Genomic DNA, 55,536 nt, shown 5'->3' with positions numbered 1-55,536 from the left:
GACCTGGGGCTCGTCACGTGCCCTGGCGGCACTGACGCGCATCCTCGACAAATATCGCGAGCACACCGGGCATCTCGTCATCGAGATGCCTCAGACCGTCTTCCGGAGCCTCGATCCGACGAGCCTCGGCCTGCTCGGCGCGATGTCGGCGAATGGCGTGCGGTTCGCGCTCGATCATGTCGTCGACCTGCGGCTCGATCCGCGTGCCCTGTTCGACCGCGGGATGCGCTATATCAAGGCTCCGGCGACGCTGCTCCGGGACCATGCCGAGGGCAAGGTCGTCAGCGATATCGCAGCTGGCGATCTTGCGGCGATGCTGGGCAGGGCGTCGATCACGCTTGTCGCCGAGCATGTCGAGGACAACCCGCTGGCTGCCGATATGATCGAGCTCGGCGTCACGATGGGGCAGGGCCAGGCGTTCTCCCCGCCGCGCCCGGTCAAGCCCGAAGTCTTCGCGGAACCGGAGGCGGCTCCTGCGCCTTCTCCTGCCGTCTCGGCTCCGCAGGTTCCGCAGCCTGGAGCCGCCAACGACGTCGTGCGCCCGGCCGCGGTTGCCGGGCTGCCTTCCGTTCCGGCCGCAGCGCCCGCAGAAAGCCGGCCCGAACGGCTGCCGTTCCGCTCGGTGCTGCGCCGGGCCAGCGCTTGATGCGCGCCGCGGTGCAACATCCGGTTCCGCTCCCGGCGAATCCCGTCTAGACCAGCTTCGGTGAGGCGTGGATGCCTCCTCTAGCCGCCGGAGATCGAGACAGTGTCGCCATTGGGGATCGCTTCCACCATCCCGCTTTCGGGCTTCTCCGAGGTCGCTGACCGCTTCGATCTCTGCCTCTGCGATGTCTGGGGCGTGGTTCATAACGGCGTCGCCGCCTATCGCGACGCGCTCGTGGCTTTGATGCGTATGCGCGAGCGCGGGATCAGCGTCGTTCTCGTGACCAACGCGCCGCGTCCGAGCGATGTCATCATCGATCAGCTCGACGGTTTCGGCGTGCCGCGCGAAGCCTGGGATGCGATCGTCACCTCCGGCGATGTTTGCCGCTCGCTGATCCGCGCGCGCGTCGGCGAGCCGATGTATCGGCTCGGTCCCGATCGGGACCTGCCGCTGATCGCCGGTCTCGATGTCCAGGAAACCGCCCCGGCCGAAGCCGCCTATGTGCTCTGCACCGGGCTGTTCGACGACGAGAACGACACGGCGGCGACCTATGCCGAGCTTCTGGCCGGATTCGCCGCACGCGGATTGCCGCTGATCTGTGCCAATCCCGATCTCGTCGTCGAGCGCGGCGGGCGCATCATTCCCTGCGCCGGTTCGGTCGCGTTGGCCTATGAGGAGATCGGTGGGCAGGTGGTCTATGCCGGCAAGCCCCACGGGCCGATCTATGAGGCGGCTCTGGCCGCAGCCGAGGAGAAGCGCGGAGCGGCGATCGCCCGGGACAGGATCTGCGCGGTGGGCGATGCCATCCGCACCGATATCGCCGGCGCCTCAGGCTTCGGCGCCGCCGGCATCATGGTGCTCGCAGGTATCCATGCCCAGGATCTGATGGAGGCGTCTTGGGAGGAGCGTCACGGCTGGTTCGGCCGGCAGGCGCATCGCCCCGCCTATGCCATGCCGCATCTGGTCTGGTGAGGGCGAACTGGCTCTCCACTGCCGCGCCGGATGTCTCCGGAAAGTGGATGCTACGTGTCGGGCCGATGCGTCAGGCGGCGACACATACCGATTCGATCTTGGTCTTCAGCATCTGCGCGTTGAACGGCTTCACGATGTAGTTGCTGACGCCGGCCTTTTTGGCCGCGATGACGTTCTCGGTCCTCGACTCGGCCGTGACGATGATGAAGGGCGTCTCGGAGAGCGTGGTCTCCTCCCGCACCTTCTGCAGCAGCTCGAAGCCGCTCATCGGCTCCATGTTCCAGTCGGAGATCACGAGGCCATATTTCTTGTCGCGCATCTTCGCGATCGCGGCCGAGCCGTCGGAGGCGTCGTCGACGTTCTCGAAACCGAGCTGCTTCAGCAGGTTGCGGATGATGCGGATCATCGTTTGGTAATCGTCGACCACGAGGATCGGCATGGACGGATCGAGGGCCATTGCGATGCTCCAGGCAGGGCAGTTGTAGCGTCGGAACATACCGACACCGCGCCGCCCGTTCGAGGCGGTCTCCACTCGCATTCGGTGATACCGACGGCGTGTTGCGAAGCGGTTAATCCGATCGCCGAGTGACCGTGGGGTAGGGTGGTGCTCCGCACCAAAGTCCAATTGCTGTTATTTTGCAGTTGCGAGATGATGAAGCCAATCGAGCACAGGGGCTGGGGTGCGCCTGCAAGCCACGAGAGATCAATGACCGTTCAGCCGAGGCCCGGCACACTCTACACCGTTCACGCTTTCGAGGATCTGGCGATCGGCCAGTCCGAGAGCTTGATGCGGACCGTGATGGAGCGCGATGTCGCACTCTTCGCCGAGCTTTCGGGGGATGCCAACCCCATCCATCTCTGCGACCATTTCGCCGCCGGCACCAGGTTCGGCCAGCGCATTGCTCACGGCATGCTGACGGCAAGCCTGGTTTCCGCCCTGCTCGGCACGCGCCTGCCCGGTCCCGGTGCTGTCTATCTCTCGCAGACGCTGACCTTTCTGGCCCCGGTCAAGATCGGCGATGTCGTTACGGCTCGGGTCGAGGTCGTCGAACTCGTCGCCGAGCGCCGCCGGGCACGCTTGTTCTGCGAGTGCCTCGTCGACGGCAAGGCGGTGATGGAGGGCGAGGCCTGGGTGGCGATGCCGCCGAAGCCCAAATCCTGAGAGGTTCGGAGGGGGGCGGCCTTGACGCCCTGCCGGCCTTCGCCGCAAAGACGACCATCGCCCGGCTTTCACGGGCAGACGGACGTTTCTCATCGATGTCTTCCCCAGCCGATGCGCCGTTGCGCTCCGAGCCGGCGGCCGTGGTCCTCGACCTCGACAAGCCCATTCCCGACGGCCTGCGCGGCGCGGTCCTCGCGCTCGGCAATTTCGACGGTGTCCACCGCGGCCACGCCGAACTCGCCCGCGTGGCCGGTGCCATGGCGCGCGATCTCGGTACGGTGCCGGCCGCCTTCACCTTCGAGCCGCATCCGCGCAGCGTCTTCCGCCCCGAGGAACCCGTCTTCCGGCTGACGCCGCCGCAGATCAAGCTCGAATTGCTGGCCGATGCGGGCCTGGCTCGGGTCTTCGTCCTGCCCTTCGACCGCGAGATTGCAGCGATCACGGCCGAGCATTTCGTCAACGACCTGCTCGTCGGCCGGCTCGGCGCTGCCGGCCTTGTCTGCGGCTATGATTTCCATTTCGGCAAGGGCCGCACCGGCTCGCCGGAGATGTTGCAGGCTCACTGCCTGACGGCCGGCGTCCCGGTCCGCGTCGTGCCTCCCTTCGCCTGGCAGGGCGAGGCCGTGTCGTCGACGCTGATCCGCGCGGCGCTGGAAGAGGGCGATGTTGCCCGCGCCGCGGCGTTCCTCGGGCGGCCCTGGTTCGTGCGCGGCCTCGTCGCCCATGGCGACAAGCGTGGCCGAGACCTCGGCTATCCCACCGCCAATATGCAGCTCGCCCGCGACTGCAAGCTGCGGCACGGCATCTATGCGGTGCGGATGAGGATCGACGGCGTCTGGCACGACGGCGTCGCGAGCTTCGGCCGCCGCCCGACTTTCGATGACGGCGCACCACGGCTGGAGACCTTCGTCTTCGATTTTTCAGGGGATCTCTACGGCAAGCGCGTCGACGTGGCCTTCGTCGACTGGCTGCGTGGCGAGGAGAAATTCGACTCGCTCGAGGCTCTGATCGCGCAGATGGACGCCGACAGCGCCCGCGCGCGCGACATTCTGGCCAGGACCCCCGCTTTCGACGCGCCGCCCTTCCTTCCATGAGCCACGCCTGCTAGAAGCCCTCCATGCCCGCTGAACGCGCCATGCTGATCGATCTTTCCCGGCGAATTACGGGCCCGGCTGCCGCCTCGCGCTAGACAGGCGCGGGCGCTTGCGCAGTCCGGGTTGAAGACCGCTTTTCCCGTTTCATGAGTGGACGCGCTTGGGCTCGCCGAATGGCCCGCCGTCCCGACTGTCCGAGCCGGAAGATGACCGACAAGATCAACAACGCCAAAGCCGCCCAGCCCGCAGGTGACGGCATCGACTATTCGCAGACGCTGTTCCTGCCCCAGACCGAGTTCCCGATGCGTGCGGGCCTGCCGCAGCGCGAGCCGGAGCTGCTCGCCCGCTGGGCTGAGATCGACCTCTACCGCAAGCTGCGCGAGGCAGGCCAGGGCCGGGACCGTTTCGTCCTGCATGACGGCCCGCCCTATGCCAACGGCAACATCCATATCGGCCACGCGCTGAACAAGGTGCTCAAGGACCTCGTCACGCGCTCGCAGCAGATGCTCGGCTACGATTCCAATTATGTGCCGGGCTGGGACTGCCACGGCCTGCCGATCGAATGGAAGATCGAGGAGCAGTACCGCGCCAAGGGGCTGAACAAGGACGACGTTGATGTCGTCGAGTTCCGCAAGGAATGCCGCGCCTTCGCCGAGCACTGGGTCGATATCCAGCGCAAGGAGTTCAAGCGCCTCGGCGTCGAGGGCGACTGGGACGATCCCTATCTGACGATGGCCTATCCGGCCGAGGCGCAGATCGCTCGCGAGATCATGAAGTTCGCCGAGACCGGCCAGCTCTATCGCGGCTCCAAGCCGGTGATGTGGTCGGTGGTCGAGAAGACAGCGCTCGCCGAGGCCGAGGTCGAGTACGAGGAGCATACGAGCGACACGATCTATGTGCCGTTCCCGGTGCTGAATGCGCCTGCTGCGCTCGCAGGCGCGTCGATCGTCATCTGGACGACCACGCCCTGGACGATCCCGGGCAACCGCGCGATCTCCTTCCATAACAAGATCGCCTATGGCCTCTACCGCGTCACGGCGGCGCCCGAGAACAACTGGGCCAAGGTGGGCGCGACCTATATCCTCGCCAAGAACCTCGCCGAGAGCGTCTTCAAGGCCGCCAAGGTCGAAGCCTTCGAGCTGGTCGCGGATGTTCCGGCTGAGCAGCTTGCCGGGCTCATCGCCGCCCATCCCCTGCGCGGCAAGGGCTATGACTTCGACGTGCCCCTCCTCGACGGCGACCACGTCACCGACGATGCCGGCACCGGCTTCGTCCACACCGCGCCGAGCCATGGCCGCGAGGACTTCGACATCTGGATGGCGAACGGCCGCATGCTGGCCGAGCGCGGCATCGAGACGCGCATCCCCTACACCGTCGATGCCGATGGTCGCTTCACCAAGGAGGCGCCGGGCTTCGAGGGCGCACAGGTCATCACCGACAAGGGCGACAAGGGCAACGCCAACGACGTCGTCATCAAGGCGCTGGTCGAGGCCGGCAACATCATCGCGCGCGGGCGGCTGAAGCATCAGTATCCTCATAGCTGGCGCTCGAAGAAGCCGGTCATCTTCCGCAACACGCCGCAATGGTTCATCGCCATGGACAAGCCGATCGGCGAGGGTGGCGCGCCGGATGCGGCCGATCCCAAGCCCGTCGCCGGCGGCAACACCGACACGCTGCGCAACCGCGCGCTGAAGGCCATCAAGCAGACGGAGTGGGTGCCGGCGGTGGGCGAGAACCGCATCACCGGCATGATCGCCAACCGCCCGGACTGGGTGGTTTCGCGCCAGCGCGCCTGGGGTGTGCCGATCACCGTCTTCGTCGAGAAGGAGACGAAGGAGGTCCTCGTCGATCCCGCCGTCAACGCCGCGATCGCGGAGGCCTTCGAGGCCGAAGGCGCCGACGCCTGGTTCACCGACACCGACGGCGCCCGCTTCCTGAAGCCGTTCGGCTATGACCCGGCGAAATACGAGCGCGTCACCGACGTGCTCGATGTCTGGTTCGATTCCGGCTCCACCCACGCCTTCACCCTGGAAAAGCGCGCCGACCTCAAGACGCATCGCGTCGTCGATGGCGGCCGCGACAAGGTGATGTATCTCGAAGGCTCGGACCAGCATCGCGGCTGGTTCCATTCGAGCCTGCTCGAAAGCTGCGGCACGCGCGGCCGCGCGCCGTTCGACGTCGTCCTCACCCATGGCTTCTGCCTGGACGAGAAGGGCGAGAAGATGTCGAAATCGAAGGGCAACGTCACCGCGCCGCAGGACATCATCAAGGATTCCGGTGCCGACATCCTGCGCCTGTGGGTCGCGGCGGCGGATTATTCCGACGATCTGCGCATCGGCAAGGAGATCCTGAAGACCTTCGTCGAGACCTATCGCAAGCTGCGCAACACCATGCGCTGGATGCTCGGCACGCTCGCCCATTTCAGCGAGGAAAGCCGCGTCCTGGAGCCGCAGACCATGCCGGAGCTCGAGCGGCTGATGCTCCATCGCCTCGCCGAGCTCGGGCCGCAGGTCGAGGAAGCCTATCGCACCTACGACTACAAGAAGGTGGTGTTCCTGCTGTCGCAGTTCATGAACACCGAGCTCTCGGCCTTCTATTTCGACGTGCGCAAGGATGCGCTCTACTGCGATCCGACCTCGAGCCATGTCCGCCGCAGCGCGCTGACGGTGGTCGATCACCTCTTCCGCTGCCTGACGACCTGGCTCGCGCCGATCCTGGTCTTCACCGCCGAAGAGGCCTGGCTCGAACGCTATCCCGCGGAGAAGGCGGGCGAAGGCTCGGTGCATCTGGAGCGCTTCGCCGAGGCGCCCGAGAGCTGGCTCAATCCCGAGCTGGCGGAGCGCTGGGGCAAGATCCGCCGCGTGCGCCGCGTCGTCACCGGCGCGCTGGAGCTGGAGCGTGCCGCCAAGCGCATAGGCTCCTCGCTGGAGGCTGCACCGCAGGTCTTCGTTTCCGATGCGGATCTTTATGCCGCTCTCTCCGGCGTCGACCTCGCCGAGATCAGCATCACCTCCGATATCCGCATCACGAACGGGGAGGGGCTGGCCGAGGCCTTCCGCCTCGCCGAGGTTCCGGGCGTCGCGGTGGTGTCGAATCGCGCTGCCGGCATCAAATGCGCTCGTTCCTGGAAGTATTTCGATCCCAAGACGGCCGATGCCGCCTATCCGGAGGTGACGCCGCGCGATGCCAAGGCGCTGAAGGAGCTGGGGGTGTCCGCCTGATGACGCCTGCCCGCCGCCTTGGCCTCGCCACGGTCCTGATCGTCTTCGTCTCGGATCAGCTCCTGAAATGCTGGCTGCTCTATGGCGTCGGGCTGGCCGAGAACGGTCCGTTCGATCTCGCGCCCTTCCTGACGATCGTGCTCGCCTGGAACCGGGGCATTTCCTATGGCCTGTTCCAGCAGGGCACGGATCTCGGCCGCTGGTTTCTGGTCGTCATCTCCTTCGTCGCGGCCGTCTGGCTCTGGCGCTGGATGTGGCGCAGCAAGGGTGCGCTGACGGTGTTGAGTCTCGCGCTGATCATCGGCGGTGCGCTCGGGAACGGCGTCGACCGCGCCGTCTACGGCGCGGTGGTGGACTTCGTTCACTTCCATTGGGGTAGCTTCAGCTGGTACATCTTCAACATCGCCGATGTCGCGATCGTTGTCGGTGTGGTCGGGCTCCTGTATGAGTCATTCCGACCGGCTGGGGAAAAGACAGCTGAGTGACGGTCTCGCCATCCTTTCGCCGCTCGTCCATGCTTGAGGCGAATGCGAGATTGTCCAAAGGGAGATTTGATATGGCGCAACGCATCCGCGTGTCGCATCTGCTGCTCGCCGGCGGGCTCGTGCTGGCGGCCCAGCCTGCCTTCGCGCAGGAGGGCATGCTGTTCAAGAACCTGCTCGAAGGCACCTTCGGCGGCAAGGGGGCCGGCGACGACATCGATTATCGCGAGCGTGCGCCGCTGGTAGTGCCGCCGAATTCGGCGCTGCCGCGCCCGCAGGATCCGGCGAGCGCTCGCAGTGCCGCCTGGCCGAACGATCCGGATGTGCAGCGCCGCAAGGACGAGGCCAATCGTCCGCCCTATGCGCTGTCGGAGAGAGCGCGCAACAACCCGGTCCTGTCGCAGGAAGAGCTGCGTCGCGGCCGCACTTCGCGCACGGAACAGGCGCCGACCATCGTCGAGGAACACGGCAACTACAACAACCAGATCCAGCCGATCCGCATCGGCCGCGAACTCGCTTCGCGTCGCAATCAGGCTTCCGAGGAGTCGCTGGCCTATGGCGTCGAGCCGCAGCGCCGCCTGCTGACCGAGCCGCCGACCGGCTATCGCCGCCCGGCTGACACGGCTGCGATCGGCCCGGGTCGCGGCGGCCCGGTCGAGGACAAGCAGGCTGTCGGCCAGCGCGAGTTCGCGACGGGCCAGGGGCCGGTGATGCTGGTCAGGCCTGACTAGGCTGATCTGCAAGATCGGCCGAGGTGAGCCACTTGCCGAAGCGGGCTAGGCTGACCAAGTTCTCTTTCGGGGCGGGCGCATCGTGCCCGCCCCTTTGTGTCTGAGCAGGAGATCGCGTCAGGTGAACATCCATGCGCGCCAGCCCGGTCTGGCTGACCCCGTCGAAGCCTTCCGCCTCGACAATGGCCTCGACGTCGTCGTCGTGAAGGACCATCGGGCGCCGGTCGTCACCCATATGGTCTGGTATCGCAACGGTTCCGCCGATGACCCGGCCGGAAAATCGGGCATCGCGCATTTCCTCGAGCATCTGATGTTCAAGGGCACCGAGCGCTGGCCGGCCGGTGAGTTCTCGAAGATCGTCGCCGGTTACGGCGGGCAGGAGAACGCCTTTACCTCCTACGACTACACCGCCTATTTCCAGCGCGTGCCGAAAGAGCATCTGCGCGCGATGATGGATTACGAAGCTGACCGGATGACCGGCCTCTCCTTCGACGAGAGCGTGGTCGGACCGGAGCGCGACGTGGTGCTGGAGGAGCGGCGCATGCGCGTCGATTCCGATCCGGCCGCCCAGCTCGGCGAGGAATTCTCCGCTTCGCTGTTCTTCCACCATCCCTATGGTACGCCGATCATCGGCTGGGAGCATGAGATCGAGCGCCTGAGCCGCGACGACGCCTTCGCCTACTATCAGCGCTTCTACACGCCCGAGAACGCGATCCTCGTTGTGGCCGGCGATACCGATGCCGCCGAGGTGCGCCGTCTCGCCGAGGAGAGCTATGGCAAGATCGCGGCCCGCGGCGCGGCGCCCGTCCGCAGCCGCCCGATCGAGCCTGAGCCGCGCGCCTCGCGCCGGGTTGCGCTGAACGACCCGCGCGTGCAGCAGCCTTCGCTGCGCCGCGGCTGGCTGACCCCGACCTATACGACCGGAGATCGCGAAGAGGTTCTGGCGCTCGAACTCGTCGCCGAGATCCTCGGCGGCGGCACGACCTCGCGGCTCTATCGCAAGCTCTGCGTCGAGGATGAGCTCGCCGCCGGCGCCAGCGCCTATTTCATGGGCTCGATGGTGGACCGCGCCGCCTTCCAGCTCTCGGCCAGCCCGCGCCCCGGTGTCGAGATGGCGGCGATGGAGGCGGGGCTCGACGCCGTGCTTTCCAGCTTCCTGGCCGAGGGGCCGACCGAGTTGGAGCTGGCGCGCGCCCGCACGCGGCTCGTCGCCGAAACGGTCTTCGCCCGCGACAATCAGGCTTCGCTGGCGCGCATCTTCGGCTCGGCGCTCGCGGTCGGTGAGACGGTCGCAGACGTGCTCGCCTGGCCGCAGCGCATCGAGGCCGTCGGCCGCGATGCGGTGGTCGAAGCAGCACGCCGCTATCTGAAGCCTGATCGCAGCGTCACCGGCCTGCTGCTGCCCGCCTGACACTTGCCGTCTCACCGAACGGGCGGACGCCATGCTCCGCCGACAGGAAGCGACATGAACGCGCCGATTCCGACACCCAAGCTCAACACGGCCGGCCCCGCCATCGCGGTCCAGAGCGTCCGCTCGCCGGGCGGCATCGAGGCCTGGCTCGTCGAGGAGCACAGCCTGCCGCTGATCGCGGTCGATTTCGCCTTCGACGGCGGCGCCAGCCGTGATCCGGAAAACGCGGCCGGCAGCGCCTATCTGATCTCGGGGCTGCTCGACGAAGGCGCCGGCGATCTCGATGCCGAAGCTTTTCAGGGCAAGCTGGCCGATCATGCGATCAGCCTCGGCTTCGAGGCCCGCCGCGACGACTTCCACGGCCATATCCAGACCTTGTCGACCCATCGCGACACCGCCTTCGAGCTGCTGGCGTTGGCGCTGAACAAGCCGCGCTTCGATGCCGACGCGGTCGTGCGTGTCCAGGCCCAGATCATCGCCGGGCTGCAGCGCCAGGCGAAGAACCCCGAAGTCATGTGCCGCAACGCGCTTTTCGCCGCGGCTTTCCCCGGCCATGCCTATGGCCGGCCCGAAAAGGGCGATGTCGACAGCGTCTCGAAGCTCGCGGCTCCGGCGCTGAAGGCGCTGACACCGGCATTGCTCGATCGCGGCGGGCTCAAGGTCGTCGTGGTCGGCGACATCACCGCGGCGGAACTCGCAGGGCGCCTTGATCTGTTGTTCGGTGCGTTGCCACAGGGCGTGTCCCGCCCGCGCCCGTCTCAGCCCTTGCCGATCCAGGGGCTCGGCCAGACCCATGTCATCGATCTCGACGTGCCGCAGACCGTACTGCGCTTCGTCGGACCGGGGCTGATGTGGCATGATCCGGACTTCATCCCCGCGAGCGTGCTGAACCATATCCTCGGCGGCTCGGCCTTCACCTCGCGGCTCTTCATGGAAGTGCGCGAGAAGCGCGGCCTTGCCTATGGCGTGTCCTCCAGCCTGATGCCGCTGCGCGAGAGCGCCATGCTGGTCGGCGGCACCGCCACCCGCAACGACCGCGCTGCCGAATCGATGAAGGTGATCCGCGAGGAGATGCTGAAGCTCGCCCATGACGGGCCGACCGAGCATGAGGTCGAGGAAGCCAAGCGCTATATCATCGGCTCTTATCCGCTGCGCTTCGACACCTCGCCGAAGATCGCCGGGGAATTGCTGGCTCTTGCGCTGCGCGGCGACACGCCGGACTTCCTCGCCAGCCGCAACGGTCTCTTCGCGGGCGTGACGCTCGATGACGTCAAGCGCGTCGCGCAGCGCCTCTTCGGCAACCCCGACCTGCTCGTTCAGGCGGTTGGCAAGCCGGTCGGGCTGGTCTGAAATAGCCTTCGTCTCTTTGTCGATACGGGTAGTCTTCATGCTTCAGCAAAGCTTCGATCTCGCGCTCGAATCCAAGGTCGGCAAGGGAGGCATTCCCGACGCGGCCTTCGAGGCGGCGCTGGCCGATCTCAAGCCCGCGTTGGCGAAGCTGCAGGGGCAGGCGAAGGACGGTTCGCTGCCGCTGCTGAAGCTGCCGAGCGACACCGCCGACCTCGGCCCCGTGAAGGTTGCCTCCGACCGGTTGAAGGCTGGCGGCACCACCGATGTCCTGGTGCTCGGTACCGGCGGCTCCAGCCTCGGCGGCCAGACGCTCGCTCAACTCACCGGCTACGGCATCGCCGGCCTCTCGCAGTTCGCGCACGGCCCGCGCGTCCATTTCATCGACAATCTCGACCCGGCCACCTATGCGGCGCTGCTCGCCAGGTTGCCGCTCAAGACGACCAAGTTCGTCGCGATCTCGAAATCCGGCGGCACCGGCGAGACCCTCCTGCAGTCGATCGCCGCGATCGAGGCGCTGCGGGGCGCGCATCTCACCGATCAGCAGATCGGCGAACATTTCCAGGGGCTCTCCGAGCCGGGCAAGCCCGGCAAGCTGCATCCGCTGCGCGCGTTGCTCGAGCCCTTCGGCACGCCCTTCCTCGAACACCACACCGATGTCGGCGGTCGTTACTCGGTCCTGACCAATTGCGGCCTGTTGCCGGCCGCCGTGCTCGGCCTCGACATCGAAGCGCTGCGGTTGGGCGCAGCGCGGGCGGTGGCGCCGCTCTTCGCCGGCAAGGACGTCCGCGAGACGCCCTCGGCCGTCGGCGCTGCGCTGCATCTCGCCGCAATGCGATCGGGCAAGAATATCGCCGTGCTGATGCCCTATGCCGACAAGCTCGCGCTGCTCACCCGCTGGTGGATGCAGCTCTGGGCCGAGAGCCTCGGCAAGGACGGGCAGGGGACGCAGCCGGTCGGCGCGCTCGGCCCCGTCGACCAGCACTCGCAGCAGCAACTCTATCTCGCTGGCCCCAAGGACAAGTTCTTCACCGTGATCACCACCGGCGTGAAGGGCAAGGGGCCGCAGATCGACGCGGCTCTGGCGGAGAAGATCGGGCAGGCCGATTTCGCCGGCAAGACGATCGGCGACATGGTTGCGGCGCAAGGCATCGCCATGATCGACACCTTCGCCAAGAACGGCTGTGCTGTCCGCCGCTTCCACGTCGAGCGGATCGACGAGACCAGCCATGGCGAGATGCTGATGCATTTCATGCTGGAGACGATTCTCACCGGCTACGCGATGGGTGTGGATCCCTTCGACCAGCCGGCGGTGGAGGAGGCGAAGCTCCTCGCCAAGCGCTATCTTGCCGAAGGGCGCAGCTGAGCGAATCGGGGTTTGCCGGCAGGGCACGTCATGCTCGGGCTCGGCCCGAGCATCTCCTGATCGAGATTCTCGGGTCTGTGCTTTGCGCCGCCCGGGAATGACGGGCGCGGTGCTCGCGACCAATAGAACATGTTGAGCCCATGACCGTCCGCCGCCTCGATCCCGTGCTGGTCGACCGCATCGCCGCAGGCGAGGTGATCGAGCGACCGGCTGCGGCCGTGAAGGAACTGGTCGAGAACGCGATCGACGCCGGCGCGCGCTCGGTCGCCGTCACCATCACCGGCGGCGGGCGCGAATTGATCCGTGTCGTCGACGACGGCGCCGGCATGACGCCGCAGGACCTCGAGCTCGCCGTCGAGCGCCACGCCACCTCGAAGCTGCCGGACGGGGACCTCTTCGCGATCGGCACGCTGGGCTTCCGCGGCGAGGCGTTGCCCTCGATCGGCTCGGTGGCGCGGCTCTCGATCGCGACACGCCGGCATGACGCATCGCAGGGCTCCGGCCTCGTCGTCGAGGCTGGCGAGAAGGGCGTCGTCCGTCCCGTCGCCGCGGCCGTCGGAACCCGTATCGAGGTCAGCGACCTCTTCATCTTCACCCCGGCCCGCCTCAAATTCCTGAAGAGCGACCGGGCCGAGGCGCAGGCCGTCTCCGAGATGCTGCGGCGCCTCGCCATCGCCCATCCCGAAATCCGCTTCTCGCTGGAAGGCGAGCATGTCAGCGCCTTCGACTGGCCGGGCGAGCCGATCGGGGAAGAGGGCCTGCTGCGCCGTCTCGGCCGGGCGCTGGGCCGCGACTTCCCCGAGAACGCGCTGAAGATCGAGGCCGAGCGCGAGGGCTTCCGCATCTTCGGCTTTTCCGGTTTGCCGACCTTCCATCGCGGCACCTCGGCCGGCGTGCATCTTGCGGTCAACGGCCGCCCGGTCCGCGACAAGCTGCTGCTCTCGGCTGTGCGCGGTGCCTATGCCGACGTCGTGCCCTCCGATCGCCATCCGGTGCTCTTCCTCGATGTCGGCTGCGACCCGCGCTCGGTCGACGTCAACGTCCACCCCGCCAAGAGCGAGGTGCGCTTCCGCGACCCCGCGCTGGTCCGCGGCCTCGTCGTCTCCGGGCTGAAGGCGGCGCTCGCCGCAGCCGGACACCGCGCGACCACGACGGGCGGCGCCCGCACGCTCGACGCCTTCCGCGCCGTGCTCTCGATGGGCGGTAGCGGGAATGCGATCCCGCGCCCGGCCTTTCCTTCGACATCGAACTGGAGCGCGCCTGCCCCGGTTTCCGCGAGCGCCCCTCAACCCGGCTTCTCCGATTTCGCGGCGCCTTCCGCCGATGCCCGCGCCCATCTCGCCGAGCCTTCGGCAGACGCGCTCGACCGGCCGCTTGGCGCCGCCCGCGCCCAGGTCCATGAGACCTACATCGTCGCGCAGACGCGTGAGGGCGTCGTCATCGTCGACCAGCACGCCGCCCATGAGCGGCTGGTCTATGAGCGGCTGAAGGCCGAGCGCGCTCGCTCCGGCATTGCCCGCCAGCCCCTGCTGCTGCCGGAAGTGGTCGAGCTCGATCCTGTCGACGCCGACCGCCTGATAGCGGCGGGCAGCGAGCTCGAAAGCCTCGGCCTCGTGCTGGAATCCTTCGGCCCCGGCGCGGTCTTGGTGCGCGAGGCCCCCAGCCAGCTTGCCGGCGGCAATCTCCAGCGCCTCGTCCGCGATGTCGCCGATGCGCTTGCCGAGCACGGCACGGCCGGCTCGCTTGAGCGCCGGCTCGACCATGTGCTGGCGACGATGGCCTGCCACAACTCCGTCCGCGCCGGCCGCCGCATGCGCCCCGAGGAGATGGACGCGCTGCTGCGCGAGATGGAGGTCACGCCCAATTCCGGCCAGTGCAACCACGGCCGGCCGACCTATGTCGAGCTCAAGCTTAGCGATATCGAGCGGCTGTTCGGGCGGCGATAGGGGTCAGGTCGGCCGATAGAAGCCGGAGTCGAGATTGTCCAGCGTCATGCCGGCGTCACCGGATTGCGGAAACCATTGCTCATCCACGATGGCCTGAAGCTCGCGCCGCGCAGCGATGTAGTCGACGGCCAGATTGGCATGCGCCGCCGTTAGGCGGACTTGCATGTTGGGGTGTCCAAACAAGCTCATAAGGATCCGCCGCTGATCTCCGGGACGGGATTTGAGCTCGTTCTGGATGGCCAGAATTTTATCGTAGCGCCTATTGTAGCTGGCGATCGCGTTACCCTCTAAGGCGTCGTATTGCTGGATGCAAAGTTGCTCGAAGAGGCGCTTCAGCTCTTCCGCTGTGAGTAATTTCAGCTTCGATGGGGTCATTTCAGCACCTTGAAACGCCTGAGAGCCTGACGCCCAACTTCCACGTGCTCCGCCCAACTCCGGTTTCGCAGATAGTCCCGCGGTGCGAGGTTGCCGTAGTTTAGATTCTTCTTTGCGTACCATCCCGTGATCTCATGATGCTTGTATCGCGGAATGCTGACCACGTTGTCCATCCCGTCGATGGCAGAGCGCGGAAAGCCTTCACGAGATCCGGCTCCTTGCTCGACGATATGGTGGTCGTCATAACCTGACCGGCCCGTGCCGACATGCTGCTGAAGCTCCGCGAGTGACTTCGGCTCGTCCTGATACGATCGGATCGAGGGCCATTCCGTGTAAAGCCAGTGCCCGATCTCGATCGCCGTGACGACGGCGCCGATCGGGCCAGCCCTTCTCAGCACTTGGCGTGCGATCGCCTTTGCCAGCGCCTTCGCGGCCTTGGTCTTCGACTGTCGGTCTTGGGGTGGGTCCTTTATGGGGTCGAGCGCCGGGCCGCCATTGTCGCCGACGCCCGGCTGCCGGCTTTGGCCGGAGCCCTCGCCACCGGCCCATTGCCCTCCCTCCGGGCTGCCCGCCGGCACGCGCGGCTGGTCCGAATTGAAGCCGCCCTTCTCGACGAGCGCCTGCAGGCGCGCAAGGGTGCGCATCATGCGCTCACCGGCGATGTGGCAGGCGACGGCATGGCGGCGCGCCGCCAGGGCGCGCCCGTTAGGTTCGATGGATCTTAGGATTGGCATCCGGCGCTTGGTCTCCGCGGCGGATGCGGAGATTAAGCGCGGAACAGGAGCTGGGGATAAGTTCGCTGTCGCCGGCCTATTAGCGACGACCTATGACCTATGAGTTCCGCAGCAGGATCACGAGAGTCTCGCCATAGCTCCGCCGCTCCAGTTCCTCGAAGCCTTCCGGCAGGCTGATCTCGGCATCCGCTGCGTCTTCCAGTACGATCAGGGCTTCCGGCTCCAGCCAGCCGCCCTCGCGGGCTGAGACCAGCGCCTTCTCGCCCAGCCCCTTGCGATAGGGCGGGTCGCAGAAGACGAGGCCGAACGGTGCCATGCCGGCGATCGCCCCGAGCTTCGTCGCATCGCGGCGGAAGATGCGGCTGAAGCCGGCGAGCCCGAGCGCCATCTGGTTCTCGCGGATGATGCCGCGCGCCTCGGTGCCGTCATCGACCAGAAGCGCGAAGCCGGCTCCGCGCGACAGCGCCTCGAAGCCAAGCGCGCCCGTGCCGGCGAACAGGTCGAGCACGCGCGCGCCCTCCACTGCATCGCCATAGGCATGGGCGAGCACATTGAACAGGGATTCGCGCAGGCGGTCCGAGGTCGGCCGGATGCTGCCGATCCCCGGCTTTGGGCCGGCCAGAGGCCGGCCGCCCAGGCGTCCGCCGACGATCCGCATCGCTTAGCCGCGATTACCGCCGCGCGGGCCGCCGCCGCCGGGACGCGGTCCCTTGCCGCCGCCCGGCCGTCCACCGGGTTTGCCGCCGAAGGGACGTCCTCCGCCCGGCTTGCCGCCGAAGGGGCGCCCGCCGCCAGCCGGCCGCTCCGAGGAGCGAGCGCCGAAGCTCTTGGCCCCGAAACCCCTGCCTTCGGGCCTGTCACCGAAGCTGCGGCCGCGCGGCCTGTCATCGGCTGGTCGCTCGCTGAAGCGCCGGGCGGGGCGCTCCGCCCCGTCTCGAGGGGCGCGGTCGGGGCGTTCGCCACGCGGCGCGCGATCCTGCCAGGGCCGCTCATCGGCGCGGTCGCGCCCACCGGCGTCCTCGCGCGGGCGCCGCGCCGGCCGTTCGCCGCCGCTGGGGCGGTCGAAGGCGCGCGGGGCACGAGCCTCGTCGCCGCCTCGTTCGTGGCGCGGCTTGCGGTCGGGACGACGCTTGCTGTCGCGCGCAGGAGCGGCGTGCTCTTGCGAAACGGGTGCGCTGACGCGCTCGACCAGCACGCGCCGGCCCTTGGGGTCGGCGATCGGCGTGTCGCGGCGGCGCTTGATGTCGCCAGCCGCCTCGCGCTGCTGCCGCTCCAGCTTCGGATCGGCGCCGCGGCGCGGCGCGGCCTTGCGTTCGCGCTGCGGCTCGGTTTCGGCATCCCGCCAGACCGTGCGGGTCCAGGGCTTGTCGCCGCGCAATTCGCGCACCGCATCGCGGCGCGCCTCGTGCGGATCCTCGGCGGCGTCACGGCGTCGGCGCGGGCGATCGTCGCCAGCGGGGGCAGGGCGCGGCGCTGCGGGCAGGGCATCGCGGCGCGGCGATTCGAAATCGGCGCCGGCCTTGCTGGCGAGTTCGGTGCCGAGCTGGTCCTGCAGCACGCGCGAGCGGATCTCGTCGGCCTCGCCCTCTTCGAGCTCTCCGAGCTGGAACGGGCCGAAGGAGATGCGGATCAGCCGGTTCACCGTCAGCCCGAGATGCTCGAGCACGGTCTTGACCTCGCGGTTCTTGCCCTCGCGCAGGTCGACCGTCAGCCAGGTGTTGAAGCCCTGCTGGCGCTCGAAGCGGGCGATCACCGGCCCGTACTGGATGCCGTCGATGGTGACGCCGTCCTTGACGGTGTCGAGCACGTCCTGCGTCACCTCGCCGAAGGCGCGCACGCGGTAGCGCCTGAGCCAGCCGGTCTCCGGCAGCTCCAGCACCCGCGCCAGCCCGCCGTCATTGGTCAGGAGCAGCAGGCCTTCGGTGTTGATGTCGAGCCGGCCGATGGTGAGCACGCGCGGCAGGTCTTCCGGCAGCACGTCGAAGACGGTCGGCCGGCCTTCCGGGTCGAAATTGGTCGTCACCACGCCGCGGGGCTTGTGGTAGAGCCACAGCCGGGTGCGTTCGCGGGCCGGCAGCGGCTCGCCGTCGATCAGCACGACATCCGTCGGCTTCACGTCGAAGGCCGGGCTTTCCAGCACGGAGCCATTCACGCTGACGCGGCCTTCCGCGATCATCGCCTCGCTGTCGCGGCGCGAGGCGACGCCGGCGCGCGCCATCACCTTGGCGATCCGCTCCGGCTCCTCCGCCGTGATCAGCTTGCGCTCGGGTGCATCCTCGCGCGGGCGGCGCGGACGGTCCTCATGCCCTTCGAAGCGCGGCGCGCGCGGGCGCGAAAAGCGCTTTTCGCCATCGCGGCCCTCGCCGCGTGGTGGCCGATCGCCCTGCGGACGGTCGCGGCCGGCAAAGGGGCGATCGCCGGTGCGTGCCGGACGGCGCGGGCGCTCCTCGCCGGAGCGTTCACGGAAGCCGCGGCCTTCGCCTTCGGCCTTGAAGCGGGCCGGCCTGTCACCGTCGAAGCGGCGCGGGCGCGGGGCGTCGCCCTCGCTGCCGGCTGGCCGCTCGAAGCGCCGGGTGGGACGTTCGTCGCCGGTCGAATGGCCGCGGAAGGGCTTGCGCTCGCCGTCGCGGGGCGGCCGGTCGTCGCTGGACGAGCGGCTGCGGAACGGCTTGCGCTCGCCATCGCGTGCGGGTCCACGGCTTTCGCCGCCTGAGCGGCTGCCGAAGCTCTTGCCACCGAAGCCTTTACCGCCGGAACCGGGGCCACGGCCGCCGGCGCCACCGCCCTTGCGCGGGCCGCGGCCTCTGTTGTTGTCGTCGTCTTTCATGGCTGCTCCTGAGCCGGCCGAGCACAACCGCGTTGCGGGAAAGGCCTGGCTCGCTTATTCGCTATGACCGGCGCTTGTAGCAGAGGCTTTCCCTCGCTGCGAGCGCCAAAACTGGGGTTTATGATGTCGAAACCGCAATCATCCTCCGCGCTCGACGCCATGGCGCTCGCCTTCGACGAGGCGAAGGCCGCCGCGCAGCGCGGCGAGGTGCCGGTCGGTGCGGTCGTGGTGCGGGACGGCGCGGTCCTCGCCAGTGCCGGCAACCGCACGCTCGAGCTGAAGGATCCGACTGCGCACGCCGAGATGATGGCACTGAGGCTCGCCTGCGAGGCGGTCAGCAGCGAGCGGCTGATCGGCTGCGATCTCTATGTCACGCTCGAACCCTGCCCGATGTGCGCCGCGGCGATCTCCTTCGCCCGGATCAGGAGGCTCTATTTCGGCGCGGCGGACCCGAAGGGCGGCGCAGTCGAGAATGGCGTCAGGCTCTATGAGAGCCCGACCTGCCACCATGTGCCGGAGGTCTATGGCGGGTTGCGCGAGACCGAGGCTGCGGCGCTGCTGCGGGATTTCTTCCGCGAACGGCGGTAGATAACCCTGTTCAGACCGTCATTCCGGGCGGACCGAAGCGCAGATCCGGAATCCATCATAGAGCGGGATTCCGGATCGGCGCCGCTGGCGGGGCTTGTACCGAATGACGGTGGAGGGGACGATCAGGTATCCGACGAGTCGATGCCGAATTTCTGCGCGAGCTGCGCGCGATCCATGCAGGAGACGTCATAGGTCACCTGCCGGCCCTTGAATTCCGGGCGCTTGCTGAATTCCTTGGTCATCGAGCGCGTGATGTCGTCGATCCGCGCTTCGCAGGCTTGGGCGGAGGTGAACTCCATCTCGCTGATCCGGCTGGTGGCGCAATGTACCTCGCCGGTGACGCAGGCCATGATGACCATGGTGAAGGCATCCATGCAGGCGCTCCTGTTGCGGCCGGTCGAAACTGCGCGCCTATGGTTAGCGCTTGGTTAAGACTGGCGATGTGCCCCCCGCGTCCTTAAGCAAGATGCGGGCCGTTATGCAAGGCTGCGCCAGCACAAATAGGTGCCGAGCGCCAGCAGGCCGGCAAAGAAGCAGACCTTGAACGTGGCCGGTGAGATGCGGCTGCGGATGAACTGTCCGGCGCTCATGCCGGCCAGCGCCGGAACGAGGGCAAGCAAGGATTGCCAGGCGACAGCGCCGTTGAGCGCCCCGGCTCCGATCAGTCCGAGGGAAAGCGCCAGTGTCGAGACGATGAAGGAGATGCCGAGCGCCTGCACCAGCTCTTCCTTGTCGAAGCCGAGCGTCTGCAGATAGGGCACGGCCGGCAGCACGAAGACGCCGGTCGCAGCTGTGACGACACCGGTCGCCAACCCGATGACGGGGCCGAGCCAGCCTTCCCAGGCCGGTGGCACGCGCAGCTTCGCCGCCTTCAGGCCGACGAGCGCGTAGAGCACGAGCGCAAGGCCGAGCCAGAGCGTGGCCGTGCCGTCCTTTTCCTGCTGCAGCAGCCCGGCGCCGGCCCAGGTGCCGATGCAAATGGCAGCCAGCATCGGCGCGAGCCGCCGGAGCGTTGCGCCGAGCTTAGCGCCGGTCGTGAGCTGCCAGCCATTGGTGACGAGGTTGGGCACCACCAGCAGCGCCGCCGCCTGCGCCGGCGCCATCACCACGCCGAGGATGCCGACAGCGATCGTCGGCAACCCCAGCCCGATCACGCCCTTGACGAAGCCGGCGAGCACGAAGGTCGCGGTGACGAAGAGGAGGAGAGTTGTGTTGTCCATGCCCCGCTTGTGGCATCGCCCGCGGCGGCTGTCGCCGCCCGATGCTACGGCCGGCGCCGTAGTGTTCCTGCTTGCGGCGCGGCGGCGATGGCGCATCATGGCGCCATGAGCACGCCAAGTCGCTATTCCGGCCCCTATCTCGCGGAGATCGCCCATCTGATGGGCGACCCGGCCCGTGCCAACATGCTGCACGCGCTGATGGACGGCCGTGCGCTGACGGCCAAGGAACTCGCCTGGATCGCCGGCGTCGCACCGCAGACGGCGAGTGGGCACCTCGCCAAACTGATGCAGGGCGGGTTGATCGCGGTCGCCGTGCAGGGGCGCCACCGCTACTACCGGCTCGCCGGATCTGAAGTAGCAGCGGCGCTGGAAGGCCTGATGGTTCTGGCCGGCCTGGACGGGACGAGCCGGCGCTTGCCCTCGCGCGTCGGTGCGGAGCTGAGCCATGCCCGCACCTGCTACGACCATTTCGCCGGGCGGCTCGGTATCGGCATACACGACGCGCTGATGGCCGGCCGCCATCTCGCCGTCAGCGAGGGCGGCTATGCGCTGACGCCGTCGGGCAAGGCGATTTTCTCGGCCCTCGGCGTCGATCCGGATGCGAGCGGCCGGAGCCGCCGTGCGGCGCTTCGGCCCTGCCTCGACTGGAGCGAGCGCCGGCCGCACCTCGCCGGCCATCTCGCTGCGGCGCTGGCCTGCCGCTGCTTCGAGATGGACTGGGTCCGCCGCCGCAAGGACAGCCGTGCCGTTGTCCTGACCGAGGAGGGCAGGGCGATGCTCGCGGCCGCGCTCCCCGGCTTCCGCTGCGATGAGCCGGAGCCGGTCAGTCCCGCGCTTCGAGAGCCCGCGCCAGCGCTCGCTTGACCTCGTCCTTGATCGGCTCCGCCGCCGCGAGGATCGCCTTCGCCTTGAAGAAGTCGAGCCCGCCGATGCGGTCGGCACCGGCCCGGATCAGGATGTCGGGCGGCTGCTGCTCGACCATGCGCTGGACCAGCGTGCGGGTCAGGATCTGCGAGGCGCCGACGATCGCCTCCATCGCGCCGGGAATGCGCGTGTCGCTCGACGCGGTCGTGGGAGCGCTGACATCGACGGCCACGACGATGCGGCCGGGCGCGAGCAACGCCCGATAGGGCAGGGGATCGATGGCGCCGCCGTCGATCAGCACGCGCCCGCCGAGCGCGACCGGCCGCACCAGCCCGGGAATGGCGAGCGAGGCAGCAACGGCCGGCGTCAGCGGTCCGTCGCTCAGTACGACCTCCGCGTGGCGGTGGTAATCAGCCGCTACGGCGGTGAACGGGATCGCCAGCTCTTCGAAGCGATCGGGCACCGCCTCCGGCCAGAAAAGGTCGAGCAGCCGTTCGCCATCGATCAGGACGGGGTTGCCGAGGCCGCGCACGAGATCGGCGAGCTTGCCGACCCGGGCATCGAGCAGCTTCCCGATCACGCGGGCCCGGTCACGGAAGCTCCGCAGCGCATGCTCGCGCAGATCGCGGCCGGAGAGCCCGGCGGCGTAGGCAGCGCCGACGATGGCGCCGATCGAGCAGCCGGATATCTGCGCGGGCTTCAGGCCGAGCTCGTCAAAGGCCTCCAGCACCGCGATATGGCTCAGGCCCCGTGCCCCGCCGGCACCCAGGACGAGCGCGATCTCGGGCGTGCTGCCCGGCCTGCGTTCTGGCTTCGGGGCCGACTTCATATCTGGCGACATCCCCATCGTCATTCCGGTGCAGGCCACCACCCTGAGCCTGGGACCCATGAACACGACGGAGCGTCATCGTCATTGCGAGGCGCGAAGCGACGAAGCAATCCAGGAGGGCTGGATGAAGCGTTCAACCAGGTCCCCCAGGATTGCTTCGCTGCGCTCGCAATGACGTCCCTTTCGAATAGGCCCGCGCCGGCTCAGGCGATGGCCTGCGCCAGGAAGGGCTTCAGCACCGCGAGCGTGGCCTGCGGGTTCTCCTCCGGCAGGAAGTGCCCGCTGTCGATCGCCTGGCCTTCTGCCTGCGGCGCGAAGGTCTTCCGCCAGATTTCGAGCGGGCTTGCGCCCTTGGCCGGGATGCCGGCTTCGCCCCAGAGAACCAGCGTCGGGCAGAGGATGCGCTTGCCCGCAGCGAGGTCGGCCCTGTCGTGCTCGATGTCGGTGGTGGCGCCGGCGCGATAATCCTCGCAGGCGGCATGGGTGCGCGACGGATCGCTGAACGACTCCGCGTAGGATCGCATCGCCAGCGGGTCGAATAGATCGAGGTTCTTCGCCCGGCTCCAGCTCGCGATGGTGCTGTCGAGCCAGCCGACGGGATCGGCCTTGAGCAGGTTTTCAGGGATCGGCTCCGGCTGGGCCAGGAAGGTCCAGTGATAGACCTGCATGGCGCGGGCGGCGTTCATGCCCTCCCACATCGAGACGGTCGGCAGGATGTCGAGCAGCACCAGCCGCTCGACACGGCCGGGGTGGTCGAGCGCCAGCCGATAGGCGACCCGCGCGCCGCGGTCGTGGCCGATCACGTCGAAACGCAGATGGCCGAGCGCCTGCATCACGGCGACAATGTCCTCGCCCATGCCGCGCTTGGTGTAGATCTCCTTGCCGCCGTCGCCATGCGGCGCGGCCGACCAGCCATAGCCGCGTAGATCGGGGCAGACGACGGTGTGGGTCTTGGCCAGCTCCGGCGCCATCCTGTGCCATTCGGCATGGGTTTGCGGAAAGCCGTGGATCAGCACCAGCGGCGGCCCTTCGCCGCCGACGCGCGCGAAGATCTTGCCGATCGGCCCATCGATCCAATGAGCCTTGAAGCCGGGGAAGAGGGAGTCGATGTTCGCCATGGCCGCAAGCATAGCTCCGGCAGCGGCGTCCTGTCAGCCTTGCTCGCGCTTCACCGCCTGCCAGCCGATGTCGCGACGGCAGAAGCCCTCGGGCCAGTCGATCCTGTCGACCGCTGCATAGGCGCGCGCCTGCGCCTCGCCGACGTTCTTGCCGAGCGCGACGACGTTGAGCACGCGCCCACCATTAGCGATGAGCTCGCCATTCGCCAGCTTCGTGCCGGCATGGAAGACGAGCACCTCGTCCAGCGCCTCTGCCTCTTCGATGCCGCGGATGACGCTGCCGGTCTCCGGCTTGGCGGGATATCCCCTGGCCGCGAGCACGACGGTGAGGGCCGCCTCGTCACGCCAGCGCAGGTCGACAGTGTCGAGTATGCCGTCGCAGGCTGCGAGCAGCGCCGGCACGATGTCGCTCTTGAGGCGCGGCATCAGCACCTCGCATTCGGGGTCGCCGAAGCGGGTATTGTATTCGATCAGCTTCGGCCCCTGCGCCGTGAGCATCAGGCCGGCGTAGAGCACGCCCTGGAACGGCGTGCCGCGCTTGGCCATGCCGGCGAGCGTCGGCCTGATGATCTCGGCCATGACGCGCTCCTCCAGCGCGGGCGTCATCACGGGCGCGGGCGAATAGGCGCCCATGCCGCCGGTGTTCGGGCCGGTATCGCCGTCGCCGACGCGCTTGTGGTCCTGCGCCGAGGCGAGCGCCAGCGCATGCGCGCCGTCGCAGAGCGCGAAGAAGCTCGCTTCCTCGCCGATCATCCATTCCTCGATCACGACCTCGGCGCCGGCCGAGCCGAGCCCGCCTGCGAACATCATGTCGATGGCCTCGTTCGCCTCGTCCAGCGTCTCGGCCATGATCACGCCCTTGCCGGCGGCGAGCCCGTCGGCCTTGATCACGATCGGCGCGCCCTTGTCCGCGACATAGGCCTTGGCGGAGGCCGCGTCGCTGAAGCGGCCGAAGCCGGCGGTCGGGATGTCGAATTCGGCGCAGAGTTCCTTGGTGAAGCCCTTCGAGCCTTCGAGCTGCGCGGCGGCCTTCGACGGGCCGAAAACCTTGATGCCGGCCTGCCGGAGATCGTCGGCGATGCCGGCGACCAGCGGCCCCTCCGGTCCGACCACGACGAGGTCGATCCCCTGCAGGCGGCAGAAGGCGACGACGGCGGCATGGTCGGCGACATCGACCGCGACGTTCTCGCCGCACTGCGCCGTGCCGGGATTGCCCGGCGCGATGAAGAGCGTGTCGCAGAGGGGCGAGGCGGAAATCGCCCAGGCGAGCGCATGCTCCCGTCCGCCCGAACCGATCAGAAGAATCTTCATCGCCGCCTCCGTCATTCGCCTCGTTTGCCGTCATCCCGGGCGGAGCGAAGCGGAGATCCGGGATCCATGCCTGAGTGCTTCCGATGAAAGTTCGGGCATGGATCCCGGGTCGACCTGCGGCCGCCCGGGATAACCCGCACGAGGCGGGGTGAAATCGTCATGGGCGCAATAGCTGCCCCGCGGCGCGCGGGCAACGCTTCTGCTGCTTCGCCCGTCCCGCTATGGTCCGGCCATGGATCGCGAATCGTCTCTGCCGACCGACAATGCCCCCGAATGGTCCGTCTCGGACCTCTCCGGCGCGCTGAAGCGCACCATCGAGGATTCATTCGGCTTCGTGCGCGTGCGCGGCGAGATTTCCGGCTATCGCGGCCCGGTCGCCTCCGGCCATGTCTATTTCTCGCTGAAGGATACCAACGCCAAGATCGATGCGGTGATCTGGAAGGGCGTCTTCGGCCGTCTGAAGACGCGGCCGCAGGAAGGCCTTGAGGTCATCGCCACCGGCAAGATCACCACCTTCGCCGGCAAGTCGAGCTACCAGATCGTCATCGATTCGCTGGAGCTGGCCGGTGCCGGCGCGCTGATGGCGTTGCTCGAGGAGCGGCGCAAGCGGCTGGCCGCCGAGGGGCTCTTCGCCGAGGAGCGCAAGCAGCTCATCCCCTATCTGCCCGCGATCATCGGCGTCGTGACCTCGCCGACGGGGGCGGTCATCCGCGACATCCTGCACCGGCTGGAGGACCGCTTCCCCCGCCACGTCCTGGTCTGGCCGGTGAGGGTGCAGGGCGAAACCAGCGCCACTGAGGTCGCCAACGCCATCGCCGGCTTCAACGCGCTGGCGCAGGGCGGGCGCATCCCGCGGCCGGACGTCATCATCGTCGCGCGCGGCGGCGGCTCGCTCGAAGACCTGATGAGCTTCAATGAAGAGGCCGTGGTCCGTGCGGCGGCGGCTTCCGAGATCCCGCTCGTTTCGGCCGTCGGCCACGAGACCGACTGGACGCTGATCGACCACGCCGCGGATTTGCGTGCCCCGACGCCGACCGGGGCGGCCGAGAAAGTCGTGCCGGTGCGGGCCGAGCTGATGAGCTTCGTAGCCGACCTGTCGCGCCGCCATGCCGGGGCGATGCGCCGCTTGTCGGATCGCCGCCGCAGCGACCTCAGGGCGCTCGCCCGCGCGCTGCCGGGGCCTGAGGCGGTCTTGTCAGGTCCGCGCCAGCGGCTCGACCTCGCCGCGACGCGGCTGGCGCCTGCGCTCGCCCGCAATGCTCGCGCACATGAGCAGGCGCTGCAGGCCCTGTCGCGCCGGCTGGAGGCGCGTTCGCCCCGGGTCGCGCTCGCACGGCTGCGGGCGGAGCTTGCCGGTTTCGGGCGCGTCCTCGCTGCGGCCAGGGGCAATGCCATCGCCGGCGAACGCACGCGTATCGCCCATGCCCGCGACCGGCTGGCGACACTGGAAGAGCGGGCGCGCAATGCCTTCGGCCAGAGCCTGGTCCAGCGCCGTGACCGCGGCACGGTTCTGGCGGAACGGGCCGAGCGCGCCTTCGGGCAGGCGCTGCATCGGCGCATCGACAGGCTCGCCTCGCTCTGGGCGCTGATCCGCTCGCTCGGCCCTGAGGCGGTGCTGTCGCGCGGTTACGCCCTGATCCGCGACGAGGCCGGCGCGCTGGTGCGCAGTGTCGGAGCGGCCCAGCCCGGGCAGGCTCTCTCGGTCCAGCTCGCAGATGGCAGCTTCGGCGTCACTGTTTCCGGGGGCGAGTCCGGCGGGGCGAAGCCGACGGCGCCGCGTCCGGCCCGCAAGGGGCCGGCGTCCGGCACGCAAGGCGATCTGTTCTGACGATCAGGGCGTGTTGAGGAAGCCGTTGACGCGCTTCAGCGCATCTTCGCGGGCGGCCATATTTGTGCCGACGGTGACCTTGCCGGTGCCGCTCGCGGAATAGGCGATGTTCTCGCGTTCCCGGACCTCGAGACGCGGATGATCGAAATCATGCAGCGCGCCGGGATAGAGCACGATGCCGACATGCTCGCCGCGCGCCTGCGCCGCTTTGGCAAGGTAGCCGCAGGGCGCTGCCGGGGTCCAGTCGTCGGCATCCCCCATCAGGATCAGCAGAGGCAGACGGGCCGAGAAGCTCGGGGATTCCGATTGCAGCCGGCAGGCCGGGTAGAAGGCGACGGCGCGCTTGAAGTCGGGCTTACCGTCAGCGGGAGCACGTTCCATGCGGATCGCCGCCAGCACGGTCGAGCCGCCACCCGACCAGCCGAGGAGCGAGATCATGCCCGGCTTGATGTCGCTGCGCTGCTGCAGCCAGACCCGTGCGGCGGTGGCATCGGCCACGCGCTCGCGCCCGGCACGCACCGTCAGATCCTTGACACCGCATTGCGAGCCGAGACCGCGTGAGCCGTAGCTGTCGGGCATCAGCACGGCAAAGCCGGCGGCGGCGAGCCTCTCGCCCCAATCCGTGTGGCGAACCGACAATTGGCCTTGCTCGCGCCACAGACCGCCGCAACCATGCAGGGCGACGACAGCCGGGAACGGGCCAGGGCCTGCCGGGCGGTAGAAAACGCCGGCGAGATGGCCTCCGTCCATCGGAATCGACACGCGCTCATAGCCCGCCGCCAGGGCGGCAGGGGCTGCAAGCAGTGCAAGGCTCATCAGGCACGCCGCGAGGCGCTGGAGACTGGACATCGTCGACCAGAGGGTTATCACAAGCGGCGGAGTATTCCGGCTTTCCGTTTCCCGATCAATGATTTGATGCGAATTTGATGAACATCAGCGAGCGTCTCCCTCCGAGCGGCCCCGAGGCGGTCATCGATTACGGCCCCGGCGAGTTCCGCGTGCTGAAGCCAGGCGCCTTCGTGCGCTGCGCGGTGACCTCGGTGCCGATCCGGCTGGAGGATCTGCGCTATTGGTCGATCGAGTGGCAGGAAGCCTATTCTTCACCGGAAGCCGTGATGCTCAGGCTGCGCCGGGCCGGGCGCGCTTAGTCGCCTCTACGAGTAGGCTTTCGATCGGCGCTTGTTTGGCGAAGGTCAGCCGGACGGGCAGCACGACGAGCCGGTCTGCTTCTGCATTGGGCCAGAGGGCGGCGAGCTTGGTCCAGTCCTTCTCGGTCGTCGCGATCAACGCGCCGCGCGTCTTGGCCTCGGCGATGACTTCAGCGACATCGCAATCCGTATAGGGATGGTGATCGCCGAAGGCGCGCTCGGCGACAATGGTGGCGCCGATCTCGCGCAACGTCGCGGCGAATTTCTCGGGCCTCCCGATTCCGGAAAGCGCCAGAACCTCCCGCTCTTTCAGCTGCTGCGCCGCGCTGGCAAGCGGCTCCAGTCGCGCGTCGATGACGGGACGCCCTTGAGAACGCACGGCGGTTGCCACGCGCTGACCTGCCTCGCCTTCGCCGACAACGATCACGGCGTCGACCTTGCCGATCTGCTCCGCAAGCGGCGCCCGCAAGGGGCCGGCCGGCAAGCAGAGCCCGTTACCCACGCCGCTTGCTCCGTCGACCACGGCCAGCCTCAACCGCTTCGCGAGCGCGGGATTCTGCAACCCGTCATCCATGACGATGACGCTGGCGCCAAGCCCGTGGGCCAGCCGCGCCCCGGCAAGCCTGTCGCGGGCGATGACGGTGCGGGCATGGCGCGCCATCAATATCGGTTCGTCGCCGACATCGGCAGCCGCGTGCCCGGTTGGGTCGACCTCGACGGGGCCGGCAAGCCGGCCGCCATAGCCGCGCATCAGCACGAAGGGTTTCTCGCCGCACCGCACCAGCATGTCCGCGACGGCGATCGCCGTCGGCGTCTTGCCGGCACCGCCGGCGACGAAGTTTCCGATGCAGATGACGGGAACAGGCAGTTCGGCGCCGGGTTGGCGCATGCGCCGCAGGGTGATTCTGCCGTAAAGCCAGCCGATCGGCCGAAGCAGCGTGGCCGCGAGCGTCGGGCGCGTCTGCCACCAGAAGCGCGGCGCGCTGGAGCCGGGTGCGAAGAAGTGGGAACCGGTTTTTCGCACGAAGCCCCGCTCCGAAGTCTTAGAATCGATCATGATGATTTCGGGTCGCTTCGATCCGAAATGATCGTGACCCTGGCATCAGACCATAGGCTCGCGTTGCTCGAGCGCGGCGCGCATCAGCAACGGCTCGATGGCGTGGAGCGTGCGGTTGAGGGCGCCGCCGAGCTGGCTCGCCGTCTGCGCCGCCGCCCGCGCGGCCTGCCGGGCGCTCGCCGGATCGCTCAGCCAGCGATGCACCGCTCCGGCGAGTGTCTGCGCGTCGGGGACGGAGCGCGAGCCGCCATCCTGGTCGAAGGCCGCGAAGATCTCGGCATTGTTGTGGACATAGGGGCCGTGCAGCAGCGCGCAGCCGAGCTTGGCAGGCTCGATCGGATTATGCCCCCCGATGCCCTCGACCAGCGAGCCGCCGAGGAAGGCGACCTGCGACAGCCGATAGAACAGCCCGAGCTCGTTGACGGTGTCGGCTACATAGAGGTCGACGTCGCGTTCCGGGTTCTCGCCGGCGGCCCGGCGCGAGACGGCAACGTCATTGGCCTGGGCCAGCGCCTCGATGTCCGGGCCGCGCTGCGGATGGCGCGGCGCGATGATGGTCAGGAGCTTCGGCAGGTAGGCCTTGATCGCGAGATGGGCGGCAAGCACCAGCTCGTCCTCGCCGGGATGCGTGCTGGCGGCGATCCAGACCGGCCGGCCGGTGGTCATGCCATCGAGGATGGCGAGCATGCCCGGCTCGGCAGGCGGGGCAGGCACGTCGAATTTCAGGTTGCCGGCGACGCTGACGCGCGGCGCGCCGAGCTGGGCGAGGCGCTCCGCGTCCGCCTGCGACTGCGCAAGGCAGGCCTCGAAGCATGAGAGCAGGAAGCGCGAGGTCTTCGGCATCTTGTACCAGCGCGCGAACGAGCGCTCGGACATACGCCCGTTGACCATGACCACAGGGATCGAGCGGCGATGCGCCTCGATCAGCAGGTTGGGCCAGATTTCGGATTCGCAGATCAGGCAGAGCTCGGGCCGCCAGTGATCCATGAAACGGCGCATGTAGCGCGGCACGTCGAGCGGCAGATATTGATGGATGACGCCCGCTGGCAGCCGCGCCGCCAGAAGCTTGGCCGAGGTGACCGTGCCCGAGGTGACCAGCACGGCGAGGCCGCGCTTCTGGAGCTTTGCGATCAGCGGCAGCAGCGTGACCGTCTCGCCGACGCTGGCGCCATGCAGCCAGACCAGCGGCTTGTTCGGTCGCTTTACGCCGGGATAGCCGCGTCGCTCCGAAATCCGCTCGGGGTCTTCCTTGCCGCGGCGCTGGCGCATGAGCAGAAGTGCCGCTGCGGCCGGTTCGAGGAGCGCGGTCGTGTAGCGATATGCCCTGAAGATCGCGCCCTTGCCGCTCATGCCGGCGCTCCGGCCGTTCGGCGTTGCTCGCGCAGCCCGGCGCCCGGATCGCGGCTGCCGACGAGCGCGTAGCCGCGGGCGTGGACGTCGTCCAGGCTCGCCTGCAGTGCGAGGCGCGCCTCCTCCTGCGTCGCCTCATCGGCGTCGCGCGCGACCAGGATCGGCTCGCCGACAACGATGGCGCAGCGTCCGAAGGGCAGGCCGATCGAGGCACGGTCCCAGCTGTTGAAGTCGATACGGCGGCTGGTGACGACGGCGACCGCGCGGATCGGCCGGCCGGAGGCGCGCGCCAGGGTAATGATGCCCGGGCCGACGACGCGGGCGCGTTTCGGTATGTCGGCGGTCAGCACCATCGTCTCCCCGGCGGCGAGCCGGCGCAGCATGGCGAGGAAGGCGGGGGCCCCGCCCTTCTCGCGGACCTTGTGCCCCGGCCGTGCGCCGGAGCCTCGGATTGCTCCGATCCCGAGTTCGCGCAGCGCCACCGCGTTGAAGCCGCCGTCGCCATGGCGCGAGACCAGCGAGCAGGCCGGCATCCAGTCCGGCCGCGCGAAGGGGATCATAATGTGCTGACCGTGCCACATCGCGAAGATGAGCGGCAGCTCCGGCCGGACGTGATCGTAGACATCGGCCGGTTCGAAGACGATCTTGTTGGTGCGCTGCACGAGGCGCAGATACCCGGCCAGCAATCGGCCGAGCGTTTCCTGCGCCACGCGCGTCTTGAGGATGGAAAAGCCCATCTGCTTGATGCCGAAAATTTGCGCTGGCTCAGCCCTTGGCTGCTTCCGGGTCGAGAAGACGGTGGAGATGCACGATGAAATAGCGCGTCTGCGCCTGATCGACGGTCTGCTGGGCCTTTGCCTTCCAGGCCGTATGCGCACTGGCGTAGTTCGGGAAGACCCCGACGATGTCGAGCTTCGCCAGATCCTTGAAGGTGATGCTGTCGAGCGAGTCCAGTTCGCCGCCGAAAACGAGATGGAGAAGCTGCTTCTGATCCGGTTCCACGCTCATCGATATCTCCTGCGGGGCATGCGCCGCCCCAATAAGCCATCCGGGCCGCGCATGCGAGCCGGCCCGGCGGCTAGCTTCCAAAAAAAAACGTCAGGCGGGCTGCGTCCGTCCGTCGCGCAATCGCTCGACCGCGTGCAGCAGCGGGTTCACGAGCGCACCGTTGCTGGCGATCAACATCCCGTGAACGGGGTTGGGGCGGTTATAGGCGACGGATCGTCCAGCCGCATCGCTCAACTGTCCGCCGGCTTCGCTCAGAACCAGATCCGCGGCCGCCAGGTCCCAGTCGCGCGCGTCGGGCGAGATCAGCCCGGCATCGATCGTGCCGTCCGCGATCCGCGTCAGCCTGAGCGCGAGCGAGGGAATTTTGCCCGCGGCTTCGAAATCCTCGGATTGAGCCAGCGCATCGAGCATGGGCTTGGGGCCGGCGATCTTCGCGCCGGCGAGACTGTCTGCCAGTGACGTGCGGATGGCTTCGCCGCTGCGCCTGGCGCCCGCGCCACGCACGGCCGTGTAGGTAGCATCGCAGGCGGGGGCATGGACGATGCCGAGGACCGGCGCCCCCTCATCCAGCAGCGCGACGCAGACCGCCCAGTCGGGCGAGCCGCTCATATAGGCGCGGGTGCCGTCGATGGGATCGACGACCCAGACGAAGCGATGCGTCAGGCGCTGCGCATCGTCGACAGTCTCCTCCGAGAGCCAGGCGGCTTCCGGCAGCAGTGACGAGAGACGTATCCGCAGGAAGGTGTCGACGCCGATATCGGCTTCCGTCACGGGCGAGCCGCCACTCTTGGCCCAGGTGCGTGCCGCTGTCTGTGTACCGGGCCGGAAGAGATCGAGTGCGAGGGTGCCGGCTTCCAGGCAGCTTTCGCATGCCGCCTTCATCAGTTCGGCCGCGATCGGTAGCGTCATTGCACTCATGCCCTTCGTATCGGCCGCGAAAGTCGCTGTTTCAAGCCGAAAATGCGGTCAAGGTGCGAAAGATTCCGTCAAGCATCAGACCGGAAACAGGGCAGTCAGGGCGCTGAAGCGGCGAAAACACCATCCTTTAACCCAACGCCTTAAGCGCTCGGACACGGCTGACGCCCAATCTCGCATGGCAAGCACGAGAGCCCCGGCATCGACAGAGGGCTCCGCTGCGGCAGGGATCAAGAGAGGCGTTATAACCGATGGCCAGCGTCACGCCGGCCGCCGGGGAGGTCGGTTTTGCGCCGCATCTCCTCGGCGGCTCGACAATCACAGCGATCGTTTCCCACAACCCGATGCCGGCCCGCCCGGTCGCGCCTGCGATCGAACGCCTGGCTTCCGTGCGTATCCTGCGCGGCTCGGCCAATTGGCGGGGCGTTGCCCTGCGTCTGGCCAACCCGGCGGGAGACGACGAGCGCTTCGAACTGGCGCTGACGGCCGGCGATGGCCGCTCCATCGTGGTGGCCTGCGCCGACGAGGCCGATGCCGTCGCGCTCTGGCGCGATTTCGGTCGGGCGAGCGGTCTGCCGTTGCTGCTCGAAACCGCCGACGGCGCGGTGAGCGAGCCGTTCCCGCAGATCGGCCGCGTCGCGCTCGGGCCCGTGCGGATCCGGCGCCGTCATGGCCTGCTCAACGGCCGCCGCCCCCGCTTTCTGACGCGGCGCAAGACGGGCCGGTTGGCGGAGCTGCCGGACATCGTTTCAGGCGAGAGACTGACCGACTAGGACCGGGATCCGATCAGGTTGAATCAGTCCGGGCAGCGCGTGCCCTAGCCAGCCAGAAGCGCGCGGCCGATTGTGTCGAGCGCCAGCCCGGCGGCCAGCAGCAGCCCGGCATTGCGGTTCGAACGGAAGAGCATGAGGGCTTCCGGCGCGCTCGCGCCGGCGATGCGTGCAACCTGCCAACCGAGATGGCCTGCAAAGGCCGCGAGGCCCAGCCAGGCGACGATGCCGCCTCCGACGAGCCAGATCGCGATGGCCGTCAATGCCGTCGCCAGCCCGAAGCACAGCGCCACAGCCTCGCGCGTATGATCGCCGAAATAGCGCGCGCTCGACTTGATGCCCGCGATGACGTCGTCTTCAATATCCTGCATCGCATAGATCGTGTCGTAGCCGACCGTCCAGGCGATCGCTGCCGCATAGATCAGATAGGCCGGCGGGTCGAGCCGCCCGAACACGGCACTCCAGCCGAGCAGCCCGCCCCATGAGAAGGCGAGCCCGAGCACGAACTGCGGCATGTTCGTAATCCGCTTCATGAAAGGATAGATCGCGACGATGGCGAGCGAGGCGATGCCGAGCAGGATCGTGAAGCGGTTGAATTGAAGCAGGACTGCGAGCCCGCCGAGCGACAGCGCGACCATGAACAGCGCCGCCGCCTTGGCCGTCACCTGCCCTGAGGGTAGCGGGCGGCCGCGCGTGCGAGCAACTTCCGCATCAAGCTTGCGGTCGATGATGTCGTTGAAGGTGCAGCCGGCGCCGCGCATCAGGATCGCGCCGATCAGGAAAAGCAGGCAATGCCAGGGATCGGGATAGGGCCGGCCGGCGGCGATCGCGGCGAGCCCGGCCGCCCACCAGCAGGGTAGCAGCAGCAGCCACCAGCCGATCGGCCGCTCGATGCGGGCGAGCTTCAGGAAAGGGCGGGCCGCGCGCGGCGCACGGGTATCGACCCAATGGCCCTTGAGTGCGTCGGGGAGGACGGCGTCAGGTCCGGAGGTGGCGTGGAGCGGCAGGGGCTCCGGCATGGCCGCCTCCGCCGGTTAGAGCGCGCCTTGCGGAACACGCATGCCGCCGCCTGCGCCGCTGGTGATCGAATCGGCGCCGCCGAAGGGATTGGCGCCCTGCGCCTGCTGCTGGGCCTTGCGCTGCATCGCGGCCTGCTGCTTCACTGCATTGCAGGCTTGGCTCCGGAACGTCACGACCTTCTGGTTGTCGGTCTTCATGCCGTCGATGAAGGTAGGCGGGATCTGGCACCAGTCCTGGTTGGCGGTCGCGAATTTGATCGCGGCCTCGCCATTGTTGACCAGACGGCCGAAAGTGCTGCAGGCATCCTGCGGCGTCATCTTCTTCTTGGCCTTCTGCGTAGCCTGGAGTTTGGCGACGATCGACTGGCGTTCGGCGAGCAGCTTCTGGATCTGCTCACAGCCGGAAATCTGGGCCTGGGCCGGTGCGGCAGACATGACAGAAGCCACGGCTAGGCCGATCGTCGTCATCACGCCATATGCCAACCCGCGCCGCATGATGTCCCTCTCCAGCTTGCCGGCCGATTTGGCCCGTTCTTAAATATGTCCTTAACAGCAGGCGCTGTTAACGCGAACGACCCTTGCGAGTCTACTCTTCCTATGTCGGGAGCAGCTCGCTGCTAGTTCAAGATTGTGGCGTTTTTCATGCCACTTTCCACAGCCAAGATCAGCCGCGGAGGCGCCTGCCCACATGTCCGATCCCGATTTCGCCCGCCACCGGCTGTTCATCGACCGCGCCTTTGCGCCGGGCGCGACGCTTCCGCTGGAGCGGGAACAGGCGAATTATCTGCTCAACGTCCTGCGCTTCAAGGCCGACGACACCGTGCTCGTCTTCAACGGGCGCGACGGCGAGTGGCTGGCAAGCCTCGTTCCCGAAGGGCGCAAGCAGGCAACGCTTGCGCTCATCCGGCAGGTCAAGCCGCAGCCGCCGGAGAGCGACCTGCACTATCTCTTCGCCCCGCTGAAGCACGCCCGCCTCGACTACATGGCGCAGAAGGCGGTGGAGATGGGGGCCGGGGTTCTGCAGCCCGTCATCACACGGCGCACGCAGGTGTCGCGGCTCAATCTCGACCGCATGCGTGCCAATGCAGTCGAGGCGGCGGAGCAGTGCGGCATTCTCAGCCTGCCTGCGGTCGAGGCCGAGAAACCCCTCGAAGCGGCCCTCGCGGGCCTCGCTCCCGAGCGACTCCTGATCTTCTGTGACGAGGGGGCCGATGAGGCGAGCCCGGTCGCGGCGCTGGCCGCGCGGGAGCCTGCCCCTCTGGCGGTGCTGATCGGCCCGGAGGGTGGTTTCGACGAGGCGGAACGGCGGCTGATCCGCGCGCGCGCCAACACGCTGCCGATCTCGCTCGGCCCCCGCATCCTGCGCGCCGACACCGCGGCCGTCGCCGCGCTCGCCGTCGTGCAAGCTACGCTCGGGGACTGGTCGCGGCGCTGAGCGGAACGACGTCACTGGTGCGGAGCGTGCGTCCGCCGGGCTTTGCATGAGGCCGCGCATCCTGCGCCGCGCCTGCTGAAAGCCGGCTCGGCGCCCCGCGGGATCTGCTGCCAGCGCCGGGCGGCCTTTCACGAATGCAAGAGCGGGGTCGTTGTCGAGCGTTCGGCGCTCGCCTATGTCTGTCGTCCCGAACCTGCTGCTGCCGGCTCTCGCCGGCGGACTGCGGGTCATTCATGTCTGTTCTGCCGGAGCGCCCATGGCTCGCGACGTGTCCGATTCGACCCCGATCGGTTCGAAGGATGAACTGATCTCCTGGATCGCCGCCGGCGAGAAACCGGAATCCGCTTTCCGGATCGGCACCGAACACGAGAAATTCCCGTTTTACCGGAGCGATCTCGGGCCGGTTCCCTATGAGGGGCGCGCCGGTGCGGGCGGCATCCGTGCCCTGCTCGAAGGCATGCAGCAGCGTCTCGGCTGGGAGCCTATCGTCGATGACGGCAACATCATCGGCCTCGCCGGCCCCGAGGGCGGCGGCGCGATCTCGCTGGAGCCGGGCGGCCAGTTCGAACTGTCCGGCGCGCCGCTGGAGGACGTCCATCAGACGCAGGCCGAACTCGTCGCACATCTCGACGACGCCAAGGCGGTCGCGGAGCCGCACGGCATCGGCTTCGCCGCACTCGGCGCCTCACCGCTCTGGACCCGTGCCGAGACTCCGGTGATGCCCAAGGGCCGCTACAAGATCATGGCGAACTACATGCCGAAAGTCGGCACGATGGGCCTCGACATGATGTTCCGGACCTGCACCGTGCAGGTCAATCTCGACTTCGCCACCGAGGCCGACATGGTGCGAAAGCTGCGGGTTTCGCTCGCCCTCCAGCCCCTCGCAACCGCGCTCTTCGCCTCCTCGCCCTTCCTGGAGCGCAAGCTGAACGGCTTCCAGTCGATGCGCTCCGAGATCTGGCGCGACACCGACAATAACCGTTCCGGCATGCTCGCCTTCGCCTTCGACGAGGGCATGTCCTACGAAGCCTATGTCGACTGGGCGCTCGACGTTCCGATGTATTTCGTCAAGCGTGGCGACACCTATCACGACGTCGCTGGTGCTTCCTTCCGCGATCTGCTGGCCGGCAAGCTGCCGCAGTTGCCTGGCGAACACGCGACCATGTCGGATTGGGCGAACCATCTCTCGACCATGTTCCCGGAAGTCCGGCTGAAGCGGTTCCTCGAGATGCGCGGCGCCGACGCCGGCCCGCCCGAGATGCTGGCCGCCCTGCCGGCCTTCTGGGTCGGGTTGTTCTATGATCGATCGGCTCTCGACGCCGCCTGGGACCTCGTGAAGGGCTGGAGCGCACAGGAACGCCAGGCCCTGCGCGACGCCGTTCCGAAGCAGGGACTTGCGGCGACGATTGCCGGGCGCAAGTTGAGTGAAATTGCCGCCGAGGTTCTGGAGTTCTCGCGCGCGGGTCTCGCACGGCGGGCAAGGCAGAATGCCTCGGGCCAGGACGAGAGCGTCTTCCTCGCGCCTCTGCAGGAGATCGTGGCGCATCGGCAGACTCTCGCCCAGCGCCTGGAAGAGCGCTTTCGCTCGGCGTGGAACGGCAAGGTCGAGCCCGTGATGACCGAGCTGGCCGTGTGAGTTCCTGGCCAGGCCGGCGCCGGGAATCGTGATTTCCGGCGCATTTTTCTGCCGAAATTAACCTGTTGGCGGAAATCTCATGCCTAACCTAACGGCATGAAGCAGATCGCTGCCAGCTTTGCCGGACTTCTTCGCGACGAGCGGGGCGCCACCTCGATCGAATACGCTTTCATCGCCAGCCTGGTCTCGATCGCCATCGTCGGCGCCGCCACGCTGATCGGCACGCGCCTCAATGTGCTGTTCGAGGGGATCATTCCAGGCCTGACGAAATAGCCTGCCGGCGACAGGGCTGCTCCCGGCCTATTCCGCCGCCACCTTGAAGCTCGCCAGATTATCCAGGCTCTGGATGATGTGCTCGGCCAGCGCGTTCGACAGCACCGAAGGGTCGAAGCGCGTGCGCAGCAGCCCGATCTTGCACGAGGGCAAAGTGGCGTATCCTTCGGACGGACCGAGGATGCGCATGCCCGGCCTCACCGCGCTTTCCGGCAGCACCGAAACTGCGAGCCCTGCCAGCACGGCCGCCCCGACGGCGGTCGAGTTCCAGCTCGCATAGAGCACGCGGAAGCGGCGCCCCTTCGACTCCAGCGCATCCACTGCCGCCTGACGCCAGTTACAGGTCGGCCGGCCGAGCGCCAGCGGCAGGGGGTCTTCCTCATGCACGCCGTGGCGCGCCGACGTGACCCAGAGCAGCGGCTCGATCCGAATGATCTCGCCCTGTCCGCGGCTTTCGACATGGGTGATGATGGCAAGATCGATGTCGCCGGTCGCGATGCGTTCCGCCAGCATCGGCGTCGGCTCGCAGACCACCGTGACCTCGGCGCGCGGATTCGAATGAGCGAAGCGGGCGAGAATCTCCGGGAGATAGCGATCGGCATAGTCGTCCGGCACGCCGAGGCGGATGCGGCCCTTCAAATCCGCATCGGCGAAGGAAGCCACGCATTCGAGGTTCAGCCGGACGATGCGGCGCGCATAGTCGAGCAGGCGCTCGCCGTCCTCCGTCAGCTTGGCATGGCGGCCATCGCGTCCGAACAGGGGGCGGCCGACGCGCTCCTCGAGGCGCTTCATCTGCATGGAAACGGCCGACTGCGTCTTGAAGACGATCTCGGCAGCGCGGGTGAAAGACCCGGTATCGGCGATGGCGACGAAGGTCTTGAGCTGATCGGCGTCGAGCACATGAGCCATTGGCGATCCCCATCCACTGCTCATCAATATCAGTGTTGCGAGACATCATAACCATTCGTTTGGCTGATGGCCAGAGCCTCGCTAAGGTCTGCGCAGTCTCCGATCTTTCCAGTCAATGGCGCGTCCGGGCCGGACGGAGATGCCGAGCCAACCTTTCCCGTCCGTTCCGTCCCAGGAGGCTGTCATGCTGATCATGACCTTTGTCGCGAAGCCGCTCTCGATCATCTCGTCGGGTGTGACGCGCATCGCCATTGCTGGTTTCGGCGGGATTGCCCAACTCGTGCGTGCTCTCATTCACCGTCGCGAGGTAATGCGCCTTGCCGAGCTCGACGAGCGCGGCCTCAAGGATATCGGCCTCGTGCGTTCCGATATCGCCGGCGCGCTGGCGACGTCCTGGTACAAGGACCCGTCCGCCGTGCTTCAGGATCGCTCGGAGGAGCAGGCGGATGCTGCCGCGGCGCGGCGCGAGCACGCCCAGCTCCATGCGCCGACACGGCCGAAGCTGGCCGCCAATGCCGATCTAGCGGTTGCACGCTGCGCCTGACCCCTTGGTAGCAGCGTCCCTGCGGGCGGAAGCTTCGTGCTTCCGCCCTTTTTTATGCAATTTTGAACAGATCTTGGCCGCAATAACCCAAATTTCATGATTCTGGCGAAACTTTGCCGCGCCGCTGAGATGGCGGCTGCGTCGGATCTGGGCTGTCGGCATGAAATTGTCTCTGCGCCTCAAGGATCTGCGGATTCGCACGAAGATTGCGATCCCGCTCGTTGTCATGGGAATGATTGGATTGGGCACGGCGATCTATGCCGGCCAGGAATATGCCCGTATCCAGAAGACCTATTCGGATTTGATCGACCAGCGCGCCACGGCGATCCTCGACTCGGCGCAGTCGACGCTGGCGACGAGCTACATCCTGCGCGATCTCTACAAGGCGATCGCCTATCCCGAGTACATGAAGCAGAACGCCACGGCGATCGACGATGTGCGCAAGGGCTATGATCTCGCGCTGCAGCAGCTGGTGAACGCCAAGATCAGCTTTCCGGAGAAGCATGCCGAGTTCGATGTGCTGGCGCGGCGGATCGCCGAGCTCAAGTCCAAGATCGACGACGTGACCAAGCAGGCGGCGCGGGACGAGGATCTGCCGGCGCTCTCGGTGATGTCCGAGCTGGACCGGGCTTTCGGCGCGATCATCGCCGATGCGGTGAAGCTCAACGGCGAGATTAAGGGCGACACGCTGACGGCTGCGCATGCGCTCGACGCCGAGGCCAAGCAGCTCGATTGGTTGATGCTGATCCTGACCGTCGTCGGCACGCTGGTCGGCCTGGCCGGCGCGATGCTGCTCGCCCGCTTGTCGATCACCAAGCCGCTCGATCAGCTCAAGGCACGGATGGCGGATCTGGCCGCAGGCAACTACGCAGTCGAGATCGAAGGCCACGCCCGGCGCGACGAGCTCGGCGCGATGGCGCGGACCGTGCAGGTCTTCAAGGAGAACGGCCTCGCCGTGCAGCGCCTCGAGGTGGAGACGGCTGAGAACCGCGAAGTCTCGGAAACGCAGCGCCGCATCGTCGAGCAGGAGCGCGCCGCCCACTCGCAGGAGCAGGAGCGCCTTGCCGCCGAGCAGCGCCAGGTGATGGACGCGCTCGCCGAAGGGCTCGACCGGCTATCCCGCGGTGACCTCACCTGCCGCATCGATGCCGAACTCGCCGCTGAATACGAGAAGCTGCGCGACGACTTCAATCTTGCTGTCGGCCATCTCGCCGAGACGATCCGGACGATTCAGGAGACGTCCGGCGATGTCGGCAACGCGGCGCTGGAGATCAACACCGGCGCCGACGACCTCTCGAAGCGAACCGAGGAGCAGGCTTCCTCGCTGGAGGAGACAGCCGCGACAACCGAGGAACTCGCGGCTTCCGTCAAGGCTTCCGCTCACTCCTCGCAGCAGGCGGTCGCGCTTGCGGACGAGGCGATGGACGTCGCGCGCAAGGGCGGTGCCATCGTCCAGAACGCGGTCGATGCCATGGCCCGCATCGAGACGGCCTCGCGCAAGATCTCGGACATCACCAGCGTGATCGACGAGATCGCCTTCCAGACCAATCTTCTGGCGCTCAATGCGGCGGTCGAGGCAGCGCGCGCCGGCGACGCCGGCAAGGGCTTCGCCGTCGTCGCCTCCGAGGTCCGCACGCTCGCCCAACGTTCGGGCGCAGCGGCCAAGGACATCACCGCACTGATCACCGAGTCGGGTGCGGAGGTGGCGCAGGGCGTCGGCCTCGTCCGCTCGGCGGGCGCCGCACTGGAGCGCATCGTCGAGGCCTCGGGCAAGGTATCGGCCACGGTCTCGGAGATTTCGGCTGCCGCGACCGAGCAGGCCTATGGCATCGACGAGATGAGCCAGGCCGTTGCCCATATGGACGAGATGACCCAGCAGAACGCGGCGCTCGCAGAGGAGAGCGCGGCGTCCGCCACGGCCCTGGCCAGTCAGATCCAGCGCCTCAACGATCTCGTTGCCAGCTTCCGGACGCGCGACGACCTCGTGGAGCTGCGCAGCATGGCTGCCGCTATGGCGGCACAGGCCGGCGAGGAGCGTCGGCGCGCCTGACGCTTGCGCGATCAGGCGGCCGGAGGGGCTTCCTGTTCCGCTTCGTCGTCAGCCGTTCTGCTTCAGCGGCGTCCCTGGTTGCCGCCGAGCATGGCGTCCAGGATCGACTTCAGCGCGTTCTGGTGCTCGTCCTGGATCTGGCGGCCGTGCTCGAACATCTGGTTGAGCGCGTCGAGTCCGATCGAGCCGGGACCTGGAGGCGAAGAGGAGGGGGATGCCTCCTCCGGCTCCGGTTCGGGGGCAGGCGCGCGGCGCGGCGTGGCGCTCCGCGGCGCGGGGGCGGGCTCAGGCTGCGAGGCAGCTGCGCCGCCGAACATGCTGCCGAGAATCTGGCCGAGCGCGCCGCCGAAGGGGTCGGTCGGGTTGGCCTGAGGATTGGCCTGGGGCTGGGCCCCCGCCTGGCCGAACATTCCCTTCAGGATCGCTTCGAACGGGTTGGCCGGCATCTGCGGCTGCGGCGGGGGCTGCATGCCCGGCATCTGGCCACGCATCATCTCGGCGAACTGGCCGAGAATGCCGCCGAGCCCCTCATTGCTGCTCGATTTGGAGAGGCCGCCCATCAGCATCGCGGCAATGACCGGGAGCATTTGCTTCAGGATTGCCTGGCTGACGCCGCTGGTCGCTGCCGCTTGCGCTGCGATGGCCTGGCTGACCTCGCGCGAGCCGAAGAGCTGGCTGAGCACATCGTTGCCGGCCGATTGCGCGCCGGTGGGAATGCCGCTTCCGGCAGTCTCGAAGAAGCGGGCATAGGGCGAGGCCGTCATCATCTGCGCCAGCGCGCCGAAGGCGAAGGGATCCTGCGTCTGCCGCTGCAACCCCATCGAGAAGGCCGGCAGCAGCGCATCGAGCGCGGCCTGGGTCTGCTGCAGGCTCAAGCCGTATTGCTGGGCGAGATTCGGCACCGCTCGGCCGTTCTGTGCCGATTGCATGATATCGAACAGATTCATCATGGACGCCTCCCCAGGCCGGCATTCAGTTCCGTGCCTGAGTGGACGATAGCAGGGTGTCCTTGTCTGGCAAATCGAGGGTAGCCCGCCGTTGCAGGGCCTCGCGCTCCAGCCGGGCGATGCCGCGATAGGCGAAGATCAGCGCGAGCACGCCGAAGGCGACCGCGCCCAGCGCCGAGCCCGCCAACGCACCCTTCGGCCCGGCGATCTGTGCGCCGAGGAAGGCGAAGGGCATGGTGCCGAGCGTGGCGCGGCCCCAACTGAACAGGGTCGACAGGAACGGCATGCCGAGATTGTTGAAAGCGGCGTTGGCGACGAAGAGCATGCCGACGAAAAACCACATCGGCCCGGCGATCAGGCAGAAGAACTCGACCAGCTCCGCCGTCAGCCCCACGGCGTGGAAGGCGGAGACGATGACGCCGCGCAGCGAAAGCAGCAGCAGCCAGGAAACCAGCACGCAGCCGGCCGCGAAGATCGCCGAATCCGTCAGGCCGCGTCTCATCCGGTCGAAGCGCCCGGCGCCCCAGTTCTGGCCGAGGATCGGGCCGACCGCGCCCGAAAGCGCAAACACCGCGCCGAAGGCGACCGGCACCAGCCGGTCCATGATCGCGAGCGCCGCCACCGCCCCGTCGCCGAAGCGGGCGACGACGCCGGCGAAGACGGCGTTGGCTATCGGGTTGGAGAGGTTCGTCAGGATGGCCGGGCCGGCAATGGCGAAGGTCCGGGCACTGTCCTGGCGAATCCAGCTCAGTCGCGGCCGGGCCATCATGCCGTGAACGACGACGGTCGCGTGGAAGCCGATCGCGACGATGATGATACGCGCCAGCACGATCGCGATCGCCGCGCCGTCCGGCCCGAGCCCGAAGCCGAAGATTAGCAGGGGATCGAGCCCGGCCGTGGCGATGCCGCCGCCGAGCGTCACGAACATCGCCCGGCGTGCATCGCCGATGGCGCGCAGCACGCCGGAGAAGCCCATGCCGATCGCCATCAGCACGTTGGAGGGCAGGGTGATGTGCAGGAAGGAGAGGGCGACGGCGTAGGATTGGTCATGCGCGCCGATGGCACGCAGCAACCAGGGCAGCAGCGGTAGGGCGGCAAGCGACAGCACCAGCGCGACCAGCGCCATCAGGACCATGGTCGAGGCGGCGATGCGCCGCGCGCCCTCGCGGTCACCGGCGCCGATGCTGCGTGAGGTCAGGGCGGCTACCGCGATCATCAGCCCCACATTCACCGAGACCATCAGATAGAGCACGATGGTGGCGAAGCCGACGCCGGCCGTCGCCTCCGGCCGCCCGAGCCAGGAGACGTAGAGCAGCGACAGGAGATCGACGACGAAGACGGCCATCAGGCCGATCGAACCCGTCGCCGTCATCACGGCGACGTGGCGCATCAGCGGGCCTTCGACAAAGATCGCCTGAGCCGGCCGGGACGAGGTGCTGGTCACCGTTCCGGCTCTCCGACGCCGCCGACCGAGACCTCGGCCCCGCCATCGGCGATGACCTGCTCGGTCTCGGCATTGAGGGCCTTGGACTTGCCCTTAGGCTTGACGATGGGCTCCGGCGTCACGCGCGGCACGCGGTTCAGTGCGGCGGCGATGCCTTCGTGGAACTGGATTTCCATGCGCTGGGCGTCCCGATCACGCACATGGTCGATCACGAAATCGGCCTCATCGCGGCTCAGACCCAGGGTTTCGAGCGTGACGCGGCCGAAGCCGAGCGCCGATTCGAAGGTCTCGCGCATCTGGTAGTCGACATTGGCCTTCATCAGCTCGATCGAATGGATGCGGTCGAAGGCGCGCACATGCACGCGCACATGCGGGAACTCGGCCTTGACCATCTCGACGATGCGCAGCGCGGCGTCCTTGTCGTCGATGCAGACACAGATCACCTTGACCCGGCCGGCGCCGGCGGCGCGCAGAACGTCGAGGCGCGTGCCATCGCCGTAATAGACCTTGAAGCCGAAGCGGGCGGCGGCCCTGATCTGCTCGACGTCGGAATCGATCACGGTGATGTTGATGTGCTGCAGGAGCAGCGCCTGCGTCACCACCTGGCCGAAGCGGCCGAAGCCGACCACCATCACCTGGCTGTCGCTGATCCCGTCGAAATCCTCCTCCATCGTCTCCGGCGTTACGCGCGAAAGCAGCACCGCATCAATCAGCTTGGCGACGATCGGGCCGAGCAGCATGCTGATCGCGGCGAGCGCAGTCGCCATCGCCGCCTGCGACGGCGTGAGCAGCCCCTGCGCCAGGCCGAGCGGCAGCAGGACGAAGGCGAACTCGCCGGCCGGCGAAAGCAGCGCGCCGGCCCGGATCGCCTCCAGCCAGGAGGAGCAGGAGATCCGCAGGATCGAGGTGACGACCGCGATCTTGAACAGCACCAGCAGTGGCGCCGCCACCGCCAGCAGCATCCAATTGGACGCGACCAGCTTGAGGTCGAGCGACATGCCGACCGCCATGAAGAAAAGACCGAGCAGCACGCCGCGGAACGGCTCGATATCGGCTTCGAGCTCGTGCCGGAAATGCGAGTCGGCCAGCATCACGCCGGCCAGGAAGGCGCCCATCGCCATCGACAGGCCGACATGCTCCATCAGCAGTGCCGCGCCGAGCACGATCAACAGGGCGGCCGCCGTCATCACGTCCTTGGCGCCGGTATTGGCGAGGATGCGGAAGAATGGGTTCAGCACATAGCGCCCGGCCAGGATGATCGCGATCAGCGCGCCGAGCGCGATGCCGAGGCTGGCGAGCGCGCGCATCGGGGTGCCGGCCTGAGCACCGCCGGTGGTGGCGAGCAGGGGAAGCAGCGCCAGCACGGGCGCAATCGCCATGTCCTGGAACAGCAGGATCGAGAAAGTGCGCCGGCCATAGGTCTCGCTGCTGTCGCCCCGTTCTGCGAGCTGCTGCAGCGCGATCGAGGTGGCGGAGAGCGCCAGTGCTACGCCGACCGCGACAGCGCCCGCGGCGGACAAGCCAAAATACCAGCCGAAGAGACCGATGCCGGCGGCGCTGAGCGCCATCTGCGCGAGGCCCGTGCCGAGAATGTCCTTGCGCATCGAATAGAGGCGCGCCGGCTGCAGCTCGAGACCGACCAGGAAGAGCAGCAGCACCACGCCGATCTCAGCCGTGCTGCGGATGGCATCGGGGTCCTTGATGACGCCAAGGATCGAGGGGCCGATCACGATGCCGGCCGCGAGATAGCCGAGCACCGCCGATTGCCCGAGCTTGCGGAACAGCGGAACGGCAACCACCGCCGCGGCGCAGAAGGTCAGGATCGGCGGCAGGAAGCTGACATGCGAAGTGGCGTCGGCCATACGGAACTCGTGATCGGAAACGGGCGTGGGATGGCCTGGTGCGGTGCTGCGGAGCGGGCGGCCATGGCTCTATCTAGGCTCTCGGCGCCGAGACTGCGAGAGGCAATCGACAGGTCTGCCGAGCCCGCACCGCCTCGCTTCCTTGACATCGCCGCCATCCCGCCGAAAGAAGACCGGCACCATCTGGAGTTCTTTCCGCGCGTGACCAAGCCGCCGCTCGACATCCTGCTCTGTGCCCCGCGCGGCTTCTGCGCCGGGGTCGTGCGTGCCATCGACGCGGTCGAGAAGGCGCTCGCCCTGCATGGCGCGCCGGTCTATGTCCGCCACGAGATCGTCCATAACAAATACGTCGTCGAATCCCTGAAGCGTAAGGGCGCGGTTTTCGTCGCCGAGCTGGACGAGGTGCCCGACGAGACGCGGCCCGTGATCTTCTCCGCCCATGGCGTCGCCAAAGCGGTCCCGGCGGCGGCGAAGGCGCGCAATCTCTTCGCCATCGACGCCACCTGTCCGCTGGTGACGAAGGTGCATCGCGAGGCGGAGGTCCATCACAAGCGCGGCCGCCACATCCTGTTGGTCGGCCATGCCGGCCACCCCGAGGTCATCGGCACGATGGGCCAGCTCCCCGAGGGTGCGATCACGCTGATCGAGACGCTGGAGGATGTTGCCTCATTGACGCCGTCGACCGGCCAGCCGCTCGCCTACGTCACGCAGACCACGCTTTCGGTGGACGATACGCGCGAGATCGTCGAGGCGCTGCAGGCCCGCTTCCCGGAGCTGATCGCGCCCCACAAGGAAGACATCTGCTACGCCACGACCAACCGCCAGGAGGCGGTGAAGCACGTCGCCCCGCAGGTCGACGGGCTGATCGTGGTCGGCTCGCCCAATTCCTCGAACTCGCAGCGCCTGCGCGAGGTCGCCGAGCGCGCCGGCTGCCCGGTCGCGCGGCTCGTCCTGCGCACCGACGAGATCGACTGGTCGGTCTTCGGCAACATCCGCAGCCTCGGCATCACCGCCGGCGCGAGCGCGCCCGAGGTGCTGGTCGAGGAAATCATCGATGCCTTCGCCGAGCGCTACGAGGTCCGCGTCGAGACCGTCTCGACCGCCGACGAGAACGTCTTCTTCCCGCTGCCGCGCGAGCTGCGCGGCGAGGCGGCGCCGACCGCGGCCGAATAACTCCAGCAGATGCATTTTCGAGCGAAGTGGGTGCCGGTTCGCGTGAAGAAAATGCGATAAACCAACTAGAGCATTGCGCGAAAAAGTGGGTGCCGGTTTTTCGCAGAAGCAATGCTCTAAACTTTTAGAATCGATCACGTTTTTCGCATTTTGACGGTTTCGTCAAAATGCGAAAAACGTGATCTAGCAAGAGAGCCTGATCTTGGCCGTCTATACCGAAGTGCCCGATGACGAGATGGCAGCCTTTGTGGCGCGCTATGGCATCGGCGACCTGCTTTCCGCAAAGGGCATCGCCGAGGGCGTCGAGAACTCGAACTATCTGCTGCACACCACCCAGGGCGCCTATATCCTCACCCTCTACGAGAAGCGGGTGAACCCGGAGGATCTGCCGTTCTTCCTCGAGCTGATGCAGCATCTCGCTGCGCGCGGGCTGATCTGCCCCCAACCGGTTCAGGATAGCCGCGGCGAGATGCTCGGTCGCCTTGCCGGGCGTCCGGCCGCGATCGTCACCTTCCTCGACGGGCTTTCCGTGCGCCGCCCCACCGCCGCCCACTGCCAGGAACTCGGCCGCGGCCTCGCCCTGCTGCATGAGGCTGGAGCGGATTTCACGATGGAGCGGGTCAACGCGTTGTCCGTGCCTGGCTGGCGACCGCTGGCGCATCAGGCGGGCCCTGATGCCGACAAGGTCTCGCCGGGCCTCGCACGCCGGATCATGGCCGAGATTGCGGTGCATGAGGCGAGCTGGCCCAAGGACCTGCCGCGCGGCGTGATCCATGCCGATCTCTTCCCCAACAACGTCTTCTTCATCGGCAGCCGGCTGTCGGGCCTGATCGACTTCTATTTCGCCTGCACGGACGCCTATGCCTACGACCTGGCGATCTGCCTGAACTCCTGGTGCTTCGAGGCCGATGGCTCGTTCAATCTGACCAAGGGACAGGCGCTGCTCGCCGGCTACGAGACAGTTCGTCCGTTGAGCCTGGTGGAGATCGAGGCGCTGCCGCAGCTCTGCCGCGGTTCGGCCCTGCGCTTCCTGCTAACGCGCCTGGTCGACTGGCTGAACGTGCCGCCGGGCGCGCTGGTTAAACCGCATGATCCGCTCGAATACGACCGCAAGCTCGCCTTCCACCAGCGCGTCGTCGATGCCCGCGAATACGGGCTGAAGCGGTGAGCGATACTGTCGAAGTCTGGACCGACGGGGCCTGCTCGGGGAACCCTGGACCTGGCGGCTGGGGGGCGATCCTGAGCTATAACGGCGTCGAGAAGGAGCTTTCCGGCGGCGAGGCGCAGACCACCAACAACCGCATGGAGCTGATGGCGGCGATCGCGGCGCTGGAGGCGCTGAAGCGGCCCTGCACCGTCGCGCTGCATACCGATAGCCAGTATCTGCGGCAGGGCATCACCGGCTGGATCCATGGCTGGAAGAAGAACGGCTGGAAAACGGCCGACAGGAAGCCGGTGAAGAATGTCGAGCTCTGGCAGCGGCTCGAGACCGCGCTCGGCCGCCACAAGATCGAATGGAAATGGGTCAAGGGCCACGCCGGCGACGAGATGAACGAGCGCGCCGACGCGCTGGCGCGCGCCGGCATGGCGCCGTTCAAGTCGGGGCGGTAGCGGCTCATCGAAGAGCGATCCTTGCGGCTTCGACGCGGCGTCGCAGCTCGGACGATTCTCCTCAGCGCCAGCCGAGCGCCGGTGCGACGTGCTTCAGGATCGCCTCGATCACATGGGCGTTGTAGTCGACGCCGAGCTGGTTCGGCACCGTCAGCAATAGCGTATCGGCTTCGGCGATCGCTTCGTCCTTGCCCAGTTCCTTGATCAGCTTGTCCGGCTCGTCCGCATAGCTGCGCCCGAAGATGGCGCGCGTGTTCTCGTCGATGAAGCCGATCTGGTCGTCGCTCTGGTTGCCGCGGCCGAAATAGGCGCGGTCGCGGTCATCGACCAGCGCAAAGATGCTGCGGCTGACAGAGACGCGCGGCTGGCGAGCATGGCCCGCCTCCTTCCATGCCTCGCGATAGGCGCGGATCTGCTTCGCCTGCTGGATGTGGAACGGCTCACCCGTTTCGTCGTCCTTCAGGGTCGAGCTCTGCAGGTTCATGCCGAGCTTTGCCGCCCAGATGGCGGTGGCGTTCGACCCGGCGCCCCACCAGATGCGCTCGCGCAGGCCCTCGGAATGGGGCTCGAGCCGCAGCAGGCCGGGCGGGTTCGGAAACATTGGCCGTGGGTTCGGCTCGGCGAAGCCCTGGCCGCGCAGCATGTCGAGAAAGACCTCGGCATGGCGCCTGCCCATATCGGCGTCGCTCTGGCCCTCGGCCGGTTCGTAGCCGAAATAGCGCCAGCCATCGATCACCTGTTCCGGCGAGCCGCGGCTGATGCCGAGCTGGAGCCGTCCGCCGGCGATGAGGTCGGCCGCGCCGGCATCCTCAGCCATGTAGAGCGGGTTTTCGTAGCGCATGTCGATCACGGCGGTGCCGATCTCGATGCGCTTCGTCCGGGCGCCGATCGCGGCCAGCAGCGGGAAGGGCGAGGCGAGCTGCCTGGCGAAATGGTGGACGCGGACATAGGCGCCGTCGAGGCCCAGCTCCTCCGCCGCCACGGCGAGATCGATCGATTGCAGCAGCGCATCGCCGGCCGAGCGCGTGCCGGACTGCGGCGAGGGCGCCCAATGGCCGAAGGAGAGAAAGCCGATCTTCTTCATGACGCGCCTGTCGCTGGCTGCGGGCGCGAGATGCGCCCCGCAGGGGGACAGCTCGGCGGGCGCCGCGAAGCGGTTCCGCTCAAGCCTGCTCCCAATATAGGCGCTGGCATGGCCGTTGCGATTGCGCCGATGCACGCGTGCCTGTGCGTCTGTGCAGCCCCAGCGTGCGTCAGCTCACGCGACGACGGCCGACCGCTCGTCACGCCAGCGGCTGGCGGTAGACGATGAAGCCCGACTTGTCGGCGACCTTGTTGTAGAGTTCCTGCGCCTGCAGGTTCGACTCATGCGTCTGCCAGTAGACGCGGAAGCAGTTCTTCGCGCGCGCCATCTCGTTCACGGCCTCGATCAGCTTGCGCCCGACGCCGGTGCCGCGCGCCTCCGGCACCGTGAACAGATCCTGCAGATAGCAGATATTCCGTTCACTCCAGGTCGTGCGGTGGATCACCCAGTTGGTGATACCGAGCGCCTTGTCGCCCTGTAGCGCGATGAAGCCGCCCATCGGCTCCTGACCGCCGGTCAGCCGTCCGAAGGTGATCTCGTCGAGCTCTGGTGGCAGCGTCGCCTTGTAGAAGGTCAGATAGCCCCGCCAGAGCGGCGTCCAGGCAGCGCGATCAGCGGCTTCGAGCGGGCGGATGGTGATATCAGGCATGCAGTCTCTCCTCCAGGGCGGAAGCTAGCCGGCGGTCTCGGCCTTGTCTCATGACAAGCCGCGATCGGATCGATCAGCGGTCGGCAGGACCCGTGAAAAAACCGTGGTCCGCTGCTTGTCGGACCCGCCCAGGAAGCGGCCGACGCGCCGGCTTCGGAGGGAAGGCAGGCGCCTGGTGGGACCGGCGGCTCAAGATCCGTTGCGGAAGTTCAACATCAACCACGAGCAACTGGCCTACATGTTCTCCATTATATGGCTTAGACTTGCCGCATGGGACTATTGACCTTCAGTATCAACGTCACCCTGGACGGCTGCGTCGACCACCAGGAGGGAATTGCCGACGACGAGACGCACGCCTTCTTCACCCGCCTTATGGATGAAGGCGGGGCGATGTTGTGGGGTCGCGTCACATACGAGATGATGGAGGGCTACTGGCCGGCAGTCGCCCGCGGCGACGAGGAGGCGCCGCCTGCGATACGCGAGTGGGCGGTCAAGCTGGAGGCCAAGCCGAAATACGTGGTGTCGTCGACGCGAACGGCCTTCCCGTGGACCAACAGCCACCACATCGCCGGCGACCTGCGCACGGGCGTGCAGAGGCTCAAGGACGCGACCCCGGCCGGCGTGCTCCTGGGTAGCGGCACGCTCGCGACCGAGCTGGACCGGCTGGATCTGATCGACGAGTACAAGCTCCTCGTGCACCCCAGGATCGCCGGCCACGGCCCAACCCTCTACCAGAGCGGGCTGCCCAGCACGCGACGGCTCGAGCTGATCTCGGCCAAGCCGCTCCGCAGCGGCGCGATCGCCATGCATTACCGGCGCGTGCGCTGACCCAGCGCAGCCTCTTCGCGCCCAACTCGCGGGCCTGCAGGTCATAGGAAGCCTTCTCGCCGCGCAACACGGCATACCCGCTGCTTCTGCCATGGGCGCTCGGTTGATCAGGCCGAGGCCTTGTGGGCAATGGCGACTTCCCACCCATCTGCGACATTCGCCACGTCTGGCGGCTTGATACCCATGGCCCAATAGAAAGGCCCGCGCGATGACCTCGCGCGGGCCTGGCAACTGGCGATCGAAAAAACTCAGAGCTGCTGGAGCATGGTCTCGGCGCCGGAGGCGTCGGCCTTGCCGGCCGCTTCCTCGACGTTGAGGGATTTCACGACGCCATCTTCCACCAGCATGGAATAGCGCCGCGAGCGCGTGCCCATGCCGAAGCCCGAGCCATCCATCGACAGGCCGATCTCCGTGGCGAAATCGGCGTTGCCGTCCGAAAGGAACTCGATGACGCCGGCGCCGCCGGTCGCCTTCGACCAGGCGTCCAGCACGAAGACGTCGTTGGTCGATGTCACCAGAATGGCGTCGACGCCCTTGGCCTTGATCTCGTCGGCCTTGGCCAGATAGCCGGGCAGATGGTTCTTGTGGCAGGTCGGCGTGAAGGCGCCCGGCACGGCGAAGAGCACGACCTTCCGGCCCTTGAACAGGTCGTCGGTCGTCCTGGCAGCCGGGCCGTCGGCGGTCATGACGCGGAACGTCGCCTGCGGAAGCTTGTCACCCACCTGGATCGTCATTGCGTCTTTCTCCGTGAAGCCCGCGGCGCGAAGGCCGCTTCGCCTCAGGGATTAGGGCTTGCCGGCGGGGATGTCGAGTTCGAGCCGCGTCTCGACGGGCTTGGGCGTCCCGCGAATGGTGAAGATCAGGGGGACGGGGCCCGCGGCACTCTTCGGGCGTTCGTTGATGCGGATCTGGGCGGCGACCGTGCCGTCGCTCTGCGGCGTCAGCCGGGACTTGCCGAAGGACCATTGGCCGGGCCCTTCGACGAAGATGTCCTCGATCTTGCCCTCGGGCGGCGGCTGCAGGACGAGCCTGAGACCGGGATCGACGACGGTGTCGTCAAGCTTGGCCTCGAGGATGGAGGTCTTCTCCTTGTGGGGGCCGGGTTTCGCCGAGACCGGCACGCGCGCCTCGAAACTCTCCAGCCGCGGCGATGTCACGGTCGTGACGCCCGGCTCGAGCCACAGGCTGGCCTCGCCCCTGGCGGGAATGCAGATCTTCTCGCAGACCGCATAGTCGAGCTTGAGCACGATCATGACGGGCCGGGACGGATCGACCGGTTGAACCGAGATCGGAATCACGACTTCCCCGACATAGCCGATGGAGTAGCCGGCTGAATCCTGGAACCGCTCCGGAACGGGCCAGCGCACGTCGAGCCCGCCGATATTGGTCGAGCCCGACCAGTCGAAGTTCGGCGGCACGCCGAACTCGCCGGGGCTGCGCCAATAGGTCTTGAAACCCGGAGACATCACGATCTCGACGCCGACGCGCTGCTTGCCCGTCGGCGTGGTCGGGCCGGCGATCAGGCGCAGCTTCGCATGCTCGCTCGCCGACCAGGGCGATATCGCGGCTTCGGTCGGAGCCTCCTGCGCATGCGCGGCAGCGCCGAGCGCGAGGGGCATCATGGCCAGCAGGGAAAAAACGCGGTTCACGACCCTGCATTATCCATTGCGAAACTGAAAAGCGAACAAAACCTGCGTCTCATGTCCTGAATTGGCCGGTCGCCCGAAACATCCATCGTTGCGCAGGAATGGGGCGCAATCGCGATAAGGACCGCACCACCGCGCACAGCCTGAGCCAGCGATCCACCCGGATTTCTGCGAAGCCGGAAGGCCGGAAAGACGGCGGGCTGATATCCAGCCTTGCCGAGACTCCCCGACAGCATCTAGCATGCGGGGGATGAAGATCGGCTCACAACCCCGCCTCGGCGGCCGCAGCTATCTCGACGGGCAGTGCCTCATCGCGATGCCCGGCATGGCCGACACGCGCTTCAGCCGCAGCGTCGTCTATGTCTGTGCGCACTCCGAGGACGGCGCCATGGGCATCATCGTGAACAAGCCGGCCGGCGACACCAAGTTTCCGGATCTGCTCGTTCAGCTCGACGTCATTCCGTCCGAGGAGATCATCCGGCTGCCCAGCAGCGCCGAGCGCATGCAGGTGCTGCGCGGCGGCCCGGTCGAAACCAAGCGTGGATTCGTTCTGCATACGGCGGACTTCTTCCTCGAATCGGCAACGCTCCCCATCGATGAAGGCATCTGCCTGACGGCGACGCTCGATATCCTGCGCGCCATCGCGATCGGCAGCGGGCCGGAAAGCGCTATCCTCGCGCTCGGCTATGCCGGCTGGGCCGCCGGCCAGCTCGAGGCGGAGATCCAGTCGAATGGCTGGCTGCACTGCGCGGCCGATCCGGCCCTGCTGTTCGACGAGAGCGTCGAGACGAAGTATCAGCGGGCGCTGCACAAGCTCGGCATCGAACCTGCGTTTCTCTCTCGCGACGCTGGCCACGCCTGAGGTGCCACCGTCAAATGCTCGGGCCTGACCCGAGCATCTCGTGACCCAGGATCTATCGCGTTTCACCCTGCCCGAGATTCTCGGACTTGCGCTTCGCTTCGTCCGAGAACGGCGGTTGAGGTTTATGCCACTTCGGTTGCCGCCGAAGCTGCCGCGCCCATCAGGCGCCGCGCCTCGGCCGCGGTCATCGGCTGGCCGAAGATGTAGCCCTGCGCGTACTGGCAGCCGATCTGGTAGAGCTCGATGGCGTCGGACTCGCTCTCGGCACCCTCGGCCACGACATCCATGCCGAGATCGGAGGCGAGTTGCACGATCGAGCGCAGGATCACCGGCGGGCGGCCATTGCCCATCTGCCGCACGAAGCTCTGGTCGATCTTGATCGTGTCGAAGGGAAAGCGCTGCAGATAGGACAGCGAGGAATAGCCCGTCCCGAAGTCGTCGAGCGAGAGACCGGCGCCGAGGTCCCGGATGCGCTGCAGCATCTGCGCGGCGTATTCCGGATTTTCCATCACCAGGCTTTCGGTGATTTCGAGCTTGAGCGTGCCCGGCAGCACGCGCCGCCGCCCGAGAACGGTCTTCACGTCGTGCAGCAGGTCGTGGCGGAGCAACTGACGGCTCGAGACATTGACGCTGGCGAAGATCGGCGGGTCGACTTCGAGTGCCGCCTGCCAGGCTTCGAGCTCGCGTGCCGTCTTCTCCATCACGTAGACGCCGAGATCGACGATCAGCCCAGTTTCCTCGGCGATGGCGAGGAAGTCCTGCGGCATCAAGCGCCCCTCACGCGGGTGGTCCCAGCGCACCAGCGCCTCGAACCCGGCGATGGTGCGGTCCTCCAGCCGGACGATCGGCTGGTACATGACCTGGATCTCGTTGCGCTCGATCGCCCGGCGCAGGTCGCTTTCCAGCGCGAGCCTGTCGTTGCGGTCGGTCCGCATCGCCGGAACGAAGACCTCGATCTTGTTGCCGCCCTGGCGCTTGGCATGAGCCATGGCGAGCTCGGCGTTCTTCAGCGCATCGTCCTTGCGCGCGGCAGGCGAGGGGTCGAACAGGGCGAGCCCGATCGAGGGCGTCAGCACGATCTCCCGCTCGGCATAGGTGATCGGCGTCGAGACGGCCCGGCGCACGAGCTCGGCCAGTGCCAGGATGCGTTCGGGATCGCGCTCCGAGACCAGGATCATCGCGAAGGTGTCGCCGCCGATGCGGGCGAGCGTGTCCTGCGCCCTGAGCAGCCGGCCAAGGCGCCGCGCTAGCGTCAGCAGGATCGAGTCGCCGGCTGAGAAACCAACCGATTCGTTGACCTGCTTGAAGCGGTCGACATCGATGACGAGCACGGTCGGGCGGATATTGTCGTCGGCGCGGGTGAAGCCGAAGATCGCGCCGAGCCGGTCCTGGAACAGCTTGCGGTTGGGCAGCCCAGTCAGGTTGTCATGGACGGCGTCGTGCAGCAGGCGCTCCTGGGCCGTGCGCTGCTCGGTGACGTCCGAGAGCGTGCCGATGACGCGGATGACTTCGCCGTCCGAGCCGATGACGGGCCGCGCCTTGACGTTGAACCAGTGATAGGCGCCGTTGGCGGAGCGCAGGCGCAGGTCGAGATTGAGCTTGCCGCGGCGTTGCTCCAGCACGGCGTCGAGCGTGACGCGGTAGCGGTCCCGGTCGGCGACATGCATGTGCTCCAGCCAGCGCGCGGCCGAGCCTTCGAGCGAGCCCTTGGGCAGGCCGAGCAGCGTCTCGATCTGCGGCGAGACGAAGACCTTGTCGGAGCTCACGTCCCAGTCGAAGACGAGGTCGCCGGAGCCGGAAAGCGCCAGCGCCCGCCGCTCCGTGTCCGAGACCAGGCCCTGCGAGATCGCGCCGCCGGCGAAGGCGTGCTGGATCACGGTAAAGCCGATCAGCAGCACGATCAGCACGAGGCCGCCCAGCAGGGCAGGCGCCACGAGGTCGCGCTGGAACTGCCCGGTTACGGTGAAGCTCGCTGCCGTGACCCAGACCGCAAGCAGGAACCAGGTCGGGATCAGCATGACCGCGCGCTCGTAGCCATGTGTCGCCAGATGCACGACCAGCACGAAGCCGACGGCGGCGACGGCGGCAATCGAGATGCGCGCGATGCCGGAAGCCATCGGCGCGTCGAAGACGGCGAGGCCGATCAGGCCGGCGAGGCCGATGATCCAGATCGCGGTGACATGGCCGTAGCGCACATGCCAGCGTGACAGGTTGAGATAGGCGAACAGGAAAACGAGCAGTGTCGCGGCAAGCACGACTTCCGCACCCGCCCGGTAGATGCGCTCGATCGCCGGCGTGAGCGGGAAAAGGCGCTGGAAGAAGCCAAAATCGAGGCCGGCATAAGCCAGCACCGCCCAGGCGAGCGCTGCGGCGGCCGGGAAGATCACCGCGCCCTTGACCACGAAGATGATGGTCAGGAAGAGCGCGAGCAGGCCGGCGATGCCGATGATGATGCCCTTGTAGAGGGTCAGGCCGTTGGTCTTCTGGCGATAGGCTTCCGGCTCGAACAGATAGAGCTGCGGCAGGTTCGGCGATTTCAGCTCCGCCACGAAAGTGACGGTCGTGCCGGGGTCGAGCGTGATCAGGAAGACGTCGGCGTCGGGGCTTGCCTCGCGGTCCGGCGAAAGGCCCTGGCTCGCCGTCACCGCCTCGATGCGCTTGTCGCCGAGGTCGGGCCAGACCACGCCGGAGCCGATCAGCCGGTGGAAGGGCGCGACCAGAAGCCGGTCGATCTGCTCGTCCGAATCGTTCGTCAGCGCGAAGACGATCCAGTCCGGCCTGGCGCCCGATTCGCGCGCCTTGACGGCGATGCGCCGGACGATGCCGTCCGGCCCCGGCGCGGTCGAGATCTGGATGACGTCGCCGTCCGATTTGTTGCGCTCGACGACATTGGTGAGATCGATCACCGGCACGTCGACCGGCACACGCACCGCATCGACGGCGCTGGCCGGCGTCACGGTCGCGAAACTGAACCACAGGGCAAGGCCGGCGACGGCGAGGCCGATCCGGAGGATGCGCTCGGAAATGGACAAGCTGTGCTCGGCTATCAGGCGGGAGACAATCATTCGAACTTGAACGAAAATCCCTACTGGGCGCTCATGGCAAGGGCAAGGCAGCGCGTGGCTGTGGTCAACCGCTGCCTTCACGGCTTCCCTCCGGGCAACGCATCGCCCGAAAGCAGAGCGTAGAGCAGATGGTCGGCCCAGACGCCGTTGATCTTGAGATAGGCGCGCGCCAGCCCCTC

At 67.5% G+C, this 55,536-nt stretch carries 54 protein-coding genes (2 of these 54 only partly in view); 26 read left to right on the top strand and 28 right to left on the bottom strand.

What is annotated here, in order from left to right; translation table 11 throughout:
- Positions 1-646, top strand: partial view of an EAL domain-containing protein gene (locus AC1DIN_RS07000; protein WP_476809178.1) — the final stretch only. 848 nt of this gene lie to the left of the window's left edge; the window shows 646 of its 1,494 coding nt (coding positions 849-1,494); the start codon falls outside the window, past its left edge; its stop codon occupies positions 644-646.
- A gap of 102 nt (positions 647-748) precedes the next feature.
- Positions 749-1,618: a TIGR01459 family HAD-type hydrolase gene (locus tag AC1DIN_RS06995; protein WP_476809177.1), complete on the top strand. Its 870-nt coding sequence runs from the start codon at positions 749-751 to the stop codon at positions 1,616-1,618.
- A gap of 70 nt (positions 1,619-1,688) precedes the next feature.
- Here the strand turns inward: AC1DIN_RS06995 and AC1DIN_RS06990 are convergent, their stop codons facing one another.
- Entirely contained in the window at positions 1,689-2,075 is a 387-nt protein-coding gene (locus AC1DIN_RS06990; protein ID WP_441468909.1) for a response regulator, read from the bottom strand.
- 249 nt (positions 2,076-2,324) lie between these two features.
- On the opposite strand from AC1DIN_RS06990, the gene AC1DIN_RS06985 reads away from it, so the two are divergent.
- The 9 genes from AC1DIN_RS06985 to mutL all read left to right on the top strand — a co-directional run bounded on the left by AC1DIN_RS06985 (position 2,325) and on the right by mutL (position 14,378).
- Positions 2,325-2,780, top strand: a complete 456-nt coding sequence (locus AC1DIN_RS06985) for a MaoC family dehydratase (RefSeq protein WP_441468908.1) — start codon at positions 2,325-2,327, stop codon at positions 2,778-2,780.
- Between the two features lie 95 nt (positions 2,781-2,875).
- Positions 2,876-3,874 (top strand): bifunctional riboflavin kinase/FAD synthetase, encoded by a 999-nt coding sequence (locus tag AC1DIN_RS06980; protein WP_476809176.1) that lies wholly within the window; start codon positions 2,876-2,878, stop codon positions 3,872-3,874.
- Between the two features lie 206 nt (positions 3,875-4,080).
- Positions 4,081-7,095, top strand: a complete 3,015-nt coding sequence (ileS, locus tag AC1DIN_RS06975) for an isoleucine--tRNA ligase (protein ID WP_476809175.1) — start codon at positions 4,081-4,083, stop codon at positions 7,093-7,095.
- A complete protein-coding gene (gene lspA / locus AC1DIN_RS06970) occupies positions 7,095-7,580 on the top strand; it encodes a signal peptidase II (protein ID WP_476809174.1) in 486 nt (161 codons plus the stop codon). Before ileS ends, lspA begins: the two co-directional genes overlap by 1 nt.
- 71 nt (positions 7,581-7,651) lie before the next feature.
- Positions 7,652-8,308 carry a hypothetical protein gene (locus AC1DIN_RS06965; protein WP_476809173.1) on the top strand — a complete coding sequence of 219 codons (657 nt, stop codon included), beginning with the start codon at positions 7,652-7,654 and terminating at the stop codon, positions 8,306-8,308.
- 121 nt (positions 8,309-8,429) lie between these two features.
- Entirely contained in the window at positions 8,430-9,719 is a 1,290-nt protein-coding gene (locus tag AC1DIN_RS06960; RefSeq protein ID WP_476809172.1) for a M16 family metallopeptidase, read from the top strand.
- 54 nt (positions 9,720-9,773) lie between these two features.
- Positions 9,774-11,069 (top strand): M16 family metallopeptidase, encoded by a 1,296-nt coding sequence (locus AC1DIN_RS06955; protein WP_476809171.1) that lies wholly within the window; start codon positions 9,774-9,776, stop codon positions 11,067-11,069.
- 37 nt (positions 11,070-11,106) lie between these two features.
- Positions 11,107-12,432 (top strand): glucose-6-phosphate isomerase, encoded by a 1,326-nt coding sequence (locus tag AC1DIN_RS06950; RefSeq protein ID WP_476809170.1) that lies wholly within the window; start codon positions 11,107-11,109, stop codon positions 12,430-12,432.
- Between the two features lie 140 nt (positions 12,433-12,572).
- Positions 12,573-14,378 carry a DNA mismatch repair endonuclease MutL gene (gene mutL / locus AC1DIN_RS06945; protein WP_476809169.1) on the top strand — a complete coding sequence of 602 codons (1,806 nt, stop codon included), beginning with the start codon at positions 12,573-12,575 and terminating at the stop codon, positions 14,376-14,378.
- Between the two features lie 3 nt (positions 14,379-14,381).
- Here mutL and AC1DIN_RS06940 read toward each other — a convergent pair whose 3' ends face one another.
- The 4 genes from AC1DIN_RS06940 to AC1DIN_RS06925 form a co-directional block, all read right to left on the bottom strand.
- On the bottom strand, positions 14,382-14,753 hold the full coding sequence (locus tag AC1DIN_RS06940) for a DUF2019 domain-containing protein (protein WP_476809168.1): 372 nt from the start codon (positions 14,751-14,753) through the stop codon (positions 14,382-14,384).
- A complete protein-coding gene (locus AC1DIN_RS06935) occupies positions 14,750-15,487 on the bottom strand; it encodes a hypothetical protein (protein ID WP_476809167.1) in 738 nt (245 codons plus the stop codon). Before AC1DIN_RS06935 ends, AC1DIN_RS06940 begins: the two co-directional genes overlap by 4 nt.
- A 97-nt stretch (positions 15,488-15,584) precedes the next feature.
- Positions 15,585-16,145, bottom strand: a complete 561-nt coding sequence (gene rsmD / locus AC1DIN_RS06930; RefSeq protein WP_476809166.1) for a 16S rRNA (guanine(966)-N(2))-methyltransferase RsmD — start codon at positions 16,143-16,145, stop codon at positions 15,585-15,587.
- 3 nt (positions 16,146-16,148) lie between these two features.
- The gene (locus AC1DIN_RS06925) at positions 16,149-18,314 is read right to left on the bottom strand and encodes a pseudouridine synthase (protein WP_476809165.1); all 2,166 of its coding nucleotides are present in this window, start codon (positions 18,312-18,314) and stop codon (positions 16,149-16,151) included.
- A 123-nt stretch (positions 18,315-18,437) separates the two neighbouring features.
- Between AC1DIN_RS06925 and AC1DIN_RS06920 the strand changes: the two genes are divergently transcribed.
- Positions 18,438-18,902 carry a nucleoside deaminase gene (locus tag AC1DIN_RS06920; protein ID WP_476809164.1) on the top strand — a complete coding sequence of 155 codons (465 nt, stop codon included), beginning with the start codon at positions 18,438-18,440 and terminating at the stop codon, positions 18,900-18,902.
- A gap of 122 nt (positions 18,903-19,024) precedes the next feature.
- Here the strand turns inward: AC1DIN_RS06920 and AC1DIN_RS06915 are convergent, their stop codons facing one another.
- On the bottom strand, positions 19,025-19,276 hold the full coding sequence (locus AC1DIN_RS06915) for a hypothetical protein (RefSeq protein ID WP_441468894.1): 252 nt from the start codon (positions 19,274-19,276) through the stop codon (positions 19,025-19,027).
- A gap of 102 nt (positions 19,277-19,378) precedes the next feature.
- Positions 19,379-20,122: a sulfite exporter TauE/SafE family protein gene (locus tag AC1DIN_RS06910; protein ID WP_476809163.1), complete on the bottom strand. Its 744-nt coding sequence runs from the start codon at positions 20,120-20,122 to the stop codon at positions 19,379-19,381.
- Between the two features lie 105 nt (positions 20,123-20,227).
- Here AC1DIN_RS06910 and AC1DIN_RS06905 point away from each other — a divergent pair, with 105 nt between their 5' ends.
- Positions 20,228-20,986: an ArsR/SmtB family transcription factor gene (locus tag AC1DIN_RS06905; RefSeq protein WP_476809162.1), complete on the top strand. Its 759-nt coding sequence runs from the start codon at positions 20,228-20,230 to the stop codon at positions 20,984-20,986.
- Here AC1DIN_RS06905 and AC1DIN_RS06900 read toward each other — a convergent pair.
- From AC1DIN_RS06900 to purD, 3 genes are all read right to left on the bottom strand, one after another.
- Positions 20,946-21,815, bottom strand: a complete 870-nt coding sequence (locus tag AC1DIN_RS06900) for a patatin-like phospholipase family protein (protein ID WP_476809161.1) — start codon at positions 21,813-21,815, stop codon at positions 20,946-20,948. The genes AC1DIN_RS06905 and AC1DIN_RS06900 overlap by 41 nt on opposite strands.
- Positions 21,816-22,018: 203 nt before the next feature.
- The gene (locus AC1DIN_RS06895; protein WP_476809160.1) at positions 22,019-22,933 is read right to left on the bottom strand and encodes an alpha/beta fold hydrolase; all 915 of its coding nucleotides are present in this window, start codon (positions 22,931-22,933) and stop codon (positions 22,019-22,021) included.
- A gap of 33 nt (positions 22,934-22,966) precedes the next feature.
- Entirely contained in the window at positions 22,967-24,244 is a 1,278-nt protein-coding gene (gene purD / locus AC1DIN_RS06890; protein WP_476809159.1) for a phosphoribosylamine--glycine ligase, read from the bottom strand.
- 232 nt (positions 24,245-24,476) lie between these two features.
- Between purD and xseA the strand changes: the two genes are divergently transcribed.
- Complete coding sequence (gene xseA / locus AC1DIN_RS06885) at positions 24,477-26,072, top strand: exodeoxyribonuclease VII large subunit (RefSeq protein ID WP_476809158.1); 1,596 nt, start codon at positions 24,477-24,479, stop codon at positions 26,070-26,072.
- Between the two features lie 3 nt (positions 26,073-26,075).
- Here xseA and AC1DIN_RS06880 read toward each other — a convergent pair whose 3' ends face one another.
- On the bottom strand, positions 26,076-26,888 hold the full coding sequence (locus AC1DIN_RS06880) for a dienelactone hydrolase family protein (RefSeq protein ID WP_441468887.1): 813 nt from the start codon (positions 26,886-26,888) through the stop codon (positions 26,076-26,078).
- Positions 26,889-26,998: 110 nt separating this feature from the next.
- On the opposite strand from AC1DIN_RS06880, the gene AC1DIN_RS06875 reads away from it, so the two are divergent.
- Positions 26,999-27,220 (top strand): DUF2093 domain-containing protein, encoded by a 222-nt coding sequence (locus AC1DIN_RS06875; protein ID WP_476809157.1) that lies wholly within the window; start codon positions 26,999-27,001, stop codon positions 27,218-27,220.
- Here AC1DIN_RS06875 and lpxK read toward each other — a convergent pair.
- From lpxK to AC1DIN_RS06850, 5 genes are all read right to left on the bottom strand, one after another.
- Positions 27,192-28,277 carry a tetraacyldisaccharide 4'-kinase gene (gene lpxK, locus AC1DIN_RS06870; RefSeq protein ID WP_476809156.1) on the bottom strand — a complete coding sequence of 362 codons (1,086 nt, stop codon included), beginning with the start codon at positions 28,275-28,277 and terminating at the stop codon, positions 27,192-27,194. The genes AC1DIN_RS06875 and lpxK overlap by 29 nt on opposite strands.
- A 45-nt stretch (positions 28,278-28,322) precedes the next feature.
- Entirely contained in the window at positions 28,323-29,627 is a 1,305-nt protein-coding gene (locus AC1DIN_RS06865) for a 3-deoxy-D-manno-octulosonic acid transferase (RefSeq protein WP_476809155.1), read from the bottom strand.
- Positions 29,624-30,364, bottom strand: a complete 741-nt coding sequence (locus tag AC1DIN_RS06860) for a lysophospholipid acyltransferase family protein (RefSeq protein ID WP_476809154.1) — start codon at positions 30,362-30,364, stop codon at positions 29,624-29,626. Before AC1DIN_RS06860 ends, AC1DIN_RS06865 begins: the two co-directional genes overlap by 4 nt.
- 28 nt (positions 30,365-30,392) lie before the next feature.
- Positions 30,393-30,635 carry a DUF4170 domain-containing protein gene (locus AC1DIN_RS06855; protein ID WP_476809153.1) on the bottom strand — a complete coding sequence of 81 codons (243 nt, stop codon included), beginning with the start codon at positions 30,633-30,635 and terminating at the stop codon, positions 30,393-30,395.
- Positions 30,636-30,725: 90 nt separating this feature from the next.
- On the bottom strand, positions 30,726-31,553 hold the full coding sequence (locus AC1DIN_RS06850) for a 3'(2'),5'-bisphosphate nucleotidase CysQ (RefSeq protein ID WP_441468881.1): 828 nt from the start codon (positions 31,551-31,553) through the stop codon (positions 30,726-30,728).
- Positions 31,554-31,801: 248 nt separating this feature from the next.
- Between AC1DIN_RS06850 and AC1DIN_RS06845 the strand changes: the two genes are divergently transcribed.
- Positions 31,802-32,323 carry a DUF6101 family protein gene (locus AC1DIN_RS06845; protein WP_441468880.1) on the top strand — a complete coding sequence of 174 codons (522 nt, stop codon included), beginning with the start codon at positions 31,802-31,804 and terminating at the stop codon, positions 32,321-32,323.
- Between the two features lie 44 nt (positions 32,324-32,367).
- Here the strand turns inward: AC1DIN_RS06845 and ubiA are convergent, their stop codons facing one another.
- A complete protein-coding gene (gene ubiA, locus AC1DIN_RS06840; protein WP_476809152.1) occupies positions 32,368-33,339 on the bottom strand; it encodes a 4-hydroxybenzoate octaprenyltransferase in 972 nt (323 codons plus the stop codon).
- 15 nt (positions 33,340-33,354) lie between these two features.
- A complete protein-coding gene (locus AC1DIN_RS06835; protein WP_476767038.1) occupies positions 33,355-33,834 on the bottom strand; it encodes a hypothetical protein in 480 nt (159 codons plus the stop codon).
- Between the two features lie 193 nt (positions 33,835-34,027).
- On the opposite strand from AC1DIN_RS06835, the gene AC1DIN_RS06830 reads away from it, so the two are divergent.
- The 3 genes from AC1DIN_RS06830 (at position 34,028) to AC1DIN_RS06820 (ending at position 36,683) form a co-directional block, all read left to right on the top strand.
- Positions 34,028-34,774, top strand: coding sequence for a 16S rRNA (uracil(1498)-N(3))-methyltransferase (locus AC1DIN_RS06830; RefSeq protein WP_476809151.1), 747 nt, complete (start codon positions 34,028-34,030; stop codon positions 34,772-34,774).
- A 256-nt stretch (positions 34,775-35,030) separates the two neighbouring features.
- Positions 35,031-36,410 carry a glutamate--cysteine ligase gene (locus AC1DIN_RS06825; protein WP_476809150.1) on the top strand — a complete coding sequence of 460 codons (1,380 nt, stop codon included), beginning with the start codon at positions 35,031-35,033 and terminating at the stop codon, positions 36,408-36,410.
- Between the two features lie 96 nt (positions 36,411-36,506).
- Positions 36,507-36,683 (top strand): Flp family type IVb pilin, encoded by a 177-nt coding sequence (locus AC1DIN_RS06820; protein ID WP_441468875.1) that lies wholly within the window; start codon positions 36,507-36,509, stop codon positions 36,681-36,683.
- Positions 36,684-36,710: 27 nt separating this feature from the next.
- On the opposite strand, the gene AC1DIN_RS06815 is transcribed toward AC1DIN_RS06820, so the two are convergent.
- Positions 36,711-37,592, bottom strand: coding sequence for a LysR substrate-binding domain-containing protein (locus tag AC1DIN_RS06815; RefSeq protein ID WP_149130562.1), 882 nt, complete (start codon positions 37,590-37,592; stop codon positions 36,711-36,713).
- Between the two features lie 184 nt (positions 37,593-37,776).
- On the opposite strand from AC1DIN_RS06815, the gene AC1DIN_RS06810 reads away from it, so the two are divergent.
- Positions 37,777-38,136: a DUF1127 domain-containing protein gene (locus AC1DIN_RS06810; protein ID WP_476809149.1), complete on the top strand. Its 360-nt coding sequence runs from the start codon at positions 37,777-37,779 to the stop codon at positions 38,134-38,136.
- 160 nt (positions 38,137-38,296) lie between these two features.
- Positions 38,297-40,186: a methyl-accepting chemotaxis protein gene (locus tag AC1DIN_RS06805; RefSeq protein WP_476809148.1), complete on the top strand. Its 1,890-nt coding sequence runs from the start codon at positions 38,297-38,299 to the stop codon at positions 40,184-40,186.
- Positions 40,187-40,248: 62 nt separating this feature from the next.
- Here AC1DIN_RS06805 and AC1DIN_RS06800 read toward each other — a convergent pair whose 3' ends face one another.
- The 3 genes from AC1DIN_RS06800 to AC1DIN_RS06790 are packed head-to-tail and all read right to left on the bottom strand — an operon-like array spanning position 40,249 to position 44,439.
- Positions 40,249-41,136: a DUF937 domain-containing protein gene (locus AC1DIN_RS06800; RefSeq protein WP_476809147.1), complete on the bottom strand. Its 888-nt coding sequence runs from the start codon at positions 41,134-41,136 to the stop codon at positions 40,249-40,251.
- A 22-nt stretch (positions 41,137-41,158) separates the two neighbouring features.
- On the bottom strand, positions 41,159-42,577 hold the full coding sequence (locus AC1DIN_RS06795) for an MATE family efflux transporter (RefSeq protein ID WP_476809146.1): 1,419 nt from the start codon (positions 42,575-42,577) through the stop codon (positions 41,159-41,161).
- A complete protein-coding gene (locus AC1DIN_RS06790) occupies positions 42,574-44,439 on the bottom strand; it encodes a monovalent cation:proton antiporter-2 (CPA2) family protein (RefSeq protein ID WP_441468870.1) in 1,866 nt (621 codons plus the stop codon). The genes AC1DIN_RS06795 and AC1DIN_RS06790 overlap by 4 nt, the downstream gene beginning before the upstream one ends.
- Before the next feature lie 63 nt (positions 44,440-44,502).
- Between AC1DIN_RS06790 and ispH the strand changes: the two genes are divergently transcribed.
- From ispH to rnhA, 3 genes are all read left to right on the top strand, one after another.
- Positions 44,503-45,612 (top strand): 4-hydroxy-3-methylbut-2-enyl diphosphate reductase, encoded by a 1,110-nt coding sequence (gene ispH / locus AC1DIN_RS06785; protein WP_476809145.1) that lies wholly within the window; start codon positions 44,503-44,505, stop codon positions 45,610-45,612.
- 202 nt (positions 45,613-45,814) lie between these two features.
- Positions 45,815-46,780, top strand: coding sequence for a homoserine kinase (locus AC1DIN_RS06780; RefSeq protein WP_476809144.1), 966 nt, complete (start codon positions 45,815-45,817; stop codon positions 46,778-46,780).
- The gene (gene rnhA / locus AC1DIN_RS06775) at positions 46,777-47,223 is read left to right on the top strand and encodes a ribonuclease HI (RefSeq protein WP_441468867.1); all 447 of its coding nucleotides are present in this window, start codon (positions 46,777-46,779) and stop codon (positions 47,221-47,223) included. The genes AC1DIN_RS06780 and rnhA overlap by 4 nt, the downstream gene beginning before the upstream one ends.
- A gap of 61 nt (positions 47,224-47,284) precedes the next feature.
- On the opposite strand, the gene AC1DIN_RS06770 is transcribed toward rnhA, so the two are convergent.
- Positions 47,285-48,307 (bottom strand): LLM class flavin-dependent oxidoreductase, encoded by a 1,023-nt coding sequence (locus tag AC1DIN_RS06770; protein ID WP_476809143.1) that lies wholly within the window; start codon positions 48,305-48,307, stop codon positions 47,285-47,287.
- Positions 48,308-48,506: 199 nt separating this feature from the next.
- Positions 48,507-48,956 (bottom strand): GNAT family N-acetyltransferase, encoded by a 450-nt coding sequence (locus AC1DIN_RS06765; protein WP_441468865.1) that lies wholly within the window; start codon positions 48,954-48,956, stop codon positions 48,507-48,509.
- Between the two features lie 270 nt (positions 48,957-49,226).
- On the opposite strand from AC1DIN_RS06765, the gene AC1DIN_RS06760 reads away from it, so the two are divergent.
- Positions 49,227-49,784 (top strand): dihydrofolate reductase family protein, encoded by a 558-nt coding sequence (locus AC1DIN_RS06760; RefSeq protein WP_476809142.1) that lies wholly within the window; start codon positions 49,227-49,229, stop codon positions 49,782-49,784.
- 248 nt (positions 49,785-50,032) lie between these two features.
- On the opposite strand, the gene AC1DIN_RS06755 is transcribed toward AC1DIN_RS06760, so the two are convergent.
- The gene (locus AC1DIN_RS06755; protein WP_441468863.1) at positions 50,033-50,518 is read right to left on the bottom strand and encodes a peroxiredoxin; all 486 of its coding nucleotides are present in this window, start codon (positions 50,516-50,518) and stop codon (positions 50,033-50,035) included.
- 51 nt (positions 50,519-50,569) lie between these two features.
- Positions 50,570-51,433 carry a protein-disulfide reductase DsbD domain-containing protein gene (locus AC1DIN_RS06750; protein WP_476809141.1) on the bottom strand — a complete coding sequence of 288 codons (864 nt, stop codon included), beginning with the start codon at positions 51,431-51,433 and terminating at the stop codon, positions 50,570-50,572.
- 238 nt (positions 51,434-51,671) lie between these two features.
- Between AC1DIN_RS06750 and AC1DIN_RS06745 the strand changes: the two genes are divergently transcribed.
- Complete coding sequence (locus tag AC1DIN_RS06745; protein WP_441468861.1) at positions 51,672-52,292, top strand: YqgE/AlgH family protein; 621 nt, start codon at positions 51,672-51,674, stop codon at positions 52,290-52,292.
- A gap of 122 nt (positions 52,293-52,414) precedes the next feature.
- Here the strand turns inward: AC1DIN_RS06745 and AC1DIN_RS06740 are convergent, their stop codons facing one another.
- Positions 52,415-55,357, bottom strand: coding sequence for an EAL domain-containing protein (locus tag AC1DIN_RS06740; protein WP_476809140.1), 2,943 nt, complete (start codon positions 55,355-55,357; stop codon positions 52,415-52,417).
- A 77-nt stretch (positions 55,358-55,434) separates the two neighbouring features.
- Positions 55,435-55,536, bottom strand: partial view of a GNAT family N-acetyltransferase gene (locus AC1DIN_RS06735; RefSeq protein ID WP_441468859.1) — the 3' end only. 498 nt of this gene lie beyond the right edge of the window; only the last 102 of its 600 coding nucleotides appear in the window; its start codon lies beyond the right edge, outside the window; it ends in the stop codon at positions 55,435-55,437.

The organism is Allobosea sp. 05T438, assembly GCF_056396025.1.
The sequence above is the reverse complement of the archived record's forward strand: the minus strand, read 5'-3'. Positions and strand labels throughout refer to the sequence as shown.

Bases quoted from the DNA above. Each gene is read 5' to 3' on its own strand.
- AC1DIN_RS06990 (WP_441468909.1), bottom strand. From the start codon at position 2,075: ATGGCCCTCGATCCGTCCATGCCGATCCTCGTGGTCGACGATTACCAA.
- AC1DIN_RS06985 (WP_441468908.1), top strand. From the start codon at position 2,325: ATGACCGTTCAGCCGAGGCCCGGCACACTCTACACCGTTCACGCTTTC.
- AC1DIN_RS06980 (WP_476809176.1), top strand. From the start codon at position 2,876: ATGTCTTCCCCAGCCGATGCGCCGTTGCGCTCCGAGCCGGCGGCCGTG.
- ileS (WP_476809175.1), top strand. From the start codon at position 4,081: ATGACCGACAAGATCAACAACGCCAAAGCCGCCCAGCCCGCAGGTGAC.
- lspA (WP_476809174.1), top strand. From the start codon at position 7,095: ATGACGCCTGCCCGCCGCCTTGGCCTCGCCACGGTCCTGATCGTCTTC.
- AC1DIN_RS06965 (WP_476809173.1), top strand. From the start codon at position 7,652: ATGGCGCAACGCATCCGCGTGTCGCATCTGCTGCTCGCCGGCGGGCTC.
- AC1DIN_RS06955 (WP_476809171.1), top strand. From the start codon at position 9,774: ATGAACGCGCCGATTCCGACACCCAAGCTCAACACGGCCGGCCCCGCC.
- AC1DIN_RS06950 (WP_476809170.1), top strand. From the start codon at position 11,107: ATGCTTCAGCAAAGCTTCGATCTCGCGCTCGAATCCAAGGTCGGCAAG.
- mutL (WP_476809169.1), top strand. From the start codon at position 12,573: ATGACCGTCCGCCGCCTCGATCCCGTGCTGGTCGACCGCATCGCCGCA.
- AC1DIN_RS06940 (WP_476809168.1), bottom strand. From the start codon at position 14,753: ATGACCCCATCGAAGCTGAAATTACTCACAGCGGAAGAGCTGAAGCGC.
- AC1DIN_RS06935 (WP_476809167.1), bottom strand. From the start codon at position 15,487: ATGCCAATCCTAAGATCCATCGAACCTAACGGGCGCGCCCTGGCGGCG.
- rsmD (WP_476809166.1), bottom strand. From the start codon at position 16,145: ATGCGGATCGTCGGCGGACGCCTGGGCGGCCGGCCTCTGGCCGGCCCA.
- AC1DIN_RS06925 (WP_476809165.1), bottom strand. From the start codon at position 18,314: ATGAAAGACGACGACAACAACAGAGGCCGCGGCCCGCGCAAGGGCGGT.
- AC1DIN_RS06920 (WP_476809164.1), top strand. From the start codon at position 18,438: ATGTCGAAACCGCAATCATCCTCCGCGCTCGACGCCATGGCGCTCGCC.
- AC1DIN_RS06915 (WP_441468894.1), bottom strand. From the start codon at position 19,276: ATGGATGCCTTCACCATGGTCATCATGGCCTGCGTCACCGGCGAGGTA.
- AC1DIN_RS06910 (WP_476809163.1), bottom strand. From the start codon at position 20,122: ATGGACAACACAACTCTCCTCCTCTTCGTCACCGCGACCTTCGTGCTC.
- AC1DIN_RS06905 (WP_476809162.1), top strand. From the start codon at position 20,228: ATGAGCACGCCAAGTCGCTATTCCGGCCCCTATCTCGCGGAGATCGCC.
- AC1DIN_RS06900 (WP_476809161.1), bottom strand. From the start codon at position 21,815: ATGAAGTCGGCCCCGAAGCCAGAACGCAGGCCGGGCAGCACGCCCGAG.
- AC1DIN_RS06895 (WP_476809160.1), bottom strand. From the start codon at position 22,933: ATGGCGAACATCGACTCCCTCTTCCCCGGCTTCAAGGCTCATTGGATC.
- purD (WP_476809159.1), bottom strand. From the start codon at position 24,244: ATGAAGATTCTTCTGATCGGTTCGGGCGGACGGGAGCATGCGCTCGCC.
- xseA (WP_476809158.1), top strand. From the start codon at position 24,477: ATGGATCGCGAATCGTCTCTGCCGACCGACAATGCCCCCGAATGGTCC.
- AC1DIN_RS06880 (WP_441468887.1), bottom strand. From the start codon at position 26,888: ATGAGCCTTGCACTGCTTGCAGCCCCTGCCGCCCTGGCGGCGGGCTAT.
- AC1DIN_RS06875 (WP_476809157.1), top strand. From the start codon at position 26,999: ATGAACATCAGCGAGCGTCTCCCTCCGAGCGGCCCCGAGGCGGTCATC.
- lpxK (WP_476809156.1), bottom strand. From the start codon at position 28,277: ATGATCGATTCTAAGACTTCGGAGCGGGGCTTCGTGCGAAAAACCGGT.
- AC1DIN_RS06865 (WP_476809155.1), bottom strand. From the start codon at position 29,627: ATGAGCGGCAAGGGCGCGATCTTCAGGGCATATCGCTACACGACCGCG.
- AC1DIN_RS06860 (WP_476809154.1), bottom strand. From the start codon at position 30,364: ATGGGCTTTTCCATCCTCAAGACGCGCGTGGCGCAGGAAACGCTCGGC.
- AC1DIN_RS06855 (WP_476809153.1), bottom strand. From the start codon at position 30,635: ATGAGCGTGGAACCGGATCAGAAGCAGCTTCTCCATCTCGTTTTCGGC.
- AC1DIN_RS06850 (WP_441468881.1), bottom strand. From the start codon at position 31,553: ATGAGTGCAATGACGCTACCGATCGCGGCCGAACTGATGAAGGCGGCA.
- AC1DIN_RS06845 (WP_441468880.1), top strand. From the start codon at position 31,802: ATGGCCAGCGTCACGCCGGCCGCCGGGGAGGTCGGTTTTGCGCCGCAT.
- ubiA (WP_476809152.1), bottom strand. From the start codon at position 33,339: ATGCCGGAGCCCCTGCCGCTCCACGCCACCTCCGGACCTGACGCCGTC.
- AC1DIN_RS06835 (WP_476767038.1), bottom strand. From the start codon at position 33,834: ATGCGGCGCGGGTTGGCATATGGCGTGATGACGACGATCGGCCTAGCC.
- AC1DIN_RS06830 (WP_476809151.1), top strand. From the start codon at position 34,028: ATGTCCGATCCCGATTTCGCCCGCCACCGGCTGTTCATCGACCGCGCC.
- AC1DIN_RS06825 (WP_476809150.1), top strand. From the start codon at position 35,031: ATGGCTCGCGACGTGTCCGATTCGACCCCGATCGGTTCGAAGGATGAA.
- AC1DIN_RS06820 (WP_441468875.1), top strand. From the start codon at position 36,507: ATGAAGCAGATCGCTGCCAGCTTTGCCGGACTTCTTCGCGACGAGCGG.
- AC1DIN_RS06815 (WP_149130562.1), bottom strand. From the start codon at position 37,592: ATGGCTCATGTGCTCGACGCCGATCAGCTCAAGACCTTCGTCGCCATC.
- AC1DIN_RS06810 (WP_476809149.1), top strand. From the start codon at position 37,777: ATGCTGATCATGACCTTTGTCGCGAAGCCGCTCTCGATCATCTCGTCG.
- AC1DIN_RS06805 (WP_476809148.1), top strand. From the start codon at position 38,297: ATGAAATTGTCTCTGCGCCTCAAGGATCTGCGGATTCGCACGAAGATT.
- AC1DIN_RS06800 (WP_476809147.1), bottom strand. From the start codon at position 41,136: ATGATGAATCTGTTCGATATCATGCAATCGGCACAGAACGGCCGAGCG.
- AC1DIN_RS06790 (WP_441468870.1), bottom strand. From the start codon at position 44,439: ATGGCCGACGCCACTTCGCATGTCAGCTTCCTGCCGCCGATCCTGACC.
- ispH (WP_476809145.1), top strand. From the start codon at position 44,503: ATGGCTCTATCTAGGCTCTCGGCGCCGAGACTGCGAGAGGCAATCGAC.
- AC1DIN_RS06770 (WP_476809143.1), bottom strand. From the start codon at position 48,307: ATGAAGAAGATCGGCTTTCTCTCCTTCGGCCATTGGGCGCCCTCGCCG.
- AC1DIN_RS06765 (WP_441468865.1), bottom strand. From the start codon at position 48,956: ATGCCTGATATCACCATCCGCCCGCTCGAAGCCGCTGATCGCGCTGCC.
- AC1DIN_RS06760 (WP_476809142.1), top strand. From the start codon at position 49,227: ATGGGACTATTGACCTTCAGTATCAACGTCACCCTGGACGGCTGCGTC.
- AC1DIN_RS06755 (WP_441468863.1), bottom strand. From the start codon at position 50,518: ATGACGATCCAGGTGGGTGACAAGCTTCCGCAGGCGACGTTCCGCGTC.
- AC1DIN_RS06745 (WP_441468861.1), top strand. From the start codon at position 51,672: ATGCGGGGGATGAAGATCGGCTCACAACCCCGCCTCGGCGGCCGCAGC.
- AC1DIN_RS06740 (WP_476809140.1), bottom strand. From the start codon at position 55,357: ATGATTGTCTCCCGCCTGATAGCCGAGCACAGCTTGTCCATTTCCGAG.